47 protein-coding genes (1 of these 47 running past the window's edge) are annotated in these 57,671 nt (G+C 62.6%); 19 read left to right on the top strand and 28 right to left on the bottom strand.

Annotation, left to right across the window (positions count from 1 at the left end; all coding sequences use genetic code 11):
- From Q1V57_RS11985 to Q1V57_RS11970, 4 genes are all read right to left on the bottom strand, one after another.
- A protein-coding gene (locus Q1V57_RS11985) for an error-prone DNA polymerase (RefSeq protein ID WP_300531068.1) crosses the window boundary here: on the bottom strand, positions 1 to 280 show its 5' end (the start). 2,996 nt of this gene lie to the left of the window's left edge; only the first 280 of its 3,276 coding nucleotides appear in the window; it begins with the start codon at positions 278 to 280; its stop codon lies beyond the left edge, outside the window.
- A 9-nt stretch (positions 281 to 289) separates the two neighbouring features.
- On the bottom strand, positions 290 to 1,900 hold the full coding sequence (locus Q1V57_RS11980; protein ID WP_300531066.1) for a DUF6504 family protein: 1,611 nt from the start codon (positions 1,898 to 1,900) through the stop codon (positions 290 to 292).
- The gene (locus Q1V57_RS11975) at positions 1,809 to 2,645 is read right to left on the bottom strand and encodes a hypothetical protein (protein WP_300531065.1); all 837 of its coding nucleotides are present in this window, start codon (positions 2,643 to 2,645) and stop codon (positions 1,809 to 1,811) included. The genes Q1V57_RS11980 and Q1V57_RS11975 overlap by 92 nt, the downstream gene beginning before the upstream one ends.
- Positions 2,646 to 2,965: 320 nt before the next feature.
- On the bottom strand, positions 2,966 to 6,049 hold the full coding sequence (locus Q1V57_RS11970; protein WP_300531062.1) for a carboxypeptidase regulatory-like domain-containing protein: 3,084 nt from the start codon (positions 6,047 to 6,049) through the stop codon (positions 2,966 to 2,968).
- 289 nt (positions 6,050 to 6,338) lie between these two features.
- On the opposite strand from Q1V57_RS11970, the gene Q1V57_RS11965 reads away from it, so the two are divergent.
- A complete protein-coding gene (locus Q1V57_RS11965; RefSeq protein WP_300531059.1) occupies positions 6,339 to 7,382 on the top strand; it encodes a histidine kinase in 1,044 nt (347 codons plus the stop codon).
- Positions 7,382 to 8,149: a LytTR family DNA-binding domain-containing protein gene (locus tag Q1V57_RS11960; RefSeq protein ID WP_300531056.1), complete on the top strand. Its 768-nt coding sequence runs from the start codon at positions 7,382 to 7,384 to the stop codon at positions 8,147 to 8,149. The genes Q1V57_RS11965 and Q1V57_RS11960 overlap by 1 nt, the downstream gene beginning before the upstream one ends.
- Before the next feature lie 3 nt (positions 8,150 to 8,152).
- Here the strand turns inward: Q1V57_RS11960 and Q1V57_RS11955 are convergent, their stop codons facing one another.
- Genes Q1V57_RS11955 through cysG form a run of 6 tightly spaced genes read right to left on the bottom strand, consistent with a single transcriptional unit; the run spans position 8,153 to position 14,457 of the window.
- The gene (locus Q1V57_RS11955; RefSeq protein WP_366145148.1) at positions 8,153 to 8,977 is read right to left on the bottom strand and encodes a ferredoxin--NADP reductase; all 825 of its coding nucleotides are present in this window, start codon (positions 8,975 to 8,977) and stop codon (positions 8,153 to 8,155) included.
- Between the two features lie 39 nt (positions 8,978 to 9,016).
- Positions 9,017 to 10,039 (bottom strand): cysteine synthase A, encoded by a 1,023-nt coding sequence (locus Q1V57_RS11950; protein WP_300531050.1) that lies wholly within the window; start codon positions 10,037 to 10,039, stop codon positions 9,017 to 9,019.
- Positions 10,040 to 10,069: 30 nt separating this feature from the next.
- Positions 10,070 to 11,173 (bottom strand): phosphoadenylyl-sulfate reductase, encoded by a 1,104-nt coding sequence (locus Q1V57_RS11945; protein WP_300531047.1) that lies wholly within the window; start codon positions 11,171 to 11,173, stop codon positions 10,070 to 10,072.
- The gene (locus Q1V57_RS11940) at positions 11,154 to 12,797 is read right to left on the bottom strand and encodes a nitrite/sulfite reductase (protein WP_300531045.1); all 1,644 of its coding nucleotides are present in this window, start codon (positions 12,795 to 12,797) and stop codon (positions 11,154 to 11,156) included. The genes Q1V57_RS11945 and Q1V57_RS11940 overlap by 20 nt, the downstream gene beginning before the upstream one ends.
- Positions 12,797 to 13,072, bottom strand: a complete 276-nt coding sequence (locus tag Q1V57_RS11935) for a DUF2849 domain-containing protein (protein ID WP_300531042.1) — start codon at positions 13,070 to 13,072, stop codon at positions 12,797 to 12,799. The genes Q1V57_RS11940 and Q1V57_RS11935 overlap by 1 nt, the downstream gene beginning before the upstream one ends.
- Positions 13,069 to 14,457 carry a siroheme synthase CysG gene (gene cysG / locus Q1V57_RS11930; RefSeq protein ID WP_300531039.1) on the bottom strand — a complete coding sequence of 463 codons (1,389 nt, stop codon included), beginning with the start codon at positions 14,455 to 14,457 and terminating at the stop codon, positions 13,069 to 13,071. The genes Q1V57_RS11935 and cysG overlap by 4 nt, the downstream gene beginning before the upstream one ends.
- A gap of 117 nt (positions 14,458 to 14,574) precedes the next feature.
- Here cysG and gcvA point away from each other — a divergent pair, with 117 nt between their 5' ends.
- Positions 14,575 to 15,507 carry a transcriptional regulator GcvA gene (gene gcvA / locus Q1V57_RS11925; protein WP_300531037.1) on the top strand — a complete coding sequence of 311 codons (933 nt, stop codon included), beginning with the start codon at positions 14,575 to 14,577 and terminating at the stop codon, positions 15,505 to 15,507.
- An 87-nt stretch (positions 15,508 to 15,594) separates the two neighbouring features.
- Positions 15,595 to 19,014 (top strand): P-loop NTPase fold protein, encoded by a 3,420-nt coding sequence (locus Q1V57_RS11920; protein WP_300531034.1) that lies wholly within the window; start codon positions 15,595 to 15,597, stop codon positions 19,012 to 19,014.
- Here the strand turns inward: Q1V57_RS11920 and ppk2 are convergent.
- Positions 19,011 to 19,769: a polyphosphate kinase 2 gene (ppk2, locus tag Q1V57_RS11915; RefSeq protein WP_300531032.1), complete on the bottom strand. Its 759-nt coding sequence runs from the start codon at positions 19,767 to 19,769 to the stop codon at positions 19,011 to 19,013. The genes Q1V57_RS11920 and ppk2 overlap by 4 nt on opposite strands.
- Positions 19,770 to 20,014: 245 nt before the next feature.
- Here ppk2 and Q1V57_RS11910 point away from each other — a divergent pair, with 245 nt between their 5' ends.
- The 3 genes from Q1V57_RS11910 to Q1V57_RS11900 are packed head-to-tail and all read left to right on the top strand — an operon-like array spanning position 20,015 to position 24,691.
- Complete coding sequence (locus Q1V57_RS11910) at positions 20,015 to 21,811, top strand: FAD-dependent oxidoreductase (RefSeq protein ID WP_300531029.1); 1,797 nt, start codon at positions 20,015 to 20,017, stop codon at positions 21,809 to 21,811.
- On the top strand, positions 21,808 to 23,637 hold the full coding sequence (locus tag Q1V57_RS11905; RefSeq protein ID WP_300531026.1) for a 2-oxoacid:acceptor oxidoreductase subunit alpha: 1,830 nt from the start codon (positions 21,808 to 21,810) through the stop codon (positions 23,635 to 23,637). The genes Q1V57_RS11910 and Q1V57_RS11905 overlap by 4 nt, the downstream gene beginning before the upstream one ends.
- A gap of 1 nt (position 23,638) precedes the next feature.
- Positions 23,639 to 24,691, top strand: coding sequence for a 2-oxoacid:ferredoxin oxidoreductase subunit beta (locus tag Q1V57_RS11900; RefSeq protein WP_300531023.1), 1,053 nt, complete (start codon positions 23,639 to 23,641; stop codon positions 24,689 to 24,691).
- Here the strand turns inward: Q1V57_RS11900 and Q1V57_RS11895 are convergent.
- The 8 genes from Q1V57_RS11895 to Q1V57_RS11860 form a co-directional block, all read right to left on the bottom strand.
- On the bottom strand, positions 24,682 to 25,284 hold the full coding sequence (locus Q1V57_RS11895) for a helix-turn-helix transcriptional regulator (protein ID WP_300531020.1): 603 nt from the start codon (positions 25,282 to 25,284) through the stop codon (positions 24,682 to 24,684). The genes Q1V57_RS11900 and Q1V57_RS11895 overlap by 10 nt on opposite strands.
- A 143-nt stretch (positions 25,285 to 25,427) precedes the next feature.
- Complete coding sequence (locus Q1V57_RS11890; RefSeq protein WP_300531018.1) at positions 25,428 to 27,098, bottom strand: formate--tetrahydrofolate ligase; 1,671 nt, start codon at positions 27,096 to 27,098, stop codon at positions 25,428 to 25,430.
- Positions 27,099 to 27,120: 22 nt separating this feature from the next.
- Positions 27,121 to 27,327, bottom strand: a complete 207-nt coding sequence (locus Q1V57_RS11885; protein WP_300531016.1) for a formate dehydrogenase subunit delta — start codon at positions 27,325 to 27,327, stop codon at positions 27,121 to 27,123.
- Positions 27,324 to 28,094, bottom strand: coding sequence for a formate dehydrogenase accessory sulfurtransferase FdhD (fdhD, locus tag Q1V57_RS11880; RefSeq protein ID WP_300531013.1), 771 nt, complete (start codon positions 28,092 to 28,094; stop codon positions 27,324 to 27,326). Before fdhD ends, Q1V57_RS11885 begins: the two co-directional genes overlap by 4 nt.
- Positions 28,095 to 28,113: 19 nt before the next feature.
- Positions 28,114 to 30,945: a formate dehydrogenase subunit alpha gene (gene fdhF, locus Q1V57_RS11875; RefSeq protein WP_300531010.1), complete on the bottom strand. Its 2,832-nt coding sequence runs from the start codon at positions 30,943 to 30,945 to the stop codon at positions 28,114 to 28,116.
- Between the two features lie 3 nt (positions 30,946 to 30,948).
- On the bottom strand, positions 30,949 to 32,490 hold the full coding sequence (locus tag Q1V57_RS11870) for an NADH-ubiquinone oxidoreductase-F iron-sulfur binding region domain-containing protein (protein WP_300531008.1): 1,542 nt from the start codon (positions 32,488 to 32,490) through the stop codon (positions 30,949 to 30,951).
- On the bottom strand, positions 32,483 to 32,911 hold the full coding sequence (locus tag Q1V57_RS11865) for an NAD(P)H-dependent oxidoreductase subunit E (RefSeq protein ID WP_300531006.1): 429 nt from the start codon (positions 32,909 to 32,911) through the stop codon (positions 32,483 to 32,485). The genes Q1V57_RS11870 and Q1V57_RS11865 overlap by 8 nt, the downstream gene beginning before the upstream one ends.
- A gap of 90 nt (positions 32,912 to 33,001) precedes the next feature.
- On the bottom strand, positions 33,002 to 34,081 hold the full coding sequence (locus Q1V57_RS11860; protein ID WP_300531003.1) for a hypothetical protein: 1,080 nt from the start codon (positions 34,079 to 34,081) through the stop codon (positions 33,002 to 33,004).
- 227 nt (positions 34,082 to 34,308) lie between these two features.
- Here Q1V57_RS11860 and Q1V57_RS11855 point away from each other — a divergent pair, with 227 nt between their 5' ends.
- Genes Q1V57_RS11855 through Q1V57_RS11845 form a run of 3 tightly spaced genes read left to right on the top strand, consistent with a single transcriptional unit; the run spans position 34,309 to position 36,256 of the window.
- Complete coding sequence (locus Q1V57_RS11855; protein ID WP_300531001.1) at positions 34,309 to 34,944, top strand: helix-turn-helix domain-containing protein; 636 nt, start codon at positions 34,309 to 34,311, stop codon at positions 34,942 to 34,944.
- A 2-nt stretch (positions 34,945 to 34,946) separates the two neighbouring features.
- Complete coding sequence (locus tag Q1V57_RS11850) at positions 34,947 to 35,591, top strand: helix-turn-helix domain-containing protein (protein ID WP_300531000.1); 645 nt, start codon at positions 34,947 to 34,949, stop codon at positions 35,589 to 35,591.
- 23 nt (positions 35,592 to 35,614) lie between these two features.
- Positions 35,615 to 36,256 (top strand): helix-turn-helix transcriptional regulator, encoded by a 642-nt coding sequence (locus Q1V57_RS11845; RefSeq protein ID WP_366145145.1) that lies wholly within the window; start codon positions 35,615 to 35,617, stop codon positions 36,254 to 36,256.
- Positions 36,257 to 36,327: 71 nt separating this feature from the next.
- Here the strand turns inward: Q1V57_RS11845 and Q1V57_RS11840 are convergent, their stop codons facing one another.
- Positions 36,328 to 38,064, bottom strand: coding sequence for a M28 family metallopeptidase (locus tag Q1V57_RS11840; RefSeq protein ID WP_300530999.1), 1,737 nt, complete (start codon positions 38,062 to 38,064; stop codon positions 36,328 to 36,330).
- Positions 38,065 to 38,262: 198 nt separating this feature from the next.
- Here Q1V57_RS11840 and Q1V57_RS11835 point away from each other — a divergent pair, with 198 nt between their 5' ends.
- Positions 38,263 to 39,942, top strand: a complete 1,680-nt coding sequence (locus tag Q1V57_RS11835) for an MFS transporter (protein ID WP_300530997.1) — start codon at positions 38,263 to 38,265, stop codon at positions 39,940 to 39,942.
- Between the two features lie 5 nt (positions 39,943 to 39,947).
- A complete protein-coding gene (locus Q1V57_RS11830) occupies positions 39,948 to 40,817 on the top strand; it encodes an alpha/beta hydrolase (protein WP_300530994.1) in 870 nt (289 codons plus the stop codon).
- A 160-nt stretch (positions 40,818 to 40,977) separates the two neighbouring features.
- On the opposite strand, the gene Q1V57_RS11825 is transcribed toward Q1V57_RS11830, so the two are convergent.
- Together Q1V57_RS11825 and kdsB are read right to left on the bottom strand one after the other, a co-directional pair.
- A complete protein-coding gene (locus Q1V57_RS11825; protein ID WP_300530992.1) occupies positions 40,978 to 41,610 on the bottom strand; it encodes a histidine phosphatase family protein in 633 nt (210 codons plus the stop codon).
- Positions 41,610 to 42,389 carry a 3-deoxy-manno-octulosonate cytidylyltransferase gene (gene kdsB, locus Q1V57_RS11820; RefSeq protein ID WP_300530990.1) on the bottom strand — a complete coding sequence of 260 codons (780 nt, stop codon included), beginning with the start codon at positions 42,387 to 42,389 and terminating at the stop codon, positions 41,610 to 41,612. The genes Q1V57_RS11825 and kdsB overlap by 1 nt, the downstream gene beginning before the upstream one ends.
- Positions 42,390 to 42,548: 159 nt before the next feature.
- Between kdsB and Q1V57_RS11815 the strand changes: the two genes are divergently transcribed.
- Genes Q1V57_RS11815 through argC form a run of 3 tightly spaced genes read left to right on the top strand, consistent with a single transcriptional unit; the run spans position 42,549 to position 45,819 of the window.
- On the top strand, positions 42,549 to 43,565 hold the full coding sequence (locus Q1V57_RS11815; RefSeq protein WP_366145144.1) for an N-acetylornithine carbamoyltransferase: 1,017 nt from the start codon (positions 42,549 to 42,551) through the stop codon (positions 43,563 to 43,565).
- Positions 43,562 to 44,887 (top strand): acetylglutamate kinase, encoded by a 1,326-nt coding sequence (locus Q1V57_RS11810; RefSeq protein ID WP_300530985.1) that lies wholly within the window; start codon positions 43,562 to 43,564, stop codon positions 44,885 to 44,887. Before Q1V57_RS11815 ends, Q1V57_RS11810 begins: the two co-directional genes overlap by 4 nt.
- Positions 44,884 to 45,819, top strand: coding sequence for an N-acetyl-gamma-glutamyl-phosphate reductase (argC, locus tag Q1V57_RS11805; RefSeq protein ID WP_300530983.1), 936 nt, complete (start codon positions 44,884 to 44,886; stop codon positions 45,817 to 45,819). Before Q1V57_RS11810 ends, argC begins: the two co-directional genes overlap by 4 nt.
- Here argC and Q1V57_RS11800 read toward each other — a convergent pair.
- Positions 45,816 to 47,363 (bottom strand): glycosyltransferase family 39 protein, encoded by a 1,548-nt coding sequence (locus tag Q1V57_RS11800; RefSeq protein ID WP_300530981.1) that lies wholly within the window; start codon positions 47,361 to 47,363, stop codon positions 45,816 to 45,818. The two genes, argC and Q1V57_RS11800, sit on opposite strands and share 4 nt — an antisense overlap.
- A 328-nt stretch (positions 47,364 to 47,691) precedes the next feature.
- Here Q1V57_RS11800 and Q1V57_RS11795 point away from each other — a divergent pair, with 328 nt between their 5' ends.
- From Q1V57_RS11795 to aguB, 4 genes are all read left to right on the top strand, one after another.
- Positions 47,692 to 51,018, top strand: coding sequence for a TonB-dependent receptor (locus Q1V57_RS11795; RefSeq protein WP_300530979.1), 3,327 nt, complete (start codon positions 47,692 to 47,694; stop codon positions 51,016 to 51,018).
- Positions 51,019 to 51,119: 101 nt separating this feature from the next.
- A complete protein-coding gene (locus Q1V57_RS11790) occupies positions 51,120 to 52,157 on the top strand; it encodes an agmatine/peptidylarginine deiminase (protein ID WP_300530976.1) in 1,038 nt (345 codons plus the stop codon).
- A complete protein-coding gene (locus Q1V57_RS11785) occupies positions 52,139 to 53,305 on the top strand; it encodes a serine hydrolase domain-containing protein (RefSeq protein WP_300530975.1) in 1,167 nt (388 codons plus the stop codon). The genes Q1V57_RS11790 and Q1V57_RS11785 overlap by 19 nt, the downstream gene beginning before the upstream one ends.
- Complete coding sequence (gene aguB / locus Q1V57_RS11780) at positions 53,306 to 54,166, top strand: N-carbamoylputrescine amidase (protein WP_300530973.1); 861 nt, start codon at positions 53,306 to 53,308, stop codon at positions 54,164 to 54,166.
- Here aguB and Q1V57_RS11775 read toward each other — a convergent pair.
- The 5 genes from Q1V57_RS11775 to Q1V57_RS11755 all read right to left on the bottom strand — a co-directional run.
- Positions 54,139 to 54,333 carry a hypothetical protein gene (locus Q1V57_RS11775; protein WP_300530970.1) on the bottom strand — a complete coding sequence of 65 codons (195 nt, stop codon included), beginning with the start codon at positions 54,331 to 54,333 and terminating at the stop codon, positions 54,139 to 54,141. The two genes, aguB and Q1V57_RS11775, sit on opposite strands and share 28 nt — an antisense overlap.
- Before the next feature lie 121 nt (positions 54,334 to 54,454).
- Positions 54,455 to 55,096 carry a MarC family protein gene (locus tag Q1V57_RS11770; RefSeq protein WP_300530967.1) on the bottom strand — a complete coding sequence of 214 codons (642 nt, stop codon included), beginning with the start codon at positions 55,094 to 55,096 and terminating at the stop codon, positions 54,455 to 54,457.
- Positions 55,097 to 55,194: 98 nt separating this feature from the next.
- On the bottom strand, positions 55,195 to 56,079 hold the full coding sequence (gene speE / locus Q1V57_RS11765; protein WP_300530964.1) for a polyamine aminopropyltransferase: 885 nt from the start codon (positions 56,077 to 56,079) through the stop codon (positions 55,195 to 55,197).
- The gene (speD, locus tag Q1V57_RS11760) at positions 56,076 to 56,498 is read right to left on the bottom strand and encodes an adenosylmethionine decarboxylase (protein ID WP_300530962.1); all 423 of its coding nucleotides are present in this window, start codon (positions 56,496 to 56,498) and stop codon (positions 56,076 to 56,078) included. Before speD ends, speE begins: the two co-directional genes overlap by 4 nt.
- On the bottom strand, positions 56,495 to 57,671 hold a 1,177-nt coding region (locus Q1V57_RS11755), incomplete at its 5' end, for a type III PLP-dependent enzyme (protein WP_300530960.1). The genes speD and Q1V57_RS11755, both read right to left, overlap by 4 nt.

Genomic DNA, 57,671 nt, shown 5'->3' with positions numbered 1-57,671 from the left:
TGAGCATGCGGCAGAGACGGCCATAAGCCTCGCGATCGGTGGGATAGGCAGCGATGTCAAAACCGCAGACCGTTTTCAGCCGCACGCCGACCAGCAGTTTGATCCCGGCATCCTTGGCGGCGAGATGCGCCCGCACCATGCCGGCGAAGGAGTTGGTGTCGGCAATCCCAATGGCGCTCAGCCCCAGCAAGGCGGCCTGAGCCACCATTTCATCGGGATGCGAAGCCCCCGTCAGGAAGGAAAAATTCGTCGCGGCAACGAGTTCGGCGGCGTGGTGCATGGTCTGATCTCAAGAGGCCCCGTGCACGAACCAGTTCGGGGTGCGGGTTTCCAGGCCGAACAGGCCTTCGCGGTAAAGCCAGAAGCGGCGGCCTTCACGGGTTTCGACGCGGAAATAATCGCGCGTGCGGGCACTGAGCTGGTCGCGCCACCATTCCGGGGCCAGACGCTCCGGGCCTTCGGCGCGATGCACGAGATGGCGGACGCGGCGCCAGATGAAGCTGCGCGGCGGGCCGTCGGGAATTTCCGCGACGGCCTGGGCCGGTTCCGGGCGGGCCAGGATGAGGAGCGGGCGGTCCGGGGCGGGCGCAGTGATCAAGGCGGGCGTTTGCGCCGGCTCGCATACGCTCAGGGCGGAACCGCTCAGGGCGGAACCGCTCAGGGATGAACCGGTGAGGGATGGGCCGGGACGCCAGCCTGCCGCGCGCTCGGGTATATGACTTTCACGCCGCCCGGCGCGGCGCACCTGGTCATCGCCGAGGCGGACGACGAGCCGGTCGGTCAGCTGGTCGAGCTCCTCCGGGTCGGGTTCGCCGGTGTGCAAAAGCCCGGCCTGCCGGCCCTTGAGGGGCGCGGTCTCGCGGGCACGCAATTCGACGACATCAATGCCGAAACCGATATCGATCTCGGCCCGGTCGAGTTTTTCGTACAAGAGCCGTGCGATATGGGCCGGGTCGCGCGCCGGCGCGGCCGTGCCGACGCCGAGCAGGATCAGCTTGCCGTCGATACGGTAGAGATTGAGTTCGACCCGGCGCAGGCCCAGCCCCTGGGTCTCGAGCTGTTCACACAGGCTCCGGGCTGTCTCATCGACGCATTGCTTGAGACTGTCGAGCAGCAGCAGCGGCTCGGGAAAGCGCAGACGGGCGCGGCAATCGGTAAGCGGTTGTAACGGGTTGAGGCTTTCCTCGACGCGCCCCGTGGCCTGATCGAGCCGGGTCACAAGCCCGGCTCCGAAACGCCGGGTCAGGCTGGCGCGGGGCAAGGCGATGAGATCGCCGGCCCGCTTGAGCCCGAAACGGCGCAATTGGGCAGCGGTTTCGCCGATGCGCAGGCCTTCGACCGGCATATCGGCCAGGGCGGTGTCGATCCTGTCCGCGCTGACCCAGCCGGTTTCGCTCTGACGGGCCTGGTAGCGCGCCAGCCCCCAGGCCAGGCCGATGCTCGGTGCGGCGGCGGCATAGGTGGTCAGGCCGCGTGCACGACTGGCCTCAAGGGCAGCCGCGATCAGCTTGTCCTCGCCGCCGAACAGCCGGGCACAGCCGGTGATGTCGAGCAGAATACCATCATCGCCGGGTTGGCCGGGGTCTGGCGCGACAAAGGGCGACCAGCGCCCGCAGGCGCGGGCATAGGCCTGGAGCAGGCGTGTATCTGCATCCGGCTTGGCCGGGGCCGTCCGCATCAGGGGTTCCAGCGCCTTGGCGTCGGCCACGGACTGGCCGCGCCTGAGCCCGGCCCGGGCTGCGACCGCATTGAGGGCATAGAGCCGTTCGCCGCCGGTCGTGGTGTGGACCAGGGCAAAGGGTGTGTTGTCAGGCGCGCTGGCGCGCGGGCTTGCTCCGGGGCTCAGGCCGAGCCGTTCTGTCGGCCAGCGGGGCAGGCTCAAGGACATGAAACGCCGCATGCTTCCACTCGATATCGAATTGTTTCGGCGGGCCGCCCCTGACCCGTTCCAAATGCGCCCGGAAACGGGGAGACCCCAGCCCGGGCAAACCTGTCGCCCCGCGCCAGTCCTGCGCCGGCGAAGGCCGGGCCGACAGGCGCCATCGTGTCAGGGCCGCACTGGCCCCGATCATGTCATGGTGCCGCAGCACCAAAGCCAGTCCGCCGCGCGCCTGTGCTGCCATGTGCAGGCGCTTGGTCGCGGTCAGATCGTAACGTGAAGACGTGCCGGCCTCACCCATCACCCAGGCCCCGGCGCGCAGGGCGTCCTCCATGGCCCAGAGGGCATCGGTGAGGCTGTCCGTCTCGGCGAAAATGGTGCGTTCGGGCGCCAGGCCCCATTGCTGCAGGCCCAGCGGGTAGGGCTGGCCGAAATCCTGGCCGCTATTGCGCGCCCGGACCCAGAGCAGCGGCGGTGCTGTGCCGGCGCGGCGCAGGGCCTGGGCCATGAAACCGCTCTGCACGGCCAGCGCAGCAGGGGTGTCGAGATAATCTTGCGGGCAAAATTCGTGCAGCCCGGTACCGAGGTGCAGCTGGCGGTCCACCTCCAGCAAGGGGCCTGCGGCCAGGGCCGGGTCTTGCGCTGCAGGCGCATGCGCGTCCTCCGTCGCCATAGTCAGCGCGGAGGCCGGCATCAAATCCCTGATTTTGGCGCGCAGCTTCTCCAGCTGCGCCGGTCCGTCTGGACGCGAAGACGCAGATCGCATGATCTATCCCATAGTCGATGTTCTTCTTATGTTCTCACTTGCGGCAGGAGAGTCAAGGCCGGAATCGTAAGGCCTCCAAACGCACGCAGCCCTGGATACTAAGTATCCAGGGCGCCGTGTGTTTTTCGCAGTTGGGTACTGCGGCTCAAAGACCCGGAGGGATCTAATTTGAGACCTTTCCAGTCTAGCGCCCGGGGCCGGTGGCAGCAGGTGTGTTGCGATGAAGAACACGCCTGTCTCGACCAACGGCAGCGGCCTGCCATGAAAAAAGCGGCGGACCAGATGGTCCGCCGCTCCCCCCTGCAATCTGCGGCCAGGACTTAGAAGCGCAGATCGAAGCCCAGACGAACGAAGCGAGGCGTCTGGTATTGCGTCGGCAGCTGGTAATCCGGATCCGGATTGCCATCGCTGCGGTCACCCGTCTCCTCGGCATCGACAACGGACTGGAAGTTGAACAGGTTGAAGATATCCGCCCGCAGGACCATGTCCTGGGCCAGCGGCGTATCGACCGAGTAACGCAGCGAGACATCGAAATTCTTCTCCCAGTCGGAAGAGAATTGAGAACCGCGAGGCGTCGACTCGCCCTGGCAGAACCAGGAGGCCGGGCCGTAGAAGGCGTTCAGCGATTCATACACGGAGGCATCGAAGCGCTGACCTTCGGTCGGGTGGTTGCCGAGACAGCCGAAGCGGCGCGGCGAGGTCAGCTCGGCATTGAAGCCCACCAGCAGATCTTCGGTCGCCTGATAGGAGCCGAAGAGTTTGAACTGGTGTGCCCGGTGGGAGGGCAGAAGACCCCGCGCGCCGTCCATGATCCCCGGATTGTCGAAATCCTGGGTCACACCGGCATCATCCTGACCGAGATCGGCATTGACGAAACCGCCGTAATTACCGATCGCCTCGGACAGGACATAGGAGCCGCGCAGCCCCCAGAGGCCGTCAAACTGGCGCGTGAAGTTGAGTTCCAGCGCCATGAATTTGCGCTCCGGATCGGGATAGCCGAGCCCGTCTGCCGACAGGGTCAGGCGGGTTGTTCCATCCGATAGCGGATCAATCAGGATCGCTTCCACCGAGCTGCCCGGATTGGACAGAAGATACTGGTGGAAACCGCTATAGACGTCGGCGCAACCGGTGCCGGCCGCATTGGTCATTTCCAGGCCATTGGCCGCACAATAGGCCTGTACGCCGAAGTCGATGGAAATATCCTCGGCCGCCTGCAGCAGTTCGCGATAGCGGAAGATGGCCTGCGCCGACCAGAGATCATCGAAGGTGTGCTCATAACCCAGGATGTACTCGTCGGCATAACCGGTTTCGACATTGAGCGAGGCGAAGGTCTCGGCCGGATTAGCTTCGCCATCACCGGTCACGGCACAGCCGCGCGTGCCGGCTGACCCGAATACGCCGGCCGGACAGATGGCAAAGGTGCCGGTCGGGTTGGTGGCCTCGGTGATCTGGGTTGTTAGCAACGGATTGCCGCCGGCATCGACACCGCTGAACAGCCAGTATTCCCGATAGGCCAGTTCCGACGCGCCGCCGCGGAAGGCGGTGTTGGCGGCGATGGGGAAGTAGTTACGGCCATAGGAGCCAAAGAAGCGCTGGCGTCCTTCACCGGTCGGGTCGTAGTTGAAGCCCAGACGAGCGGCCAGATTGTCCGGCTGGTCGACGAGCGGATCACCGGCCGCATTGAGCTGCAGGAAGCTGTCGCTGCGCAGGCCCAATTGCAGGTTCAAGCGATCGGACACATCCCAGGAATCCTGGATGTAGAGGGCGTCATTCTCCCCTTCGAAGGCGCCCCCCGTGGTGAACACATTGAACTCCGCATAGGTGGTACCGGCCGGAACGCCGAGCGAGTTCGATGCGCTGCCCTGGCGATAGACGATGGCATAGCCGCCATTACGCTGGGTATTGCGGGCGAGGAAGGTCTCCTCGCGCTCGAAGCCGATGCGCAAATGGTGTTCGCCGAGGAAGTCGAAATACAAATCTGCATCCGCCCGGAAGAAGGTGCGGCTGGTTTCATACTCCGAGGTGTCGTTGACCACGCTTTGGGTGCCCAACAGGCCCCCGGATGCGACACCGCCGATCGTGGTGCCGGAGACGTTGACGATATAGGGCGTCGAGGTGTCACCGGAGATATCGAGATAGCTCTCATCGACTTCGCCATAGGCCGCCGACAGGGTCAGCCAGTCATTGATATTGCCGGTATAGCGCGCGACATAGGCTTCACCGCCCCGGGTCTGGAGCAGGTTCGAATTCGGGGCGCTGGAGACATCGCCGGTCGTGGCATCAAAGTCGAAAATATTGACATTGGTTTCACGTGTCGTGTCCCACCAGGTGAATTCCAGACGGTGGTCGTCGGTGATGTAGCCATCAACCTTGACCCCATAGAAGGGGTCGTCACTTTCATATTCGGTCCAAAGCCCTGCTGCGGCGTTGTTCGTGGTCCGGGTTGAATCGCGGAATTCCGTCAGCCCGTAGACGAAGAGACGGTCGCGAATGATGGGGCCGCCGCCTTCCAGGATCAGCGAGCTGCTTTCCCGCTCAAACAGGTCGCCCTGGGTCCGGGTGCCTTCGGTGACAATATCGGTCTCGTCCGCCCGCAGTGCGTCCGGCGCGTAATTGGCGTGAACCTCGAACGTCCACTCATTGGTACCGGACTCGGTGACTGCGTTGATGATACCGCCCGGTGAGCGGCCATATTCGGCCGGGATGCCACCATTCTTGACCTCGACCGACTGGTAGAACTCGAAGGGCACGAGAGCGGCTCCGAGGAAATTGTCCAGATTGGTGATGTTGAGGCCGTTCACGTAGAAGGCGTTTTCCGCCACTGAAGCGCCACCGATATTGGCCAGGTTGCCGAAATCGGCATCGCCCCGGGTCACCGTTGGTGCCAGGCGCGACACGGCGGTGATGTTGCGGTTGATCGGCAGGGTCTCGAGAACCTCGTCAATGTCGAGATCAAGCCCGGTTGTGGTCTGGGCGAAATCGAGCACCTGGGTCGCAGTTCCGGTCACGGTGATGACTTCCGAGGCACCGACCAGGTCGAAGCGATACGCCGACTCCGAGCCGGCCCGGACAGAAACGACGGACTCCGTCGAGCGGAAGCCGGGCGCTGAGACGACAACTTCATATTCACCTTGCGGGAGCAGGCCGAAGCGGATGTCGCCATCCGCCGCGGAGGTGGTTGAGCGACTGAAGCCCTGCGCGACTGAACGGATCGCGACGTCGGCGCCTGCAACCGCATCGCCGTTGGCATCGACGACCGTGCCGGTGATGGCGCCGGTGGTGTAATCCTGGGCGTGTGCGGCTGCGCCGGTTAGCGCTGCGGGTGCAGCTGCGACAAAGCCTGCTGCAATCACGCCAGCCAGAATCGAGGAGCGCAAGAGATGCGCTTTGTTACTGTACGTCATGTAGTTCCCCTACTTGGTGCATTGCGCCGGTCAGGGCCGGCATCCCCTCTTTCGAGATCCGGCTGTCTCTGCGGACAGGCCAGGCGAGCACGCCTAGGGCAGGGAAAATCCGGCGGGAGCCGGGCGCGCGACAAACGGCGCAATTTGCGCGACTTACGGAAGATTAAATCGACCAGCGGCGGGAATTCTCGTTCAATGACGGGGAAAGTGCTCGGGCAGGCAGATAAAATAATGCCGGTCAAAAAGTCTGAGTTGGTCGATGAAAGTAGAAATATCTCGCTTGAGATGGATGAGTATCGCGATCTATGTTTCGATCGCGATCTTCCATGTTGGAACAATATGGTTCTTTGCTCGCTTAAACGGTGGTTCGGTTTCTCCGTCTCAGTGGCAATATTATCTGGGTAATGCTCTGATCGGGTTTGTGCTCACCCAAGCGCTCTACCCGGCCATCACAAGCGGCAAGCCGTTCTTTCAGTCCCGCACGGTGCTCTATGTGATCGCCATAATCCTTGCCGGGTCGAGCATCGATACCGCCTTGGTCTCGCTCACGGGCAATATGCGGCCCAACCCGACTTTCTATAATTATCTCAGGGCCTTCCTGACCAATATCATCATGGCGTCGGCGTGGATGTACGGCCTGTGGTCGGCCATCGTCTATTCAGTTGATATCCATCAACGCCGTGTCGAAGCCGACAAGCGCGCTTACGCGCTTGAGAGCGCGATGGCCCGAGCCCAGCTGAAGGCGTTGGAAAATCAGATCAACCCGCATTTCCTGTTCAATGTGCTGAATTCGGTGGCGTCCCTGATCCTGCTCGACCGAAAGCAGGATGCGCATCGGGCAGTCGTCCTGCTCGGTGACATGCTGCGGCAAAACCTGAAAGCCCGCGACGGTGCCTTGGTGACGCTGGCCGAAGAGGTTGAGCTGGCCGAGATGTATCTGACCATTGAAGGCTTGCGCTATCCCGACCGGCTCGTGGTGGACTGGCAAATCGACCCCAAGCTGCTTGATACCCCGATCCCGGGTCATGCCTTGCAAGGCTTTGTGGAGAATGTTGTCAAACACACAGTCGCCCGGACCGATGACCGGGTCGAGGCCTCGATTTATGCCCGCCGGACCGAGAGTGGGGATCTTGAGGTCGGGGTCCGGAATTCCGTTCCCGCCTCAGTGCCTGACAGCGGCGTGCGCGACGTGATCAGCGGCACAGGTCTGGCCAATTTGCGCAAGCGGGTCGAAATCCTCTTCGCCGGTACGGCTGCCCTGTCCGCCGGCTATGATCCGGATGGCAGCTATGACGCCCACCTTCGATTACCCCGTCCTGTGGAGGGCTGCTGATGCGTGTCATGATCGTTGATGACGAACCCCTTGCGGTTGCCGGTATTGAAAAACTGCTGGAAGGTTTTGAGGATGTCACTTTGGTCTGCCGGGCCTCGAGTACTGCAGTGGCGCTGAACCTGGCCCGGTCGCGGCGCCCGGATGTCCTGCTTCTCGATGTCGAAATGCCCGGTGAGAACGGTATCGAACTGGCGCAAGAACTGCGCCGCAGTTTCCAAACGCAGATCATATTCATCACCGCTTACCCGGAATATGCCGTCGATTCCTACGAGGTGGACGCTGCTGACTATCTGCTCAAGCCGGTCAATGCCGAGCGCCTGGCCCGGGCCCTGGGCAAGGCGCGTGAGCGCCTGGTGTTATCACCGGTGATCGCGGCCGTGTCGCAGGCGGCCAGTGTGCTGTCGCGTCAGAGTGAAGCGCCGCCGCCGGAAGTGGAGCAAGTGTACTGGGCCCGGGTCGACGGCCGCCGCATCCGCATCCCGCTCGACGCCGTCGAGCGGATCGAGGCGTGCCGCGACTATGTCCATATCTATACCCCGGACCGCGCTGTGATGGTGCGTGAAACCATGGCTTCCCTGGAGGAAGCCATGGCGGGGAGCGCGGTGGTGCGGGTGCATAAGTCGCACTTCGTCAATCTGGGCAAGATCGAGCAGATCGAGTCCATTGCGGGACGACGCGCGGTGACAATGAAAAGCGGCGACCGGGTCCCGGTCGGACGGAGCTATTTTACCGCCCTGAGGGACCGGTTCGAGCAGGACGCCGCCTAACCGTCAGTCGGTTGCGACGAAGGCCTTCTCGACGACGAAGTCGGCCGGGGCTGCATTGGAGCCCTCGACGAAGCCGCGGTCGATACAGATCTGGCGGGTGTCCTTGAGCAGGCCTTCAGAGCCGCAGATCATCACCCGGTCCACCTCGGGATCGAGCGCCGGCACGCCGAGATGGTCAAACAGCTCGCCGGAATTGATCATGTCGGTGACCCGGCCTTTGACCGGACCGTCCTCGCGCGTGACCGAGGTGAAGTGAACGAGCTTGTCCCGGGCCATTTCGCCGATCAGCTCATCCTGCTTGGTGGCTTCAACCAGCTCATGGCCATAGGCCAGTTCGGCAGCCTCGCGGCAGGTATGGGTGAGAATGACCTGCTCGAATTTCTCATAGGTCTCCGGATCACGCACCAGGCTGGCAAAGGGTGCGATACCGGTGCCGGTGGAGACGAGGTAGAGCCGCTTGCCCGGCTTCAGCGCGTCGAGCACCAGCGTGCCGGTCGGCTTCTTGCCCAGAAGCACTTCATCGCCCGGCTGGATGTGTTGCAGACGCGAGGTCAGCGGGCCGTCCGGCACCTTGATGGAATAGAAGTCGAGTGCCTCATCCCAGAACGGGCTGGCGACGGAATAGGCGCGCAAGAGCGGTTTGCCGTCTTCCTTGGGCAAACCGATCATGACGAACTCACCGGAGCGGAACCGAAAGCTCGAAGGCCGGGTGATGCGGAAATAGAACAGACGGTCGGTATAGTGCTTGACCTCAAGCACGGTCTCGATCGTGTAGGGGCCGGGCTTGGCCGAGATCTTGTTCTTTTCGCGAGCAGGCGGTGTTGTCATGACATTCATTTCATCGGTCTCGTACAGAAGGGCTCATGCCTAGGCATGGGTCCGCGGCGCTTCGTTAAGCGTCCAGGGCGGCACGGGCAAGCCCCGGCTCATGAGGAATTCAGGATTGAACAGTTTGGCGGCATAGCGTGCGCCGGGGTCACACAGCATGGTGACGATGGTTTTGCCCGGGCCGATATCGCGGGCCAGGCGGATGGCTCCGGCGACATTGATACCCGCCGAACCGCCCAGCGACAGGCCTTCATGCTCGATCAGATCATACAGGACCGGCAGCATTTCCTTGTCTTCGATACGGTAGGCATGGTCGACCGTAAGGCCTTCCAGATTGCCGGTGATGCGGCCGACGCCGATGCCCTCGGTGATGGATGATCCCTCACCCTTGAGCTCGCCGGTGGTGAAATAGCTGTGCAGCGCGGCCCCCGCCGGATCGGCCAGGGCGATCTTGATGTCCGGGTTGTGGCGATGCAGGCCCGCGGCGACACCGGTCAGCGTGCCGCCACTGCCGACGGCGGAGATGAAGGCATCGACCCGGCCGCCGGTCTGTTCCCAGATTTCCGGCGCGGTCGTTTTCTCGTGCGCCCGGCGATTGGCGAGATTGTCGAACTGATTGGCCCAGATCGCACCGGACGGGTGGCTCTCATTGAGCTCCTCGGCCAGGCGTTTGGAATAGTGCACGAAATGGTTGGGGCTGGAGAAGGGTGCCGCGTCGACCTCGATCAGGCGCGCTCCGAAAGAGCGCACGGCCGACTTCTTCTCTTCCGACTGGGTGCGCGGCATGACGATGGTGACGGGATAGCCCAGCGCAGCGCCGACCAGGGCCAGGCCGATTCCGGTATTGCCGGCCGTGCCTTCAACAATGGCCCCGCCCGGCTTCAGCGTGCCGTCCGCTGCGGCTTCGCGCACGATATTGAGGGCGGCGCGGTCCTTGATCGAACCGCCCGGGTTGAGGAATTCAGCCTTGCCGAGAATCTCGCAACCGGTCGCATCGGACGGGCCGTCGAGCCGGATCAGCGGCGTATTGCCGATCAGGTCCAAGACGTGAGCGTAGGACACCTGGTTTTCCTTTTGCCTGGCGCGGATGCGCTATTCGGCGGCTACCGGAAGCGGGCGATGAATGCCGCACTCGGACTTGTCCTGCCCGGCCCAGCGTCCCGAGCGCACATCATCGCTGTGAGCCGGTGCGGTGCAGGTCCAGCAGCCGATTGAGGCATAGCCCATATCGGTCAACGGGTGTCGCGGCAAATCGTAGCGCCGGAAATAGGCCTGGACTTCCTCGGCGGACCAGCGCGCCAGCGGGTTGACGCGCATCGTGCCGTTGACGCGTTCCACCGCGGGCAGCTTCATCCGCTCACCGCCATGGAAGCGTTTGCGACCGGTAATCAGCGCGTCGTAATCCCCGATCACCCCGTCCAGCGGCCGTACCTTGCGCATCGCGCAGCAGGCATCGCTGTCGCGGCTCCACAGCTTGCCGTCAACATCTTCCCGCGCGACATCGCTCGCCTGGGGTTTGAGGATGCGGATATTGGTCAGGCCGAGCTTTTGTGTCAGTTCGCGCTGATATTGCTCGGTCTGCGCAAACAGCCGTCCGGTATCGAGAAACAGCACTGGCGTGGCCGGGGCGATGCGGGAGAGCAGGTGCAGGCTCACCGCGGCTTCCGCACCGAAGGAGGACAGGAGCGCAATACGCCCGCGCCAGGTGCGAGTGACCGCGTCACGCAAAATGTCGAGGGCATCGGCCTCGCCATAGCGCGCGTTGAGCACGGCGAGATCCGCACCGCTTTCGATACGTTTTGCCGGCACGGCAAGAGGGCCGCGCACGGCGGGCTGGTAGACCACCGAGAAGCGGGCTTCGGCCCGGGCCCAGTCGGCGGCGAGATCGGTGCGGTCCGGCGAGACGGCATCAAAGCCGACACGCTTGAGAAATTGCGCCTGGTCCGGGATCAGCGCACCGACCGCGCGCAAATGCCCCTTATAGCCCGCCCGTTCGCGCAGATGCGCCGCCAGGGTGAAGCCGCGGCCATCATTGAATTTGCCGAAGCGGATATCGACTTGGACTGCACCGGCGATCGCATCGCGGGCTTCACGCCAATCGCTTTCGCCGGGCAGTTCAACAATCTGGCCGCCGCCGCTTTCCAGCTGGGCGCTGGTCTCGGTGCGGGTCGCGTGATCAAGCTGCGAGGTCAGCATAGATAGCCTCCTTGAAGGCGTCGCTCCCAAGGCGGCGCAGGGTGTCGATGAAGCGTTCATCCTCATCGCGGAAATCGAGATAGGCGCGCAGGATGCGGGCAATGGCGGGCGGGACGTCGTCGGCGGCCAGGCCCTTGCCGACAATCTCGCCGATCGCGGCATCTTCGCCGAAGGCGCCGCCCAGGGTGATCTGGTAGAATTCCTCACCCCGCTTATCGACGCCAAGCACGCCGATATGCGCGACATGGTGATGGCCGCAGGCATTGATGCAGCCGGAAATCTTGATCGTTACCTCGCCGGCGGCCTGGGCCAGGCCTTCCGCGTCCAGTGTTTGGCTGATCGCCTGCGCCACCGGGATGGATCGCGCATTGGCCAGATTGCAGTAGTCCAGCCCCGGGCAGGCGACGATATCGCTCGCCAGACCGGCATTGGCGGTGGCCAGACTGGCCTCGCGCAGGGCCGACCAGACCGGGAAAAGGTCCTCATTGCGCACATGCGGCAGGACCAGGTTCTGGTCCGGCGTAACGCGTACTTCGTCAAATCCGTAGCGCTCGGTGAGCTCGGCGATAAGGTCCATTTGCTCAGCCGTCGCGTCGCCGGGCGTGCCGCCAATCGGCTTGAGCGAAATCACGGCGCTGGACAGGCCCGCAACCCGGTGCGGGCGGATATTGGTGTCGACCCAGGCCCGGAAAGCCGCCGGCCCGGCCTCCGGCAGCGGAGCGGGGCCAGTCAATTCCGGGCGGGAAAAGAAACTGCGGATACGGGCGATCTCGCCGGCGGGCAGTTTCAGATCCCCGTCGCGGATATAGCTCCACTCTTCCTCGACCTCGGCGGCAAAGCCTTCAATGCCGAGAGCATCGACGAGAATCTTGATCCGCGCCTTGTAGAGATTGTCGCGCCGTCCATGGGCGTTGTAGACGCGCAGGGCGGCGGTCAGATAGCTCAGCAAGTCCTGCGGCTCGAGAAAGTCCTTGAGCTTGCGGGCCAGGCGTGGCGTGCGGCCCTGGCCGCCGCCGACCCAGACTTCGAAACCGAGCTGGCCGCGCGCATTCTCGACGATCTGCAGGCCGATATCATGCACCCGGATCCCGGCGCGATCTTCACCGGCACCATTGACTGCGATCTTGAACTTGCGCGGCAGGAAGGTGAATTCGGGATGCAGGGAGGACCATTGGCGGATGATTTCAGCCCACGGCCGGCTGTCTTCGAGCTCGTCGCGTGCGGCCCCGGCAAACGGGTCGGCGGTCACATTGCGGATGCAATTGCCCGAGGTCTGGATGGCGTGCATCTCGACATCGGCCAGCGCTTCCAGCATGGCCGGGATGTCGGTCAGGGCGGGCCAGTTGTACTGGATGTTCTGCCGCGTGGTGAAATGGCCATAGCCGCGATCATAGGTGCGGGCGAGATGAGCCAGGACGCGCATTTGTTCTGCCCGCAGCGAGCCATAGGGGATGGCGACGCGGAGCATATAGGCGTGCAGCTGCAGATAGACGCCATTCATCAACCGCAGCGGCTTGAACTCGGCTTCGCTCAGGCGGCCGTCCATGCGGCGCTCGATCTGGTCGCGAAATTCCTCGATACGCTCGCGTACAAGGGTCGTGTCGTGCTCGTCATAGCGATACATCAGGCCGCTCCCAGCACATGGGTTGTGCCCGTGGTCGGACCGGCCAGGCGGATGGTCTCGCGGCGCCATTTCTGCCCCGCCGGACCCTCTTTATCGAGATCGATGATGTAGGGGCCGACAGCAATGCCGAATTCGGCTTCCGCGACCGGCAGCAACTCGACCGCCTCCTCGGCGGTCAGGCGCTGAGCCTCGGCCAGCTCGGTGGACCATTGGCCCTCGACTGTGCGGTAAATGACGCGGCCGTCGGTGAGGCGGTTTGCAGTCAGGGTTTTCATGCGAAATTCTCCACGGCCTCAACCGGTTGAGAGGCAGCCAGGGCGGCGGTTTCGCCGACGATGATGATGGCGGGGCCTTTGACATTGGCCCGCTCGACCAGCCCGGCGAGGTCGCCGAGAATGCCGGTCAGGGTGCGCTCATTTTCGCTCGACCCGTTCTCGATAATGGCAACGGGCGTAGCGCCGGTACGACCGGCCGCGAGCAGCTTGGTCTGGATTTCCGGCGCGGCACCGACGCCCATGTAGAAGACGGCCGTCGCGTTCGGGGCGGAAAGAGCCTGGTAATTCACGTCGGGACCGTCCTTTTTCACCACACCGGAAGCAAAGGTGACGCTCTGGGCGTGGTCGCGATGAGTGAGCGGAATGCCGGAAGAGGCGGCGCAGGCGAGGGCGGCGGAAATGCCCGGCGTCACTTCCGCTTCGATACCCGCCGCGCGAACTGTTTCCAGCTCTTCGCCGCCGCGGCCGAAAATGAAGGGGTCGCCGCCCTTGAGGCGCACCACGCGCTGACCCTTGCGGGCTTCGCGAACAAGAATGTCGGCGATTTCGTCCTGCGGTACGGGGTGATGGCCCTTGGTCTTGCCGACATCGATGCGGATCGCGTCGCGGCGGGCAAGATCGAGCACGCCGTCGCCGACCAGCCGGTCGTGGACGATGACATCCGCCTCCCGCAACAGCCGTGCGGCCTTGATGGTCAGCAGGTCAGGGTCACCCGGGCCGGCTCCGACCAGGTGGACAATGCCGCTGGGGGGCGGGGCGTCGGTATTGAGTTCGCGCAGCATTTCACGCCGGGCCCCGGCCTTGTCGCCGGACAGGGCGAGATCGCGAGCCTTGCCGCGCAGCGCGCGTTCCCAGAAGGCGCGGCGATCATCGAACTTGTCGAGCACGGATTTGACGGTTCCGCGCAGCTCCCGGGCAAGATCAGCGAGGATACCGACACGCGCCGGCACCAGGCGCTCGATCTGGGACCGGATATCGACCGAAAGCACCGGCGTGGCACCGCCTGAGGCAATGGAGATCACCATGGCATCGCGATCCACCAGGGCCGGTGTCTGGAAATCGGAGCCTTTCGGGCTGTCGACGATATTGACGAGAGCGCCCTTGGCGCGGGCTTCGCGGGCCTGCCGGGCGATGACATGGTCCTCGCCGCCAGCAATGAAAACCAGGCTCGCGCCACGGAAGTCCCGCCGCGTCGGCTCGCGGCGTATGACTTCGGCAAATCGGGCGATGTCCGAAGCAACAGGCTCAGTGTCGGCGCCGGTGAACCACTTCAACCGGGCCGGACTGCCAACGAAGAGACGCGCCTTGGCCTCGGCCATAAAGCCGGCACCCGAAACGATAACCGTCCGCCCATCCAGGGGAATTGATGCTGGAAAAACACGCATTCTGGCAATCCTGTTCCTGCGCCTCCGTGGCGCGATGGGATCAATATTTCTATTGAGACTGCCGCATTCAAACGAAGTTTTTTGCGTTTATGTGTTAGAAAAACTAAACTAAGGGCTATGAGTGATCGACGCCTTCCGCCCCTGAATGCCCTGCGCGCCTTTGAAGCGGCTGCCAGGCTTGAGAGTTTCTCCCGCGCCGCGGATGAGCTGGCGGTGACGCCCGGTGCGGTGAGCCAGCAAATCCGTCAGCTGGAAGAGCAGGTCCGGGTTCAACTTTTCGTGCGCGAGGGGCGGGCCATGCGTCTGACCGAGGCCGGGAAGGCGGCGGCCGGGGTGACAACAGAGGCGTTTGCAAGTCTGGCCCATGCGGTCGAGCTGATGCGGCGGCCGGTTCAGCGCCGCCGTTTGACGGTCTCTGTCGCGCCCTCCTTCGCCGGCAAATGGCTGGCGCCGCGCCTGGCCTTTTTCCAGGAGGCGCATCCGGGCATTGAAGTGTGGATTTCAGCCGATCGTGAACGGGCGGATCTGGCCGGCGGCGCTGCCGATCTGGCGATCCGCTACGGCCCGGGCGGGGACCGGACACTGAATGAAGACCTGTTATTGAGCGAGGACGCGTTGCCGGTCTGTGCTCCGGCCCTGCTGGATCATCATCTGCCGTTACGCCGCCCGGCGGATCTGGCGCATCATACCTTGCTGCATGACAGCTCACCGGAAACCGAAGTCGACGGTGCCGATTGGGCGTCATGGTTCAAGGCCCGCGGTGTGAGCGCGGTGCCACTTGATAGCGGTGTGCGTTTCAATCAGTCCGCCCTGGTGATCGATGCCGCGGTGGCCGGGCGCGGCGTCGCCCTGGCCAAACGCGCGCTGGCCCAGAACGACCTGGCCGCGGGCCGGCTGGTGGCGCTATTCGCCGACGGCTCCGTACCGGTCCGGTCCGCCTATCACATCGTCACAGCCCGCAACCGGCCGCTGGACGCCGACACGCAAGCCTTCATCGCCTGGCTGAAAAGCGAAGCAAGCCGGCATGTCGATAGCGTGGATGAGCTTTAGATCAAGCCCGGGTGAGTTTTGCGGCTCATTGCAATTTCTGAGGGAGTGGGGCACCACAGCTGGTATCGCGCAGATGTGGGGGCATAAATGAGCGATATCAAAGAGCCGCCGGCCCGTGCGGGCTTGCCTCGGGCGATTGGGAAGCTCTTTCGGCTTCCGACCATGGCCGGTGCCATCTGGTTGGCAGTCATCGCGGCGGCTGTCGCGCTGTTTCAGGTCTGGGTCGTCATGCCCAATGGCCGTGTGACGCCGCAAACCCTCGAAGCCAGCGATGCGGGGGTGTCGAGCCTTTTTGCACCCGATGTCCATATAGTCGGGCCCGGTGACCGCAATTACCGGCACTACGCGGTCGAGGTTGGGGCAATCGACCGGATCGACCCGCCGGATGGCCTCTCGGATCGCATTGATCTCCGGCTCTACGAGATCACGGACATTGCGACCGGCGTCGAATACCAGTTGGAGCAAAGCCAGGAACAAGGCACACCGGCGCAGCGTTCAATCGCCGATATCTATGTCTTGGCCTGGAGCCCGGCAGCGATCCACCAGTTGGAGAATATTGCGTATCAAACCGTAGAGCGGCGTCGGCTGGCCACCGGCTTCGGGGGCGGGCTTGCATTGAGCGAGGACGGGTCGGCGCTGTTGAGCCTGGATCGGCAATTTGGTCGATCCGAGGTCTCGTTGCGAGACCCGGTGGCCGGTGATTTGCGCGCGCTAGGGCAGGTGCAACGCAATGAAGAACGGGTGCTGGAGCTTGAGGGCCCTGTTCGGGCCATGCAGGTGGACCGGCGGGGTCAAAGCGGGGTTGCTGTCGGTGCTGGTTTTGTTGCTCTCTATGACGGCTTCCAGTGGGCCGAGTATCCTGTCCCGGCATTTTTGGGAGCCGTCGACGCGCCAACGGAGCTGGTCGATGTTTGGGTCGACTGGCCGAACCTGAGTGCGATGGCGATAGGGCAAGACGGAACCCTAATAACGTTCAATGCGGTGATGGCGGAGGAATTTTCTGCTCCGTCCCCCTTGCCCGAAGCCATTGAGTTTGACGTCCCGTCGCCGCTGCAAGGCGACACAATTGGAATGTCGGCCATCCACGCGACACCCGGCTTTTCCCGTGGCTGGGTGGTCGGCAGTCAGGGGCGTGTCTGGCCGATCGAAAACGGTGTCGTCGGTGCGCCGCAGACCATCAATGAAGCACTCGATTTCATCGATGTCTGGACCAATCTCGACGGGAGTGTGAGTTGGGCATTGGCGCGCTCTCGGGCGGCCGATGTGCCGGCTGGCCTCTACCGTCACACGCCCGGGCGGGGCTGGGAGGCGACACAATCGGTGTGGTCGCGCAGCCAGCAGGCCGAATTGGGCGCAGATCTTGGCGTGCTGGTACCCGTCTCAATGGCGGTGGAAGACGAGCTTGATGTCCATATTGCCTATATTGTGCGAGGGGCGGAGGGGCAGCCGAGCGGGCGCAGCTATATCGCCCGGGCCTGGCTGATAGGCGGCACACCCGCTGTGTCGATACAGCTTCTGGGATGGTTCAGCTGGCTGTTGCTATTGGCGGCGGTGATCGTGGTTCCGCGTCGGGCCAGCCCGGCCGACGCCGACATGACACCGGTTGAAGTCATTGAAAGCAAGCTGCAATCAGACAAACCGATTGAGCATCTTGATGACGCACCGCGTGCGCTTGGTGAGTTGGCCGAGCGGCTTGCCGGGTTTATCCTCAACCGCGACACATCGGCCCCGATGACAATCGGCATCACTGGCGCCTGGGGCTCGGGGAAGTCCTCTTTGATGAAGATCATTGAGCACCGCCTGCGCGGGGAAGGCGCGTGCCCGGTCTGGTTCAATGCCTGGCACCACCAGAATGAAGAGCATTTGTTCGCGGCGTTGATGGAAGCTGTGCGGCGCGCCGTGCCGCCTGTCTGGACATCTGCTGGAATTGTCGTTCGGTACAAGCTTCTGCGGCGGCGTGTATGTGCCGATCCGCTGAAGGCCGCGCTCGGTGTCGTGCTCTGGTCGGCTCTCGTTGCTGTCGCGCTGGTGATGTTGTGGCACTCCGGTGTCATCGAGTGGGCCTCGGGAGAGAAACTCCCTGACGCGTCTTTGCAGGATCGCCTGCTCGGCGGTGCGGGCCTGGCGGGATTGCTGGCGCTCTTGCTGCGGACGGTCAGCGATCTGAGAACCATCCAGATCAGTCCGGCGCGGCTATTGGGGCAGGCTGGCGGGGTGATGCAGTTTGCCCGCTTCGAAGAACGATTGAACTTCCGGCACAAATTCGGTGCAGCCTTCGGCGATGTGTGCGCCGTGATGGAACATCCAAGGCTGGTCCTGATCATCGACGACCTTGATCGCTGCCGGAAGCATCAGATCGTTGAAGTCCTTGAGGCGGTCAATTTCCTGACCTCCAGCGGGGATTGTTTCGTTCTGCTCGGTCTTGAAGAAGAAGCCGTGCTCAATGCCCTGGCCCAGTCGATTGAGGCCCCGAATTCGGACGGCACTGACGAGAAGAGCAAGATCAAGCGCGCCGAACATTATCTGGAGAAGTTGGTCAATCTGACCGTACCGGTTCCGCTCTTTGACATGGAGGCGGTCGAGGAGATGCTCAGCCGCTCCAGGGGTGATGCCCCCGTCGCGCCGCGCCGGACCGGACCGCAGCGTCACGGGGCTTGGGAGGCGCTGCTGCTTGGGGCATTGCTTCTCGTCGCTGCAGGAACGGCGGTTTCGGCGATCTGGCCCCAACCCGCTGAGCGAGGCGGGGTGGAAACGGAAGCGGCCGGGGAGCCAGTGCTGCCGGATACGGCCCGCGAGGCCGGGTCTGATGCCGGCGACAACGGTGAACCCGGCGAACCGGTGACCGATGGCGCAACCACTGAGCTGGGGTCCGTAACCACCGCTGAGGGTATTCAGCTTCCAACCGTTGTGAGCCTTGTTGATCCGGTCTACCCCGAATTGACGTTCATGCAGCAAGCGGGCCGCTATGGATTGGTCATCCTGTTCGCGCTTGGCTTGATGTATCTGGTGTTCGCCGGTCCGGTGCGCTGGTATCGCGAACGCCAGGACCATGATGATCTGCCAACGCGCGATAGCGACGCCTTTCAACGGGCCATCAACACCTGGCTTCCCGCTGTCTCACAAGCGGTCGGAACGCCCCGTGCCGCAAAGCGTTTCGTCAACCGGATGCGCTATCTGACCGTCGGCCTGACTGCTGCTGACGCCATCATGGCCCGGATAGCTTTTGGCGCAATGGATGAAATCGGCTGCTTCCCCGCAGCGCGTGGGGCGATGGAGGTCAATCCTTTACTCCGAGAAATCGTCTCCGGCTTCGTCGAAAAAATGAGTGGCCGAACTGGCTTTTCTCCGCCGGATAATGTGGAAACGCTACACCCGGTCGTGAAAGAGCTGACGCGGTCGCAGCTTCAGGGTTATCTGCGCAGTGCTTCAAGCGCATCCTTCAGCCGCGTGGCGGTCCCGCCGAAGAAGCGGGAGGACAGTGCACCGCCACCTGAGGCGGATGCCTAGCGCGCCAGGTGTGCCGTCTTCAGTAATGCGGGCGCAAATTCGGTCAGGACGCCCGGTTCCGGATGCTTGGTCTCCGGCATGTCCTCTGGCCTTGGGAGGCGCCGGACCAGGTCGCGCATGACGTGGATGCGCGCGGTCATCTTGTTGTCGGCCTTGACGACGTGCCAGGGCGCGTGCGGCAAGGAGGTGCGTTGCAGCATGATGTCGCGCGCCTCTGTGTATTCGTCATAGCGCTCGAGCGCAGCTTCATCGATGGCGGAAATCTTCCAGGATTTGAGCGGGTTGGTGCGGCGTGACTGGAGCCGCTTGGCCTGCTCCTCGCGGGAAATATCGAGATAGTATTTGATCAGGTGGGCCCCGGCGCTGACGACCATGCCCTCAAAACTCGGCACCATGTCGAAAAAGCTCTCGCGCTGGTCCGGGGTGCAGAAGTCCATGACGTATTCAACGCCGGCCCGGTTGTACCAGGAACGGTCGAACAGGACGATTTCGCCGGCGGCCGGCATATGGGTGACATAGCGCTGAAAATACCAAGAGCGCTTCTCCCGGTCGGAGGGCTTGTCCAAGGCGATGACCCGGGTCTGGCGTGGCGCTGCGTGCTCGACAATGCGCCGGATGGTGCCGCCCTTGCCGGCGCTGTCGCGGCCTTCAAAGACGATAATGGCACTCTGGCCGGTATCGATCATGTGGCGCTGGATATGCACCAGGGCGATCTGCAATTGGCGCAGTTCGCTGCGATAGCTGGCCTCGTCCATATTGGCTCCTTGCTTGGCTTGTTCATTTAGAGCGCTGCCCGGCCCGGTTGTCAAAAAACCATTCAACTAGTGTGGTTTATGTCTGTCGCTGTTTTGTCTCAGCAAATCCATTGCCTCAGCCGAACAAAGCGGCCTAATCCCGCCAAATCCGCTTGACCCCTGCCCAAGGTGCGGGGTCAGATGCGGGGACGGTTGCAATGAGAGAACGCGCGCCAGCGACGTTTCACCGTTCGGGGGAGAGCAGTTTGAAGCCGACAAATACCCAGGATCCCGACTATTATCACAAGGTCGTCGATTGCCAGTGGGCCTGCCCGGCACACACGCCGGTGCCGGAATATATCCGCCTGATTGCGCAGGGGCGCTTTACCGACGCCTATCTGGTCAACCGCCGCTCGAATGTCTTCCCGGGCATTCTGGGCCGGGTCTGTGACCGGCCGTGCGAGCCGGCCTGCCGCCGCGGCCGCGTCGAGGAAGAGCCGGTCGCCATCTGCCGCCTGAAACGCGTTGCCGCAGATCATCGCGATGAGGTCGCGCACCTGATCCCGCAAAAGCCGGATACGACAAACGGCAAGAAGATCGCCCTGATCGGAGCCGGTCCGGCCTCGCTGACCGTCGCCAATGATCTCGCCCCGCTGGGCTATGAGTGCACGGTGTTTGAAGCCCTGCACCGGGCCGGCGGGCTGATGATTTCCAACATCCCCTCCTTCCGTCTGCCGGAAGAAGTGCTCGATGAGGAGATCGGCTATATCGAGAATATGGGCGTCGAGATTAAGTACAACTCGCGTATCGACAGCCTCAAGGACCTGCTCGCCGAGGGCTATGATGCGGTCTTCGTCGGGTCTGGCGCGCCCAAGGGCAAGGACCTCAATATCGAGGGCCGCGAGGAAGCGTCCGCCAACATCCATATCGGTATTGAATGGCTGGAAAACGTCGCCTTCGAACACACCAAGGCAATCGGCAAGAAAGTGCTGATCATCGGTGTCGGCAATACGGCGATGGATTGCTGCCGCTCTTCCCTGCGCCTCGGTGCGGATGATGTGAAGGTGATGGCCCGCAAGCCGCGTGAATTCTTCAAGGCCTCGCCCTGGGAGCTGGAAGACGCCGAGGATGAGAATGTCGAAATCCTCGTCAATCACTCGCCCAAGCGGTTTGTCATGGAGAATGGCAAGCTGGTCGGCATGGAATTCGAGCTCATGGAATACGAGCTCGACGAGCGCGGCCGTATCACCGATCAGCGCGTGAGTGGTTCCAAGATCATCCCCTGTGACGACGTCATCCTGGCTATTGGCCAGGAAAATGCCTTCCCCTGGATTGAGCGCGATATCGGTATCGAGTTCGACAAGTGGGGCGTGCCGGTGGTCGACGAGACCACGCATGAATCCACGCTCAAGGGCGTCTTCTTCGGCGGCGACAGCGCCTTTGGCCCAAAGAATATCATCTGGGCCGTCGAGCATGGCCACCAGGCCGCGATCTCGATCCACAAGCATTGCGAAAACCAGCCCGTGACCGAACGCATGCCGCGCGGGCTGAACCTGCAATCGGCCAAGATGGGCGTGAATGAGTGGATGTATTCCAACACATTCGAAGGCGCCCATCGCCGCGAAATGCCGCTGGAAGATCTGCGTAGCCGCCTCAAGGACCGCAAGCTCGAGGTCGAGCTCGGCTTCACCGAGGAACAGATCGTCACCGAGGTGCAGCGTTGTCTCAATTGCGATGTCCAGACCGTGTTCGATCCGCCGCTCTGCAAGGAGTGTGACGCCTGTATCGATATCTGTCCGGTCGATTGCCTGTCCATTGTGCCCAATGCGGAAGAGGCAGATCTGCGCCAGACGCTGAAAGTGCCGGCCAATAATCTCGAGCAGGACCTCTACGTGTCCGAACCGCTCAAGGACACAGGCCGCGTCATGGTCAAGGATGAGGACTTGTGCCTGCATTGCGGCCTGTGCGCCGAGCGTTGCCCGACCTCCGCCTGGGACATGCAGGATGCGGACATATTCATTCCGCACGCACTGGAAGAAGTTAAGGGAGTAGCGGCCGAATGAATGTTGTCGCCGATATCCAAGCCGATGTGCGTGTGAACGACTTCGTCATCAAGATCGCCAATGTGAACGGGACCGGTTCGGCCTCGGCCAATGGTCTCCTGATGAAGGCGATCTTCCGCATGGGCGTGCCCGTCGTGGGCAAGAACCTGTTCCCGTCCAACATCCAGGGTCTGCCGACCTGGTATGAAATCCGCCTGACCAAGGACAGCCATATGGCGCGGTCCGGCTCGACGGAATTCATGGTCGCCATGAATGCCGAGACCTACGCCCAGGACCTCAAGGAAGTCGCTCCGGGCGGCTATCTGCTCTACGACAATACCTGGCCGCGCCCGGATCTGCATGCGCGTACCGATATCACGGCCATCGGCGTGCCGCTGGCGCGGCTCTGCAATGCCCAGTTCGACAATGCGCGTACCCGCGTGCTGATGAAGAACATGGCCTATGTCGGTGCCGTAGCCGGCCTAACCGGGCTCGATGTCGGCGTTATCCGGGGCCTGGTTGAGGAGATGTTCGGCACCAAGGCGCACCTGATCGAGGCCAATATGAAGGCCATCCAGATCGGTCTCGACGCCATTGCCGAGGTCCACAAGGAGCCCGTCAGCCTCAAGATCGAAACCATGGACAAGACCGCCGGCCATGTGATGATCGACGGTAATACGGCCGCTGCTCTGGGCTGTCTCTACGCTGGGGCAACCTTCGGGGCCTGGTATCCGATCACCCCGTCCACCTCCTTGATGGACGGGTTCAAAATGGTCTGCGAGAAGTATCGCGTCGACAAGGACACCGGCCGCAAGAACTATTGCATCATCCAGGCTGAGGACGAGCTGGCCTCCGTGGGCATGGCCATCGGTGCCAGCTGGAACGGCGCGCGCTCCTTCACCCCGACCTCCGGGCCGGGCATTTCCCTGATGAGCGAGTTCATCGGCTTTGCCTATTACGGTGAGGTGCCGCTGGTCCTGTTCGACGTCCAGCGCGCTGGCCCCTCCACAGGCCTGCCGACCCGCACGCAGCAGTGCGACCTGCAGCTGGCCGCCTATGCCAGCCATGGTGATACCAAGCATATCTGCGTTTACCCGGCCGATCCGAAGGAATGCTTCGAGATGGCGGTGCAGGCCTTTGACCTCGCCGACCGGTTCCAGACCCCGGTCTTCTTCATGACCGATCTCGATATCGGCATGAATGACTGGATGGTGCCCGAGTTCGAATGGGATGACAGCTTCCAGCCCGATCGCGGCAAGGTGCTGGGCAAGGACGAGCTCGAGAAAATCGAGAAATACTATCGCTATGAAGACCGCGATGGTGACGCCATTCCCTACCGGACCATTCCGGGCGAGCATCCCAAGGGCGCCTATTTCACCCGCGGATCCGGCCATAACTGGAAGGGCGGCTATACCGAGGATGGCGGCGAGTACAAGGAAGTGCTCGATCGTCTGACGCGCAAGTGGGAAAGCGCCGCCGAAGTGGTGCCGGGACCGATCATCGTCGAGGCGGCGGAGCCGACCAAGCGGGCGATTATCTCCATCGGCGGCTGTGATGGTGCCGTGCGCGAAGCCATGACGCGACTGCAGCAGGATGGCGTGCACGTTAATTATCTGCGGGTACGCGGCTTCCCCTTCTCGGCCGAGATCGAGAGCTTTATCGACGCCCATGACGAGGTCTATGTGGTCGAACAGAACCGCGATGCCCAGCTTCGCGGGATGTTGATCGGCGAGACCAATGTCGAGAAGTCCAAGCTCGTCCCGCTGCTGGATTATGCCGGCATGCCGGCCGATCCGACTTTCATCTATGAGGGCGTCAAAGCCCATTGCCTGAACGCGGAGGCCTGACATGACCTCAATGGCGAAACCCAAGATTTCCAAGCACTTGCCGACCAATGAGCTCGGCCTGACGATCCGCAATTATGAAGGCTCGATGTCGACCCTGTGCGCCGGTTGCGGCCATGACAGTGTCACCGCTGCCCTGGTGCAGGCTTTCTGGGAACTTTCCCTGGCGCCGGAAAGCGCGGCCAAGGTCTCTGGTATCGGCTGCTCGTCCAAGACCACGGCCTATTTCATGGGCCAGTCGCACGGCATCAATACCGTTCACGGTCGCATGCCGTCGGTGGCGACCGGGGCCAATGCGGTCAATGGCGATCTCCACTATATCGGCATTTCTGGTGATGGTGACTCGCTGTCGATCGGTTTCGGTCAGTTCGCGCATGCCATCCGCCGCAACCTCAACATGCTCTACATCATTGAAAATAATGGTGTTTATGGTCTCACCAAGGGGCAGTTCTCGGCTTCGGCAGATATCGGCTCGACGACCAAGCGCGGTGTTCCCAATGAGCAGACGCCGATCGATCCCTGTGTCCAGGCGCTGACCCTCGGGGCCGGTTTCGTGGCGCGCGGCTTCTCCGGCGACAAGTCGCAACTGGTGCCGTTGATCAAGGCGGGCTTGATGCATCGCGGCTTTGCCCTCATTGATGTCGTCTCACCCTGCGTGACCTTCAATGACCATAAGGGATCGACCAAGAGCTACGCCCATACCTACAAGTATTATCACCCGCTGGTGCATACCGATTTCGTCGCCGATGCCGACGAGATCACCGGCGAGTATGAGGCGGATGGCGGCATGAGTGTGACGCTGCACGATGGCGGCATTCTCAATCTGCGCAAGACGGAAAGCGATTATGATCCGCGGGACAAGGCGCAGGCGATCGATACCCTGATGCAGCCGCGCGAGAACGGCGAGATCCGCACTGGTCTGCTCTATGTCGATGAGAACATGGCCGATATGCATGAGGCCAACGCCCTGCCGGATCAGCCGCTGAACAAGGTGGACTATAAGGAGCTCTGCCCGGGCAGTGACGCCCTGGGCGGCTTCCTCAAAGGCTATTGCTGATCGAGGCGATAGCTGATAATGTCGAGGAAATAAGGACCTTTTTCCTCGACATGGGCGTCAAAATCCGCGCCCTCAATGGCAATCAAGGTAACATAGCCATACCAGGTTTCAGCGCCATCGCGCATCGGCGTGTATAGCGCGCGCCAATAGCCCGGGTCTTCGCGGCCATCACCCCAGACGCCGATTGCACACTCGATCCGGCCCTCGGCGAAACCATGCTCGAGCAATTCCTCGCTATGCCGCTGCAGGGCCGTGAACGCGCTGCCGTCCAGGCTCGCCGGTAATGACGGGAAATAGCGGTTTCGCGCTTTCTGGCTGGCCGCCTCGACACTGAGTGTCTCATTATCCATCTGAAGCAGGAAGCAGACATAGGGGCTGTGTTCGATCGAGGCGAGGAAGTCGTCGAACACGCTGCGGGTCTTCGGATTGGAGCGCAGCTTGAGAATCGCTTCCCCGACATCTGGTGCCGGAACGGCCAAGCCGGACTCGATCCGAGAAATCGAAGTCTGGCTGAGGCCAACCAGTTCGGCAAAGGCGCCCTGTTTCAGGCGCAGGCGTTGTCGTATCGACCTGACGGTCTTAGCCCAGTCCATCTGCATACTTCGCAAGAACTCGAAAAACGAAGAGTAGAGGGACGTTGTAGGCGGGCCTCCAAACCTCTGGCACTCATAGAATATGAATAACCATTGGTTTCATTTGACAGGGGTCAAGTCACTCAAACTTATAAATTATCAGCTCAGAACAGCCCCGTGACCTGGCCTTTTTCATCCAGTCCGATGGCCTCGGCGGCCGGTTGGCGCGGCAGGCCTGGCATGGTCATGATCGCGCCGCAAATGACCACGATAAATCCGGCGCCGGCAGCAAGGCGTACTTCCCGGATTGGCAATTCATGGCTGTCCGGCGCGCCGAGCAGTTTCGGGTCGGCGGAAAAACTGTACTGGGTCTTGGCCATGCAGACCGGCAGGTGGCCATAACCCTCCGCCTCCCAGGCTTCCAGTTGGCGCAAAATCTTGCTGTCCGCCTGCACGCTGTCGGCGCGGTAGATCTTGCGCGCGATGGTCTCGATCTTGGCCATGAGCGGCATTTCATCGGGATAAAGCGGGGCAAACCGCGCTTTGCCCTCGTCGATCATGGCCGTTACGCGCCGCGCCAGGGCCTGCGTGCCCTGGCTGCCCTCAGCCCAGTGCGTGCAGACCACTGCCTCGCTGCCCTGCGCCTCGACAAAGGCTTGCAGGGCAGAGATTTCGGCATCCGTATCGGTAGCGAAATGATTGATCGCGACGACGGCGGGGACGCCGAAACGTCGTAGATTCTCGATATGCCGGCCAAGATTGGCGCAGCCGCGCTGGAGCGCGTCGACATCCTCCCGGGCGAGCGCGTCTTTCGCGACCCCGCCATTCATCTTCAGCGCCCGCACGGTGGCGACGATGACCACGGCATCGGGGCTCAGCCCGGCCTTGCGGCATTTGATGTCGAAGAATTTTTCCGCGCCGAGATCGGCCCCGAAGCCCGCTTCAGTGACGACGTAATCGGACAGTTTCAGCGCCGTTTGCGTTGCCATGACCGAGTTGCAGCCATGGGCGATATTGGCAAAGGGGCCGCCATGAATGAAGGCGGGTGTGTGTTCCAGCGTCTGCACCAGATTGGGCTGGAGCGCGGTTTTCAGAAGCACGGTCATGGCACCGTCGGCCTTGAGGTCGCGGCAGGTCACCGGCGATCTGTCGCGGCGTTGGGCGATGATGATGTCGCCGAGGCGTTGCTGCAGGTCCTCGATATTCCGGGCCAGGCAGAGAATGGCCATGATTTCCGAGGCGACGGTAATGTCGAAGCCGGACTGGCCCGGGAAGCCGTTATTCACCCCGCCCAGCGAGGTAACGACATCGCGCAGGGCGCGGTCATTCATATCCATGACCCGGCGCCAGCGGATGCGGCGTTGATCAATCTCCAGCGCATTACCCCAGAAGATATGATTGTCGATCATCGCCGCGAGCAGATTGTGTGCCGAGGCGATGGCGTGAAAATCGCCGGTGAAGTGAAGGTTGATATCCTCCATCGGGATCACTTGCGCATACCCGCCGCCGGCGGCGCCGCCCTTCATCCCGAAACAGGGGCCCAGCGAGGGTTCGCGGATGCAGATAGACGCGTTCTTGCCGATCCGGGTCAGCGCGTCGCCCAGACCGACTGTTGTGGTGGTTTTGCCTTCCCCGGCCGGGGTCGGATTGACCGCTGTGACCAGGATCAGTCGGCCCGTCTTGCGCGCTTCCAGGCTGGCGGTGAAACGCGCATCGATCTTGGCCTTGTCGGGGCCGAATTGGATCAGTGCGTCCTCGCCGATGCCTAGCTTGGCGGCAATCTGGGCGATCGGAAGCGGTGTCGCCTCGCGGGCGATTTCAATATCGGATTTCATGCCTGTCCCCCCGGAAATGGCGTCAGCGCAGCCGCTGGATGGCGGCCTGGACCGCCGGCTTGAGCTGGTCTGGTTGTGTTGTGAAGATCTCGATCAGTCCGGCGCGCATGCGCGGGTCCCAGAAGTTCCGCAAATGGGCTTCCACGCCGTCGACCGCCTCGGCTTCGCTATAGGGCTGAAAGAACTCAGCAATCTGGTTGGCCATGCGGACGAGCTCGGGCTGGTTCATGAGTTGGCCTCCGCCTCAAACCGGATCACCGATCCGCCGGGACCGCGGGCGAGGATGGCGAGGTCTAACGCCTCGGCCAGGTCGATGGCGCGGCCGGTTGGCGCTGACAGGCAGGCAATGGCGCTGGCACCGATGCGGGCCGCCTTGAAGATCAGTTCGAAACTGCAGCGGCTGGACATGAGGACGAAGCCCGGCTCTGCGATCTCGCCACCGCGGAGCAGGTGACCGGCCAGCTTGTCGAGCGCGTTATGGCGGCCAACATCCTCGCGTACGCTGAGAATATCGCCTTCCATGGTGCACCAGGCAGCAGCGTGGACGGAGTGGGTCTGCCGGTTCAGGGGCTGGTGCGCTGCGAGCGTGGAAAAGGCGTGCTTTACGGCCTTGTCGGGTGGGGTTCCGGTTGCGGTTCGGCGGTGTTTTGGTGTGTGCAGGGCGGCGAGGCTTTCAATGCCGCATAATCCGCAACCGGTGCGACCGGACAGGGTGCGGCGGCCGCGCCGGGCTTCGATGATGGCATCCGCGGCAACGCGGATATCGGCGCTGATGCCTTCCGGATAGGCTTTGATTTCAACGGCTTCTATCTCAGTCCCGGACGCAATGACGCCCTCCGTCAAGGCCAGGCCGATGGCCAGGTCCTCCAACTCCGACGGGGTGGCGAGCATGACGCTCCAGGCCTTGCCGTTAAAACCGATTTCGACCGGAACTTCCTCGGCGATAGACCAAATCTCGCCGGAACGGGCGTGAATCCGGCGGGCTTGTGGTGCCATTGCGGTGCTTTTCGCGCGCTTATTCGGCGGTGATTGCATCGTGTTTCCGCTGGGTTCGGGCGCGATCGCGTTGCCAATCGGACGGCATGTTGGCGGGCGCGACCTGCACCGCCGTTACCTTGTATTCCGGGCAGTTCGTGGCCCAGTCCGACAGCTCTGTGGTGACCACATTGGCGCCGGATTCAGGGTGGTGGAAAGTGGTGTAAACGACCCCGGGCGGAACCCGCTCGCTGAGCGTTGCGCGAAGCGTGACGGCCCCCTTGCGGCTGGACAGCGAGACCATGTCGCCCGCCTTCAAGCCGCGGGTCTCTGCATCCGACGGGTGGATCTGGAGCACATCCTCCTCATGCCAGCGGCTGTTCTCGGTGCGTCGGGTCTGGGCGCCGACATTGTACTGGCTCAATATCCGGCCCGTGGTCAGCAGCAGCGGGAAGCGGCGCGAGGCCTTTTCCTCGGTCGGGATGAACTGGGTCAGCATGAAGCGGCCCTCGCCACGGACAAAACCGTCGACATGCATGATCGCTGTACCGGCCGGAGCGCTGTCATTGCAGGGCCATTGTACCGAGCCCTCGCGATCAAGCCGGTCAAAGCTGACGCCGGCGAAGGTCGGGGTGAGGGCGGCGATCTCGTCCATGATGGCAGCGGCATCGCGATAGGCCATGTCATAGCCCATGGCGCGGGCCAGGCGGCAGACGGTCTCCCATTCCGACAGGCCCTGCTTTTCCGGCATGGCCGGGCGGACGCGATTGATGCGGCGTTCCGCATTGATGAACGTGCCGTCCTTTTCCAGGAAGGCGGTGCCCGGCAGGAAGACATGGGCGAAGGCGGCGGTCTCGTTGAGGAAGAGGTCCTGGACGATGACGCAGTCCATCGCCCGTAATGCAGCCTGGACGTTTTGCGTATCGGGATCGGATTGGGCGATGTCCTCGCCCTGCACGAACAACCCCTTGAAACTCCCGTCCAGCGCGGCGGAAAGCATGTTGGGAATGCGCAGACCCGGTTCATCGCAAAGGTCCTGCGACCAGGCCTCCGCGAAAATCGAACGCACCGCCGCGTCAGAGACATGGCGATAGCCGGGGAATTCGTGCGGGAAGGAGCCCATATCGCACGAGCCCTGGACGTTGTTCTGACCCCTCAGCGGGTTCACGCCAACACCATTGCGGCCGATATTGCCCGTTGCCATGGCCAGATTGGCCATGCCCATCACCATGGACGAGCCCTGGCTGTGTTCGGTCACGCCGAGACCGTAATAGATCGCGCCATTGCCGCCGGTCGCATAGAGCCGGGCGGCCTGGCGCAGGGTTTCGGCGGGGACGCCGGACACCGCCGCAACCGCTTCGGGGCTGTTCTCCTGGCCGGCAATGAAGTCGGCCCAGCGGGCAAAGCTCTCAGCTTCACAACGCTCGGCCACGAAACGCGTATCAACCAGTTTCTCTGTGACGATCACATGGGCCAGCGCGTTGACCACGGCGACATTGGTGCCGGGGCGCAGCTGGATGTGGTGGTCGGCCTGGATGTGCGGGGAGCGTACCAGGTCAGTGGCGCGCGGATCGATGACGATGAGTTTCGCTCCGGCGCGCAGGCGCTGTTTCATGCGCGAGGCAAAAACCGGGTGCGCATCGGTCGGATTGGCGCCGATGACGAGGATGACATCGGCGGCGTCGACCGAACGGAAATCCTGGGTGCCGGCCGAGGTGCCGAACGTGTTCTTCAACCCGTAGCCGGTGGGGGAGTGACAGACCCGGGCGCAGGTATCGACATTATTGTTGCCGAAGGCGGCCCGGACCATTTTCTGGACTACATAGACTTCTTCATTGGTGCAGCGCGAGGAGGTGATGCCGCCGATCGCGCCGGTTCCGTGCGCGGTCTGGATTGCTTTGAAACGCTGCGCCGCGAAGGCGATGGCCTCATCCCACTCGACCTCGCGCCAGGCATCGGTGATGGCCTCGCGCACCATCGGTTTCAATACCCGGTCAGGATGGCTGGCATAGCCCCAGGCGAAGCGTCCCTTGACGCAGGAATGGCCTTCATTGGCGCCGCCCTCGGTATCCGGCGTCATGCGCACGACTTCATCGCCCTGCAGCTCGGCGATAAAGGAACATCCGACGCCGCAATAGGCGCAGGTCGTCTTCACCGAGCGGCGCGGTTGGCCATGCTCGACCACGGACTTTTCCATCAAGGTTGCGGTCGGGCAGGCCTGGACGCAGGCTCCACAGGAGACGCATTCGCTATCGAAAAAGCCTTCATCCAGGCTGGCGGAGATCTTCGAGTCAAAGCCGCGCCCGTCGACGGTCAGTGCCAGCGTGCCCTGGATCTCGTCACAGGCCCTCACACAGCGCGAGCAGACGATGCATTTTGATCCATCGAACTGGAAATAGGGATTGGACGCATCGACCGGTTCGGCCAGGTGGTTCTCGCCTTCAAAACCGTAGCGCACCTCGCGCAGGCCAACCTCGCCGGCGGTATCCTGCAGCTCGCAATCGCCATTGGCCGAACAGGTCAGGCAATCGAGCGGGTGGTCGGAGATGTAAAGTTCCATCACCCCGCGGCGCAGGGCTTCCAGCCGCGGCGTCTGGGTCGACACCGCCATGCCGGCTTCCACCGGCGTGGTGCAGGAGGCCGGTGTGCCTTTGCGGCCCTCAATCTCGACCAGGCACATGCGGCAGGAGCCGAAGGCCTCGAGCCGGTCAGTGGCGCAGAGTTTGGGAATACGGGTATCGATCAAGGCCGCAGCCCGCATGATCGAGGTGCCTGCCGGCACGCTGATCGGCTGGCCGTCAATCGTCAGCGCGACCGTGTCCGGGCTGTGTTTCGGCGGCGTGCCGAGATCATTATCGCGTCGGCTGGCCATGCTTCACTCTACCACATCTGCCTCACGCGCCTGGGCACGCGGCTCAAAATCTTCCGGGAAGTCGCGGATCGCGCTCATCACCGGCATCGGGGTAAGACCGCCCATGGCGCACAACGAGGCATCGGCCATCAGCGTACAAAGGTCCTCGACCAGGTCGAGATTGGCGCTTACATCCACGCCTTTGCGGATCTTGGCCAGGGTTTCACGGCCGCGCACTGCGCCGATCCGGCAGGGCGTGCACTTGCCGCAGCTTTCCTCGGCGCAGAATTCCATGGCGAATTCCGCCTGGGCGGCCATGTCGACGCTCTCGTCGAAGACGACAATCCCGCCATGACCCAGCATGGCGCCATTGGCCGCGAGACTTTCATAATCCATCGGCACATCGAGCTTGTCAGCGCGAACATAGGCGCCCAACGGTCCGCCAAGTTGAACCGCCCGCAGCGGACGGCCACTGAGCGTTCCGCCGCCGAAATCCTCGACCAGGCGTTCCAGGCTGATGCCGAAATCCAGCTCCAGCAATCCGCCGCGCCTGATATTGCCGGCCAGCTGGAAGGCCTGCGTCCCGGTCGAACGCTCATGCCCGCGTGCCGCATAGGCATCGCCGCCATGCTCCAGGATCCACGGCATGGAGGCGAGAGTGAGGACATTGTTGATGATGGTGGGTTTGCCGAACAGGCCGGAAATGGCCGGAATGGGCGGTTTGGCGCGGACCTGGCCGCGCTTGCCCTCCAGGCTTTCCAGCATGGCGCTTTCCTCCCCGCAGACATAGGAGCCCGCCCCGCGGCGCAGATGGATATGGAAGCGCTGGCCCGATTGCAGAATATCCTCGCCCAGCCAGCCGCGGTCTTCCCAGGCTTTGAGCGCTGCTGCCAGGGTGCGGATAGCGTCAGGATATTCCGAGCGCAGATAGATATAGCCGGTCTCCGCTCCGATGGCCCGGCCGGCGATGATCATGCCGGCGATCAGCTGGCCCGGATCGCCCTCCATCAACATGCGGTCGGCAAAGGTGCCGCTATCGCCCTCATCGGCATTGGCGCAAATGTATTTCTCGGCTCCGGGCTGGGCGGCCGCGGTCTTCAGCTTGATCCCGGCCGGGAAACCGGCTCCGCCACGGCCGCGCAGGCCGGATGTTGTGATCGTCTCGACGATCTCTTCAGGGGAACGAGCGAGCGCCGCTTTCAGTCCCTTCAGTCCGCCGGCCGCTTCGAACATGTCGAGGTCGAGCGGGTCAATCACCCCGCAGCGGGCGAAGATCAGCCGCGACTGGGCTTTCATCCAGTCCAACGCCTCCACCGGGCCGAGGGATGTGGCGTGATTTTCGGGAAAGTCCTGAGCGGCGAGTTCGCTTGCCGCGGCCACCGTCAGCGGGCCAAAGCCGACACGTTTGCCATCGCGCTCGATTTCCGCCAGCGGCTCAAGCCACAACATGCCCCGCGATCCGGTTCGTACGACCTCATATCCAGCGTCTTTGAAGGCGTTGGCGACAGCGTCAGCCCCGACAGACCGGGCGGCCGCATCAATCGGCAGGAAGATACGGTCAGCCATTGAGTGCCTCCGCCCGGGCGTCTTCCAGCGTATCCGCGTCAGCGCGACCGATGAGCCGGCCCTGCACCATGGCCGCCGGTCCGAGCGCGCAATTGCCAAGGCAATAAACGATTTCGGTCTCGATGCCCCGGGCGGTCAGGGCAGCGGCGAGCGCTTCGCTGCCGACCGCTTGGCAAGCCTCGGCGCGGCATAGCTTGATCCGCGCCGGACTGGCCGGAGCGGTGGTGAAGTCGCTGTAGAAGCTGCGCACACCCTGAACATCCGCACGCGTAATGTTCAAACGCGCGGCGATGTCTCGGGCGGCCTCGTCGCCGACATGACCGAAACGGGCCTGCACATCGTGCAGGATCTCGATCAGGGCCGATGGCTCGTCCTTATAATGTGCACAGATCTCCGCGATCCCATCGGTGTGATGCGACACGGTCTGCTCCCCGGTATCTCATTCTTATACCGGAGAGTTTACCGACATGGCGGCGAAAGGAAATGGCTTTGTTGACGTATACGTCAGCCCTTAGAAGCCGAGCACATTCGTCAGATAGCCCGGGAAGTCGGAGAGCACGTAGCCGATCTCACCCTTGGCTGCCGCCGGCAGGAAGATGGCGAGGATGACCGAGATCACCAGACCGATCAGGGCGCGAACAATGTCAGAGGCGATATCACCGAGCGCGGCGAGCTTGCTGCGCAGGCCAGCGACATAGGAGATTGCGATCTCACGGCCAGCAAGCATGCCGAGGAAGACCCAGGTGGTGCTCATCGGAATGTCGTTGAGCTCTTTGAAGTAGAGCAGGATCAGGCCGTAGATGAAGTCGACCAGCGTGGCCGCACGCACGTCTGTCGTATTGGTCTTGCTCAGGACGATCTTCTGGATTTCACCGCCGCGGGTTTTGAAGATGATCGCGTGCAGCACCAGCATGACGACGGTGGCGAAAATCAGGAGGGTCGGCGTGAAGGCGACCTGCGTGCCCGCCTCGGTGATGGTCGTGGTGCGCGGCAGGAAGACAAAGATATTGGCCAGATCCTGCATCAGCCATTGCGACCACAGGAAGGCGGTCGAGGCCCACTGCAGTACGAACCAATGCGGCTTGATCGGCTGGTCTTTCGTGTTCGTGATCCAGCGCTCGAACATGCGCGATACGATCAGATAGACAAAGAAGGCGGCGCTGATGGCGACCAGATAGCCCAGGGCCGATTTCTGCAGCATGCTCGGCAGAACGCCTTCCGTAGCGGCGCCGCCGGTCAGCGCGAAGATCGTCAGAACCAGGAAGGTGGTGGAGACCGGAACGCCGAAGCGGGTCAGCACCAGAAGGAAGAGCGGCGGAATGGCGTGATACCATTGCACCCCGTTTTCCGGGTAGGGGATGGTGTTCAGACGGTCGAAGGCGATATCGCCATTATAGGCGAAATAGCCGTAGATCATCACCGCGACGATAATCGAACAGGCGTAGATCCAGAGCACCCACCAGGGTCGTTGCGAGTTCGATGAGAGGAAGGTCCCCAACGTCTGAATGGCGTCATTGGCGACGATCGCATAGGCGGCAAACAGGAAGCCGACAATCGACCAGGTCCAAACCCAAATACTCAGATTTTCCATCGAACGATCCCCAAGGAACTCAATCGCGGCGGAAACTGCAACGCCTGTGATTAAGTAGCAATCTCGAAAGGCTGCGGGGGTGTGTTTTTCACAAAACTGTCAAAGCGGGTGATTGCCGGGAATCAATCGACGCGTCATTGCATTAGGGGTTCACATATCTGCATAAAGTGGTTATAAAATATAACCTGACGCTAGCGCAAACCGAACGCGTCTGGTTCTAAGACCTGATGATGGATACGCGATTCAACAATAGCGAAATATATTGGCCGGCCGTGGTTCGGCATTATCGCGTGTCTGCGGGGTTAAATCAAACCGAGCTCGCCAACCGTCTGGCTGTGACCCAGACCATGGTCTCGCGCTGGGAAGCCGGCGGCGCTGCTCCGAGCCGGCGGGTGCAGGATCTCCTCTTCGATCTTTTCTGGGCCGATAGTGCGACCATCTCGCGCGATGTCTGGATGCAGCGCATTGCTCACAATCCCTGCATGGTGTTCGTCGTTGACGCTCAGGGTGTGGTGCAGACCGCCAGCCGCGGTTTTGCCCGTCTCGCCGGGTGCTCGCCAGATGAAATCGCCGGCCGTTCGATCGACGCTCTGTTCGAAGGGGACGCCATGTCCCTGTTCGAACGTCTGAGCGAAGCCGGGTTTTTTGAAGGGCGCATCGCCGGGGCGGAAAGCGCCGAGCTCTATATCGGGCGCGATCAGGCGGCCGGCAGCCGGTTCTTCGCCCACGGTCTGCACCGGCCGGTCTTTATGCCCGGACCCCAGGTCTTGTGGCTGGCTTCCGGTTCGGAGGTCACGCAGCAGAATTATGAAGATGTACGCGAACGCCTGGGCGGGCCGAGCGTGTTGCGGAAGGCGATCTAGGCATGGCGAAAGCCCGCACTCCTGCACAAAACGGCGATGTGAACTGGCCGGAAGTGCTCAAGAAATACCGCTTCTCCAAAAACATGAAACAGGCCTCACTGGCCGAGGATCTCAATGTGACCCAGGCGATGATTTCGCGCTGGGAGTCCGGTGCAATCGCGCCGGGGCGGGACATGCAGGGTAGAATTCTCGCCATGGTCGAGCAGGAAACCCTGGCCACCCCGATGGTCGGCTGGCGACAATTCGTGACCGATCAGCCGGCGATCGCCGCGGTGATTGATCCGGATGGCCGGATTGAAACCGTCAGTGTCGGCCTGATCCGGGAAACCGGCATCGGCCGTGCCGATATGGAAGGTCAGCGCATTGATGGCGTCTTTTCTGGTGACCTGTTGAAACTGTTTTCTTGGCTTTCAACGATAGGATTCTTTGACGAACGCGTCGAAACCGTTGAAAGTGCTGATAGGTACTGTATCCACAGGCCCGATGGCGCGGAGGATTCTTTCTGCGTTCACAACATGCACTGGTGGCGGCGCGGCGAGGACAGGAGACCGCGCTGGATTCTCACCGGGGCACGCGTGGACGAAGCGGAATTCGAAGCCCTGCGGGAGGAATTCGGCGCACAGGCGCGTATTATGCCTGTCGACTAGACGCTTTTTTGGGGGCGAGCTTGGTGCACGATATCAACCTGTCAGTGTCGTCTGGTAAGGTGAATTGGCCGTCGATCATCCGGAATTTCCGGATGTCGAAACGTTTGAAACAAGCTGCGCTCGCGGCCGATCTCGGCGTGACTCAGGCCATGATTTCGCGCTGGGAGAACGGCGAATCCGATCCGCCAGAGCGGGTCAAGCGGCGCATGGCCGAGCTGGTGCAGGACGCCTTCGTGGTCGCTCCGGCGCCGACCTGGGTCGATCTGGTCACCCTCAATCCCGGCATTGAATTCGTCACCGACAGCCTTGGCATGTTCAAGGCCATCTCCAATGGCGCGCTGGATCTGTTCGGCGTCGGCCGTGAGGAGATTGAGGGGCGTCAGGCGCAACAATTCCTCGGCGGAGATTTCGCCGCGACCATGGATCAGGTGCGCGAGAAGGGGATGTTCCAGTCCAATCTCGCCTTCGCCCAGAGCCTGGGCTCGCTGGAGATCAATGTCGCCTCGGGCATGAAAACCGTCTTGTGTGACTTCATCCACTGGCCGCGCCTGTCCGAGGCCCGCACCGTGTATTGCGTTCACTCCGGTGCTGTCATCGATGAAGCCGCCTATACGCGCCGCCTGGAAGAGCGCGGCGATCGCTTCACGGTGCGCAAGACGTTCTGACCTTCTGGCCATGGCGGCAAAGAAAAAGGGCGGCCCCGCAAGGCCGCCCTTTCTTTTGCCGGGTGCGAGGCTTACTCGCTACGCTGGGCATCGCGCAAGGCGCGGAACTCATTGCCCTCATACCAGTTCGGCCAGTCGGTCGAATTGGCCAGCTCGGTGCCGACATTGAAGAAGAGCTGCGCGTCCTCGACCATGCCGTCCATATTCCAGTCCTCGGAATATTCATCCGCTGGAGCGTGATAGCGGCGGGCACGGTATTCCGCGGCGAAGGCCGCGCCGGCTTCGGTGCCGCCCTCGCGCAAGTCGAAACCGCCATCCGCGTACAGCATCGGCACGCCCTGCTTGGCCAGGGAGATGTGGTCTGAGCGGTAGAAATAGCCCGCCTCCGGGTTCGGATCCGGAACGATATAGCGATCCTGGGCCTCCGCCTGGGTGGTCAGGATGTCCTCCAGCTCCGAGGCGCCATAGCCGACCACGACGACGTCATTGGACCGGCCCATCGGCAGGATGGCGTCGATATTGAGCCCGCCGACTGTTTGTGACAGCGGCTGGATCGGGTTGGCACCGTAATAGGCCGAGCCGAGCAGACCCGATTCCTCGGCGGTCACGGCCAGGATCATCACCGAGCGTTCCGGCGGGTTGGCGACGAAAGCCTCACCGATCTCCAGGATGGCCGCGGTCCCGGTCGCATTGTCGACAGCGCCGTTATAGATCGCGTCCTCGGTATCAAAGCGCTGGCGCACGCCGATATGGTCCCAGTGAGCGGTATAGATGACGAACTCATCGGGCCGTTCCGTGCCTTCGACGACACCGACCACATTGCGCGAGCCCAGCGTGCGGGCGGTATTGCGCAGGCTGGCACTGGCGGTCAGGCCGCTCATCGGCACCGCTTGGAAGCCGGGCTGTGCCGCGGCGGCGGTGAGCGCATCGAAATCCAGACCGGTGAGCTCGAACATGCGCCGGGCCGAGCCTTCGGTGACCCAGCTCTCAACATTGGCGAACGTGCCTTCACCGGGCGCGCGGGCGAGGTCGAGCTGGGCGCCGGTCCAGGAGCCGGAGACGACATTCCAGCCATAGGAGGCCGGAGCGGTCTGGTGGATGACGATGACGCCGGCAGCGCCCTGGCGCGCGGCTTCTTCATACTTGTAGGTCCAGCGGCCGTAATAGGTCATGGCATTGCCGTTGAAGATGCCGGCCTCGGGATTGGCATAGCCCGGATCATTGACCAGCATGACCACCGTCTTGCCCGTAACATCGACGCCGGCATAGTCGTTCCAGTCATATTCCGGCGCCACGACGCCATAGCCGACAAAGACCAGCTCGCTGTCCTCGACGGTGACTTCATCGGCATTGCGCTTGGTCCAGTAGACCACGTCCTGGCTCATCGCCAGGCCCAGCGGCTCGCCCTCGAAGGAAATGTCGAAGCTGGAATTATCGGTGTCCAGGGTGACTTCGAGCAGCGGGACGGGTTGGAAATAGCTGCCCTCATAGCCCGGCTGCAGGCCGATGCGGGCCATCTCGTCGGCGATCCATTGGCTTGCCGCGACACCGCCGGGCGTGGCCGGGGCGCGGCCCTGGAAATGATCATCGGCGAGGGTGGCAATGCGATAGCGCAGGTCCGCATCGGTGATCTCTGACGAGGTGCTGACCCCGTCCATCGACGGCACTTCGATAACGCGTTCGGCCGGCGCGGCGGCGGCTTCGGTCACTTCAGCGCTTTCGGTTTCGGCCTCATCGACCGGTGCGGATTGCTGGCAGGCGGTGAGCGCAAGGCTGCTAACCGTCGCTGCGAGAATGAGATTTTTCATCGTTTCCCCCCTTGGACTTTGCCGCCTCAGCGGCCAAGGTGGGCCATCCTGCACCGGTGCGCGCCCAACGCAAGCCGGGGATCACTGAACAGTTTAAAGCATTTGCGATTTGACCAAACCTGAATGGTCATTCATGTTTGCGCAGGAGCACGTACCGCGGCCGGAACAAAAAGCGGTGCTGCCAAGGGGAGAAAATTCATGGCCGAGAATGCCAGCACGGACGATGCGCAGCCCAAGCACAGCAAGAGCTATCGCACCCTGGTCCTGGCGATGCTGTTCATCGTCTACGCCTTCAATTTCCTGGATCGCCAGATCATTTCCATTCTCGCCATCCCGATCAAGGATGAGCTCGGTCTGAGCGACGAACAGCTTGGCCTGCTCGGTGGTATCGCTTTCGCCTTGCTCTACTCCACGCTCGGGGTGCCGATCGCCTGGCTGGCTGACCGGATGGACCGGACCTGGATCATGACGATCTCCCTGACCGTGTGGTCGGCTTTCACGGCGCTGAGCGGTTTCGCGCAGAACTTCATGCACCTCTTCCTCGCCCGCGTCGGTGTCGGCGTCGGCGAAGCGGGCGGTGTTGCCCCGGCCTATACGATTATTGCCGATTACAACCCGCCATCTGAGCGGGCGCGGGCGCTGGCGATCTATTCGCTAGGTATCCCGGTTGGCTCTGCCTTCGGTGTCATCGCCGGCTCGTTGATTGCCAGCGGGTCGTTCTCGGAAAATCTGGACTGGCGCTCGGCCTTTATCATCGTCGGCCTGGCCGGTGTCGTTGTCGCGCCCTTGTTCAAATTCCTCGTCAAGGAACCGGTGCGCGGTCAGTATGACGCCCAGCCCGTCGCTCCGGCGGCCGAGAAACCCGCTGTCGGCCCGCTTTCGGACAAGAAGGCGAAAATGCTGGCCCTGCGCGGCGCGGTGATCCTTGCCGCTCCCAGCCTGCTCTCGGTCTTCAATATTCTCCTGTTCGGCGCCAACGCGGCCCAGCCAATCTGGATGCTGCTGCTGGCAGCGGCGTTTGGTGCGGCGTGCGGCTGGTATGCGGGAGGGTTGTGGGCGCGCAACACCAGTGTCGTTCAGATCATGCTGATCACCTCCGGGCTGGTCCTGGTTCCCGGCCTGGTGGCCTGGGTTGGCGGCGCGCTGGTTACGGGCAATGAGCTGGGATGGGGCGCTTATGGCTGGCTCATCGGCCGCGCCATTGCCGGCCTGCTGCTGGGCGCTTTCTTCTTCACCTTCCGGGACTTCCTTGAAGTGACCCTGGAGAAGCACAGCTTCTGGCTGATGGTGGCGGGGGCTTCGGCCTCCTCGATGATGGGCTATGGCATCTTCTTCTGGCTGCCCTCCTTCTTCTCGCGCACATTCGATCTGGGCCTGGTGCAGACCGGCTGGGTCTTCGGTGGCGTGCTCTTCGTCGCTGGCAGCCTCGGCATCGTGCTCGGCGGCGTGATGGGCGACTGGATGGGCAAGCGCAGCCGCTCGGCCTTCGCCATTGTGCCCGCTATTGCCTTCATTTTTACCGCGCCCTTCTACTGGCTCGGTATCATGTCGCCGACGGTATGGATCGCGACGGCCTTCATGTTCGTGCCGACGGCGCTGGGCCTTGCCTGGCTCGGGCCGGTCCTGTCCGCCTTCCAGCACCTGGTGCCGCCGGACATGCGCACCCGCGCCTCCTCGGTCTTCCTGTTGATCAATAATCTCGTCGGCATCGGCGGCGGGGTGTATGTGCTCGGACGCGTCTCGACCGTGCTCGAGCCGCAATTCGGTGAGGACAGCCTGCGCATGTCGATCCTGGCTGGCTCGATGCTCTATATCGTTGCCGCCATCTTCTTCTGGCTGGCATCGCGCTATCTCGCGCGCGATTGGGTTGAGGACTAAAGCGAATGATCGGCGGTTTCACAGACCATTACTTCACCACGGCTGACGGCCCGCGCTTGCATTTCCGGGACTACCCGGCGGTGGGGGTAGAGACCGGGGTGCCGGTGCTCTGCCTGCACGGGCTGACCCGCAATGTGAAGGATTTCGAGGAATTGGCGCCGATGATTGCGGCGCTGGGACGGCGGGTGATTGTCGCCTCCCAGCGTGGCCGCGGACAATCCGAGCCGGATCCGGACATGGAGCGCTACCAGCCGCTGACCTATGCCGGCGACATGATCGCCCTGCTGGAAAGTCTTGAGATCGCAAAGGCGGTCTTTGTCGGCACCTCGATGGGCGGGCTGATGACGATGATCACCGCGGCGACGCGGCCGGATCTGGTCGCCGCAGCCGTGATCAATGATATCGGTCCGGAGCTGAGCGAAGAGGGGCTCAACCGCATTCGCGAAAACACCTCCAGCCGCGAGCCGGTCGACAGCTGGGAAGAGGCTGCGGCGCGCAGTCGCGAAAGCAATCTGGAAGCTTTCCCGCGCCGGGCTGATGACCAGGTATTCTGGGACGCTTTCGCCCGCCGCTGCTGGAGCAAGAATGCGGAGGGTCAGCTGGCACTGGAGTATGACGGCAAGATCATCGACGCGATGAATGCCGGAGGCCCGCTTCCGGATCTCTGGCCCTTCTGGGAACCGTTCAAGTCTATTCCCGTCCTGCTGATCCGTGGCGGTATCACCGATCTTCTGACCGAGGCCACAGTTTCGGAAATGAAGCGCCGTGCGCCGGACATGGCCTATGCCGAGGTGCCGGCGGTCGGCCACGCGCCTTTCATGACCGAGCCGGAAGCCTGGGTCGCGATCGAGCGTTTCATGGGTGAGGTGGGCTAACGCTGCCTTCTTCTTCCCCGCGAGCGGGGAAGTGGTCCGGCTATCAGCCGGCTCGGTGGAGGTGAGCGCCAGAGAATTTGGCGCCGACTTGCGGGCTACGCCCTCCAGCCCCTCCGTCTCAGCGCAAGCGCTGATCCACCTCCCCATGAATGGGGAGGATTTAGCTGAAGGTCTGCTTGAGCAGGTCCGCCTCAGGAGCCGCATTCCAGAACAGGCGGGTGCCGTGCTCGCCTGTGATGTCGGCGCCGCAACAATAGCCCGTCTTGACCTTGGCATTATCGTCGGCGCCTTCCAGCGCGGCATGCATGTAGCGCAAAATGCCGTTCGAAGTGATCACCACGGCCAGGCCATCCGTCTGCGCCGCGTCAGCCATGGCCGCCAGCGCATTGGCCTTGAGGGCGGCTTCGTCCGGTGACCAGTCACAGCCCTTGGGGCGGCGGTGGTGCGTGTCCCACTCTTCCAGCGCCTCAAGGCCGAATTCCGCTTCGATCTCCTCGCTGGTCTTGCCGCCCCAGCTGCCATAGTCGATCTCGCGCAAACGCAGATCGATTTCGATCTCGCCCGCAAAACCGGTCAGGCCGGCGACGAGTTCGGCCGCGCGGCGGGTGCGCTTGAGCGGGCCGCAGATGATCCGGGCGGGGGTGAGGGCAGCATCCCGCAAGGCTTCGCCGAGCGCCTCGGCCTGGGCTTCGCCCTTTTCGACCAGGGGCAGGTCTTCCCGGGCGCCGACCCAGACGACCTTGTCGCCGGGACCGAATGTATTGCCATGGCGGGCGAGGAGGATTTTCGTCATCAGACCAGCTCCCCTTCGCGGGCGATGATGTCGGCGACGCGTTCGGCATCTTCCGGTGCATCCACCGACCAGGCCGAGCGGCCGCGATAATCGGTCAGCACAACGCGGATCGGGATGCCGTTCTCCAGAGCCCGGAGCTGTTCCAGGCTCTCGGTCAGCTCCAGCGGCGTCGGCTCAAGCGAGACGAGTTGTTCCAGCGTATCGCGGCGATACCCGTAGAGTCCGATATGCTGATAGACCGGCGCGCCGGTCTCCGGCTTGCGGCGGAAGGGAATGACATTCTTCGAGAAGTAGAGGGCATTCATGTCCTTGCCGAACACCACCGTGGTGCCGCTGGCCGAGCCCTTGGCCTTGTCGACGCGCATACGGGCTTCCGTTTCCGGCGGCAACGGCACGGCAGGCGTGGCCATCGGCAGGGCCGGGTCACCGCGCAGGGCTTCGGCGACGCCGCCAATCACCCAGGGCGGGATCAGCGGCGCATCGCCCTGCACATTGATAACGATCTCGGCATCACTGTTGAGGCGCTTGAGCGCATCCAGCGCCCGTTCAGTGCCATTGCGGCAATTCGCGTCCGTCATCACCGCTTCGCCGCCAAAACTTGTCACGGCCTCAACAATGCGTTCGTCATCGGTTGCCACCACGACCCGGTCGACGCCCTCGGCCGCCGCTGACAGGCGCCAGACGCGCTCAATCATCATCTGGCCGGCAATCTGGGCCAGCGGCTTGCCGGGGAAGCGGGTCGACCCGTAACGGGCGGGAATGACGGCCAGGACGGACATGGCAAACTCCTAAATCGCTGGCCGCTTGTTCCCACATTGCGGAGCCGATTTCCACTCCTCAGCCTCGCGACATGTGTGATCCTTCACAAAGTGCCTACTGGACAGGCCGGGCTTAAGCGGCTTATGGCCCTCATCCGGTTCAATCCGTTCGCAAAAGGCATGACCATGCGCCATTTCCTGACCACCGCCGACTGGTCCCGCAGCGAGTTGCAGGGCTTGCTCGATCGCGCCCAGGCTTTCAAGGACGGCGCCACCAGCCAGGCGCTGCAAGGCAAGTCGATCGCATTGTTGTTTTTCAATCCTTCGCTGCGAACGCGATCCTCTTTCGATATCGGGGCCTATCAGCTTGGTGGGCATGCAATTTTCCTTGATGCCAAGGGCGCGACCTGGCCACTGGAATTCGCCGATGGTGCGATCATGGACGGGACCGAGGAAGAGCATGTCCGCGAGGCTGCGCGGGTGCTCTCCAGCTTTGTCGATATCATCGCAATTCGCTGTTTCCCGGATTTCAAGGATTGGCAGGCCGAGCGCGAGGACCCGATGATCACCGCGTTTGCCAAGCACGCCACCGTGCCGGTGATCAATATGGAGACCATCGTCCACCCCTGTCAGGAATTGGCGATGATGCTGGCGCTGCAGGCTCATCTCGGCGATGTGGCCGGCAAGGACTTCCTGCTCACCTGGGTGCCCCACCCCAAGCCGCTCAATACCGCGGTGGCCAATTCTGCGCTCCTGATGGCATCCAAGTTCGGCATGAATATCCGCATGCTGATCCCCGATGAGGTCTATCGCCTGGACGAGCGCTACATGTCCGCGGCCCAGGGCTTTGTTGATGAGGCCGGAGCCTCTTTGACCGTCACCAGTGATGTCGAGGCGGCCTATGCCGGCGCCGATGCCGTCTATGCCAAGAGCTGGGGCGCGTTGCCCTTCTTCGGCCAGTGGGAGGGCGAGGCGCCCTACCGGGCCAAGGGCAAGGACTTCATGATCACGCCGGAGAAAATGGCGCTGACCAATAATGCGGTCGTCAGTCACTGCTTGCCGATGCGCCGCAATGTGAAAATAGCCGATGCCGTGGTCGATAGCCCGGCCTTCCTGGGTATCGAGGAGGCAGGTAATCGCCTGCACGTTCAAAAGGCGGTGATGGAAGCGCTGGCTCAGCAGGGTGAGACGTCATGAGTGAGGATTTCGGCGAAATGCGTCAGACCATCGTGCAATTGCTCTCGCACATGCGCGACGGCAAGGAGATCCGCGAATACCTGCAACGCTTTTCCGGTCTGAAGCAGGAACGCTTTGCCGTCATCAAGGTTGGTGGCGCCATCATCCGGGACGAGCTCGACAGCCTGGCGGCTGCGCTCGCCTTCCTGCAATCGGTCGGGCTGTCGCCCATCGTGGTGCATGGCGGCGGGCCACAGCTGGACATGGCGCTGAGCGAGGCCGGTATCGAGACCGAGCGTGTGGACGGTTTGCGGGTGACCCGGGAAACCTCCATTCCGGTGATCCGGCAGACGCTGACTACGGCGAACCTGGCCATTGTGGACGCCATCCGGGAAGCCGGCGGACAGGCGGCCTCCATCCCGACCGGCGTGTTCGAGGCCGAGCTGGTCGATGAAGCGGCGCTGGGGCGCGTCGGTGAGCCGTCAAACGTGCGTCTCGACCTGGTCGCGGCAGCGGCACGGGCCGGGCAGGCGCCGGTGCTGACCTGCCTGGGCGAGACCCGCGACGGACGGCTGGTCAATATCAATGCCGACAGCGCCGTGCGGGCTCTGGTCCACGCGCTGCAGCCCTACAAGATTGTTTTCCTCACCGGCACGGGCGGCCTGCTCGACGATGAGGGCGCGATTATTTCCTCGATCAATCTGGCCACTGATTTCCAGGACCTTCTGGATGCCGACTGGGTCTCCGGCGGCATGCAGTTGAAGATCGAGGAAATCAAACGCCTGCTCGATGACTTGCCGCTGACCTCCTCGGTTTCAATCACCAAGCCGGCCGAGCTGACCCGTGAGCTATTCACCCATGCCGGTGCCGGGACCCTCGTGCGCAAGGGTGAGCGGATCCTTGAGGTCGGTGATATGGCGCAGCTGGACTTGGCCCGCCTGGATGGTCTGGTCGGCGCTGCTTTCGGGCGGCCGACAGTGGCGGGGTATTGGGACGGGCTGGCGCTGGACCGGGCGATTGTCACCGAGAATTACCGGGCTGCAGCCCTGACCACCGGGCTCGGCGACCTGGTTTATCTCGACAAGTTCGCTGTCCTGGACGAAGCGCGCGGCGAGGGATTGGGCCGGGCCGTCTGGCAGCGCCTGATCGATTATGCGCCGCAGCTTTTGTGGCGCTCGCGCACGGACAATCCGGTCAATGGCTTCTATTTCGACCAGTGCCATGGCGCGGTGCGACGCGATGAGTGGACCGTGTTCTGGCGCGGTGAGCTCGATCCGGCGGCGATTGCGCCGCTGATTGACGAGGTCTTCGCGCGTCCCGCTACGCTGGAGGCACCGCAATGAAACGCATCGGACTTATCGGCGCGCGCGGCCATACCGGGCGTGAACTGATCCGGCTGATGGCCGGGCGCGATGATCTCGAGCTGGCCTTTGCCGGATCGCGCGAGTTTGCCGGCAAGCCGGTCACCGACTTGGCACCGGAAGCACCGGCGGGGCTTGTGTTTGAAGCACTCAGCGCAGAGGAAGCGGCGGCCCGCGGTGTGGATGCGATCATCCTGGCCATGCCCAACGGCGCTGCCGCGCCTTTCGTTGCGGCTGTCGAGGCGCAGGCGCCGGAGACTGTGCTGGTCGACCTGTCGGCGGATTACCGGTTTGACGACAGCTGGGCCTATGCCCTGCCCGAACTCTATGGCCGTGATGCCATCCGGGGCTCGCGCCGTATCTCCAATCCGGGCTGCTACGCCACCGCCGGTCAGCTGGCCATTGCCCCGGTCCGCGACCGGCTCGAGGGCGCTGCGCATGTCTTCGGCGTGTCGGGCTATTCCGGCGCCGGTACCAAGCCGTCGCGCAAGAATGATCTGGCAGCGCTGAAGGATAATCTCATGCCCTATGCCCTGACCGGGCATATCCATGAGCGCGAGATGGCGCGGCATCTGGGCGTGGCGGTTCAATTCACCCCGCATGTGGCCGCGTTCTTTCAGGGCATTGTCGCAACCGTGCATCTGAGTTTTGCCGAGGTCATGACGCGGGAGACGCTGATCGCCCGCTATCGCGACGCTTATGCCGGTGAGGCGTTGGTCGAGGTCTCCGACGATATCCCCGAATTGCGCGATGGGGCCCGCATCAATGGTGCTGTTGTCGGCGGCTTCGCGGTCAGCGAGGACGGGCGTCGCGGTGTCGTGGTGACGGCGCTGGATAATCTGCTCAAGGGCGCAGCTGTGCAGGCGCTGCAGAATCTGACCCTGGCCCTGGGGCTGGAGGAGTTTGCCGGCTAGTCGCCGCCGCGGCGCGCCAGATCGACCGCCGTCCAGCGGTTTTCATAGGCTTCATCGCGGGTGATGCGCTGATGTCCGGAGGCGCGCCAGAGCGTGAAATCGCGCGTTTTATCGCCATCCAGGGCAATGCTGATCTCGCCCGCCGGGGCGAAGTCCTCGAAATCCTCGCGCATGCGCGGGATCTCGCGCGGCCGTTCGGAGACGATCAGGATCTCGCCATCAAAGCGCTCCGCCAGCGGCCAGTTCTGTTCGGCGTGATTGACCGGGCCGGAATAGCGCAACCACATCGCCAGCGGCCGGTCGAGCTCGCCGGCATAGCGCTGCATCTGATGGAAGACATTGCGATTGTCGAACACCACGGCGCTGTAGGGCCGCTCCATGCCGGCCAGGGTGATGGCGTCGGCGGTTTCCTGCCAGGCGCGGATGCGCTTGGTTGAATTGCTCATCCCGGCGGCTTCGGTCAGTGCCGGTGAGGCCGCGATGGTCATCAGGGTGACCATGAGAATGGTGTGAAAACCGATCGAGCCGAACAGCACATAGCGGCGCCAGCGCGGACCTTGCAGCAGATACCAGGTGATCAATAGCGTCCCGGCGACATAGGCCGAGGCGGCCCAGTTGGCGTGGGCGCGGGAGATGAAGGATTGCGCGGAGACAGCGACCAGTGCCGGGACGATGAAGAAGGCCAGGAACAGGGCGTGCTCTCCGAACGCCTGGCGCTCCTTGATGGCGCGATAGAGGGCGAGGACGAGGAAAACAAAGAAGGCCGGTCCGAAAACGCCGAGCTGGCCGCCGAGGAATTCGCTCAATTCATCGAACTTGAACAACTCCCCGCCCCAGTTCGCATTCGCAGCCGTGTGCGAGACGGTGGCAAAATCATTGGCCGCGTTCCAGATCAGGTTGGGCGCGAGAATGGCCAAGCCGATCAGACCCGCGACGCCGCCCTGCAGGCTCAAAAGCGCACGGCGCGCCGGCGTGTCGAACAGGATCGCCAGCCCCGTACCGAGGACGAAATAGATCATGGCGTATTTCGACATGAAGCCGAGGCCGATCGCGACACCCAAGCCGATCGCCGCCTGCCATGAGGGTTCGCGGCGCAAGAGGGCGAGGCAATACAGCCCGGCGCTCCAGGCGGTGAAGAGTGGCGTGTCCGTCGAGATCACCGCGCCCGAGAGCCAGATTGCCGGGACTGTCAGATAGGTCAGCGTAATCCAGAAACCGGTCCGGCTGTCCCACAGGGTGCGCCCGGCCAGGAACAGAAAGCCCGCGGTGGCGCCGTGCAGTAGCGGGGAGGCCAGCCGGACAGCGAAATCACTATCCCCGAACAACCCGGTGGTCAGGGCGATAACCCACGCGATCACGGGCGGTTTGGAGAAATATCCCCAGTCGAAGGTCTGCGACCAGATCCAGTATTGTGTCTCGTCGGCATAGAGCTCGATCGGGCTCAGCGCGAGCGCAATAATACGTCCGAGCGTGAAGATCGCGATTACGATCAGGGCGGCGCGCAAGGCCGATTCTGGCCGCTCAAGGGCAAACTGGGGAGACATCTTGCAGGGACATCCGAACTGATCAAAAAAGGTGTAGCATTTTGGCCGCAGCGTATTGGCTTTTGTTAGGATGTCTACAGTCACAAAACTGAAGCATTTCTCCGCCGCCTGACCACGATACCACAATATATTGATTTTGTGCGCCGCAATATTCAATATTTGGTAGTTTTCGGGAAAATCCGAAATGTGACACTTATTTGAACCCCCTGTTGGTGTCACGAAAGCTTCATTTAAGCGTCTTGGAAAGTTGCGCAGAGGGGCGTAGTTCGCGCTTGCTTCGTTGGGGGTGAGCACCCCCGTTGGTCGTTCAAGTGGGGGACATCCACAAATGTCTTTTATGAAAAAATTTGCCTATAGCGCCGCTACGGTTGCGCTCCTGGCTGCAGCCCCGGCGGCTGTATACGCCCAGCAGACCACTGCGTCTGTCCGCGGCACCATCACCGACGCCTCCGGCGCTCCGGTGAGCGGCGCTTCCGTCACCATCACGCACCTGCCGACGGCGTCTGTTTCTCAGACCGCCGCCAGCACCAACGGTGCCTTCAACCAGTCCAACCTGCGCGTTGGTGGTCCTTACCGCGTGGTTGTCCAGGCTGACGGCTACGAGCCGGCTATCCTGGAAGGTGTCTCCCTGAACGCCGGTTCTTCCTCACCGCTGCGTGTGGTCCTGGCTGCTGCCGGTACCGAAGTCATCACCGTCCGCGGTGAGCGCCTCGACTCCATCTCCCTGGATAACGGCATCGGTTCTGCATTCACCGCTGCTGAGATCGACGCCCAGCCGTCCTTCTCGCGCGACTTCACCGACGTCCTGGCGCGCGACCCGCTGGTTACCTCCTTCGGTAATGGTGAGCTGTCGATCGCTGGTGTTGGCCGCAACTTCAACACCCTGTCTCTCGACGGTATCGAGATCGGTGAGCAGTTCGGTATTGCATCTGACGGTGCTTTCCCGTCCCAGCGTCCGCCGATCGATCTGGACTCCATCGAGTCCGTGTCCGTCACCGTGGCTGACTTCTCCGTTCTCAACAACGGCTTCCAGGGCGGCAACATCAACGTCGTCACCCGTTCCGGTACGAACGAGTTTGACGGTGTCATCGGTTACTACATGACCGACGCTGACCTGGTCGGCGACCGTGCTTTCGGCAATGACTACAGCGCCGGCAACTTCGAAGAAGAAGAAATCTCCGTCAACGTCGGTGGCCCGATCATCGAAGACAAGCTGTTCTTCTTCGTCTCCTACTCGGACTTCGAGCGCGTTTCCCCGTCCACGCCGAACCTCGGCGACACGGACATCGCCCTGTTCGACGCCATCCGTGGCCTGACCCAGTCGGTCTACAACTACGATCCGGGCGACAAGCGTCTGGCTGACGACTCCGAGACCACCGAGCGTCTCTCCGTCAAGTTCGACTGGAACATCAATGACGACCACCGTGCGACCCTGACCTACCTCGAACTGACCGAGGACCAGGTGGGCTCCTTCGGTTCCTTCGACTTCCCGACGGCTGCTCGCCGCGTTCCGCTCAACACCGAGCAGATCTCTGTCGAGCTCATCTCTGACTGGACCGACAACTTCTCGACCCTCCTGCGCGTTGGTCAGAAAGAAACCCAGCAGCGTCGTACGCCGATCGGTGAAGCCGGTGGCCCGGCTGGTTCCAGCTTCGCATCCATCACCATCGAAGACATCGACCCGACCGATCCGTGGTTCGCGGCCAATGGTCTTGACGGTAATGCGCTGGTTGGTTCTTCCCCGGTTGACGTTCGCCTCGGCCCGGACCGTTTCGACCAGGCTAACGCCATCGATGACGAGCTGTTCACCCTGTACTTCCAGGGCGATTACACCTTCGAAGACCACACCCTGACCTTCGGCATGCGCTATGAGGACTACTCTGTTCTCAACGTCTTCGTGCCGGGTTCTGCTGGTGTAGCGACCTTTGACGGCATCACCGACTTCGCCAACGGCACCGTTGACGAGTACTTCGCTGACCTGCCGGCTTCGGGCAATGTTGCCGACGGTATCACCGAGTACTCCTACGAGCTGTGGGCCTTCTTCGCCCAGGACACCTGGACGCTGACCCCGAACTTCGAGTTCAACTACGGTCTGCGCTATGAGCGTCTGTCTCAGGACGATGTTCCGCCGGCACGTCTCGACGTGACCCTGGAAAGCGGCGTCACCCGTACGTTCGAAGAGCTGTATGGCGTCTCCGGTCAGGACAATCTGGACGGTGTCGACATCCTGCTGCCGCGCGCCGGCTTCAACTGGTCCGTCAATGACCGCCTGACCCTCCGCGGTGGCTTCGGCCTCTTCTCCGGTGGTTCCCCGGCCGTCTTCCTGGCGAACTCCTACGTTCCGCTCACCTTCCGCGGTAACGCAGACGGTATCACCAACTTTGACGGTACTGTGATCCCGCAGGTCGCTCTCGACGAGATCGCCCTCAACGCAGCCAATGCGAACGGCCGCTTCGTCCCGGCATTCGGTGTCTTCGACCCGAATTTCGAGATCCCGGCTCAGTGGCGCACCTCGCTGGTCGCCGAGTACAATCTCGACCTCGACCGTTGGGGTCTGGGCGACGACTACAAAGTCACCGCTCAGTACGTCCACTCGCAGGCTCACAACCAGCTTCGCTTCGTGAACCTGGCTTGGGAAACCGACGAGATTGCCCGCACGGGTATCGCGCCGGACGGCCGTCCGATCTATCCGAACCTGAACGAGCTTGAGTACGGCGCGCCGATCATGCTCTCCAATTCGGATGAAGGCTCTTCTGACATCTTCGCGCTGTCGCTGGCCAAGGATTACGAGAACGGCTTCAGCTTCGATGTGAGCTATGCTTACGCTGACGTTGAAGACGCGCAGCCGTACACGTCTTCGCGTGCGATCTCCAACTTCCGCGGTGGTCAGGGTCCGGATCGTCAGAACATCTCTGCGCACCGCTCGATCAACGAAGTTGAGCACTCGTTCAACATCTTCCTCCAGTACGAGCGTGACTTCTACAAAGAGTACACCTCGAGCTTCTCGCTGTTCGGTACGATCCAGTCTGGTGCGCCGTTCGGCTACGGCATGCGTTCCTTCGACCACCTGTTTGGTGTCGCGTCTGACGGCGAATTCCCGTACGGCAACAACGACAACCTGTACGTCCCGATCATCAACTCGGCAGGTACGGGCTTCAACGACCCGATCGCAACCTTCGCGAATCCGGGCGTCGAAGCGGACCTCCTGGAATTCGTTCAGACCCGTGGTCTTGATCGTTACCAGGGTGGTTGGACGCCGACCTATGTCGACAGCGCTCCGTGGACCCAGCGTTGGGACTTCGCCTTCGAGCAGGAACTGCCGGGTATCGGCTACCTGAACGAGTGGGTTGGTGACAATAACTTCAAGTTCACCATGGACGTCTTCAACGTCATGAACCTGCTGAACGACGACTGGGGCACCCGTGTCCAAGGTCCGAGCTTCGGCGGTGAAACCGTTGCCCGCGTCAACCTCGTTGACACGGCGACCGGCAACACGCTGGAAGGTGCTGAAGGCGAGCCGGTTTGCGGCGTCGACACGACCTGTGTCTACGAATACACCCGCATGGAAACCGATGCTGACGGCAGCGAGCTGTTCTTCGAGAACGATGCTGCGTCTGTCTGGCAGATCCGCTTCGGTCTGCGTTACGAGTTCTAAGAACTCGCAACACAGCGAAAATCAGGGGAAGGGCGGCTTAAGGGCCGCCCTTCTTCTTTTGCGCTCCCCTTTTGTCAGGCGTCATGCTAGAGCCGCGCGCCATGACGACGATCCATCTGCCGCATGAAGCGGTGACACCCCATCGGCTGTACACGTGCTGGCCGGCGAAGGCTGAATACTGGCCCGCACCGCTGAGCGAGGTCTGGCCCGAATTTGCGGCCTTCCTGCAGGCTTTGCTGCGTCCCGGGGCGACCGGTGAGAGGCTGGCCGTGACGGTTTATGCGGCGACCGGCGAGGCCGAGGCGGCGGCGCGCCAGGCGCTTGGTTCGAGGGCAGAAATCCTGCGCATGCCCTATGGTGATGTCTGGACCCGCGACACCGGGCCGGTCTTCCTGCGCCAGGGGGGCAGCCTGCAGGCAGTGCGCTTCACCCATAATGGCTGGGGCGGGAAATATCTCTATCCCGGCGACACCCAGATCGGTCAGACCATTGCTGATCATGCCGGCGCAGAGACCATTGTGGGCGATCTCGTTGCCGAAGGCGGGGCCTTCGAATTCGATGGCGAGGGCACGCTGCTCACCACGCGGCAATGCCTGCTCAACCCCAACCGCAATCCCGGTTTGTCAGAAGCCGAAGTCGAGGCCCGGATCAAGGCGGCGTTCGGCGTCGAAAAAGTGCTCTGGATCGACGAGGGGATGGTCGCGGATCACACCGATGGTCATATCGACAATATCGTCCGTTTCGTGCGGCCCGGCGTCGTTGTCTGCCAGGCGCCTTTCGGTGCCGATGATCCGCAGACCCGGGTGTTTGCTGATATCCGCCGTCAGCTGGAGCGCATGCGCGACGCCAGGGGGCGCAAGCTCCAGGTCCACGCCATCCCGGGACCCGGGCGCGTGTTGGATGAAGAGGGCGAGATCCTGCCCGCGAGCTATCTCAACTGGGTGTATGGCGCTGGCAGCGTGATCGTTCCGGTCTACGGCACAGCCAGTGAAAACCGGGCATTAAGGGTTTTGCGCCGACTTTTCCCGGATCGCAGGGTGGCGGGATCGCCCTCACGCGCTATTCTGACTGGCGGGGGGGCGTTTCATTGCGTCACATGTCATGTCCCGGGAGAGCGCCAGTGCTCCGAACCAGTCTGATCGCAGTTGCGAGTTGTGTTACCTGTTTGGGCAGCCCTGCCGTCGCCGAGAGCGAGGGCAATGAGGCTGACGATTACCTGCCGGGCCTGCGCTCGCATTTCGACCGGGTCGCCTCACACGAGGACATTGTCGGTTTCGCCGCCGCCGTGATCGAGGCCGGCGAGCCGGTTTTCGTCTACACCCATGGCGAAACCGCTGCGGGCAGCGGCCGCGAAGTGTCCGAAACGACCTTGTTCCGCGCCGCCTCCGTCTCCAAGACGTTTACCGGAACCCTGTTCGCGCTGCTCGAGGCGGAGGGGCAGCTCGATCTGAGCGCGCCCATCCCGTCCGAGGTGATGGATTTGCGCGGTGAGCGCAGCCCGACGATTGAAGAAGTCCTCAGCCATCGCACCGGCCTGCCGCCCAATGCCTATGACAATATGCTCGAAGCCGGGCGCGAGGTCGGTTTCATCCGCGACCGCTTGTCCCGGGTCGATCTGATCTGTCCGGTCGGCGAGTGCTATACCTATCAGAATATTGCCTTTTCCTCGGTCGAAGTGTTGGCCGAAGATGTTACGGGGCAGAGCTATGACGAGCTCCTCACCAGCGAATTGTTTGACCGTATCGGCATGGAAACCGCTTCGCTGGGAACCCGCGGGCTGACGCTGGGCGAAGATTGGGCCGCGCCGCATCGTGGCTGGCGCCGCAGCACCAACCGGCCCGGTGACCCCGACAGTTATTATGACCGCACGCCGTCGGCCGCGGGGGTGAACCTGTCGCTGAATGACATGATCGCCTGGGCCCAGGCCCAGCTCGGAACCCGGGAGGGGTTGCCGGAAGAGGTTCGCGCCCGCGCCCATGAACGCCTGACGCCGACCCGGCGGGAAACGCGGCGGCTTGGCGAGCTGCGTGAACGGGTCTCGGCGACCTGGTACGGGCTCGGCTGGCGCGTCTATGACTGGGGTGAGCGCACTTTGGTGATGCATTCGGGGTATCTGTCCGGCTATGGGGCGCAGATCGTGCTTGAGCCGGAAACGGGCTTTGCCTTTGTGGCCCTGTGGAATTCGGATAACCGGCCGGCCTGGTCGCTCTGGCCCGCGGTGATGGATTTGCGCACCGGCCAGGGCGATGGCGATCGCTGGCTGCGGCGTTTTCTTGAGGATGACTAGGTGAGCAAGTCCTTTTCGGTCGCTGCCCTTCAGGCCGACCTGTCCGGCGATCTCGCGGCCAATCTGGCTATCGTTGAAGCGCAGGTGCGCGAGGCCGCGGGCCGCGGTGCGCAGATCATCCTGCCGCCGGAGCTCTTCCAGGGGCCGTATTTCTGCAAGACCCAGGACGAAGTGCATTTCGCTTCGGCCTATCCAGCCCTGCAGCATCCCTGTGTGAGCGCCATGGCCGAACTGGCGCGTGAGCTCGGCGTGGTCATCCCGGTCTCGATCTTCGAACAGGACGGGCCGGCCTATTACAACTCGGTCGTCATGCTGGACGCAGATGGTTCCGCGCTGGGTGTTTACCGCAAGAGCCATATCCCGGACGGGCCGGGCTATCAGGAGAAGTTCTATTTCCGCCCCGGCGATACCGGTTTCAAGGTCTGGCAGACCCGGTTCGGGCGTGTGGGTGTCGGGATATGCTGGGATCAGTGGTTCCCCGAAGCGGCCCGGGCGATGACGCTTCTCGGCGCCGAAGTGTTGCTCTATCCGACCGCGATCGGTGCTGAGCCGCAGGACCCGTCGCTCGATACCGCCGCGCGTTGGCAGCGCGCCATGCAGGGTCATGCGGTGAGCAATGTCATTCCGGTGGTGGCCGCGAACCGTTTTGGTGATGAAGATGGACAGGTCTTCTACGGCTCATCTTTCATCGCTGATCATACCGGCGAGAAAGTGTGCGAGCTGGGTCGGTTGGACGCGGGGGTCCTGGTGGCCGAGTTCGACCGGCAAGCGATTGAGCGCGACCGCGCCGCTTGGGGCTTTTTCCGTGATCGCCGGCCGGATCTGTACGCGCCTTACTTCACGCCCGCTTCAACGCGCTGACGCCGTTTCGGCACGATGAGCGCAATGGCGATGGAGATCGCCAGCGAAGGCCAGGCAAAGGCAATCGCCTGATCGGTCTGGCCCTGGGTCAGACTATAGGCAGATGCGGTAAAGCCGGCTGCAGTGGTGAGCGCGGCGGCCGTCAGCATGACGAGTCGAATAACCATCCCGGTCTCCTTCTCCCTCACACGGCATCGTCCAAACCCCTTTGGACGACAACTATGGCAGAATAGAGCTAATGACCGGTTAGCCGGGTGGTGAAAATTCGACAGAAAGGGGATGGGGGCCCTAGCCGGTGAGCAGGGCGCCCTTGATTCCGTCGAAGATGAACTGTGCGGCCAGAGCGGCCAGGATGACGCCGAGGATCCGGGTGATCATCGCCGCCATGCTCTCGCCGATGAAGCGCATGACCGGGCCGATAGCGAGGAAGACAACCAGGCAGATCAGCAGGTTGGCGCCGGCACCACCGATGATTACAGCACGGTGCAGGAGGCTTTCCGCTTCCGACATGAACAGCATCATGGTGGCAATCGCGCCCGGGCCGGCCATCATCGGAATGGCCATCGGGAAGACGGAGATGTCCTCATGCGTCCCGGCGATGCTCTCATCCTCACCGGCCAGCTTTTCGGCCCGCTCCTCGCGGCGCTCGGTGCGCTTTTCGAAGATCATGTCGAGCGCCATCATGAACAGCAGCACCCCGCCGGCAGCCCGGAAAGCATCCAGGCTGATGTGCAGCGCGCCCAGGAGCCAGCCGCCGATCAGGGCAAAGCCCAGCAGCACACCCGTGGCGATGACGACGGATTTGACCGCCATGGCCCGGCGGTGCGACTTCGGTGCTCCCTCGGTCAGGGCGCCGAAAATCGGCGCCACGCCGGGCGGGTCGATGGCGACGAAGAACGTCACGAAAGCGGTGATGAAGAGTTCAAGCATGGGCGTAATCCTTAGGGATTTCCCGCATAACGCCGCTATCGCTCGCCGTCACCTTTTATTTTGCGCATGCAAATGCAATTTCGCTTTGCAAAAACGCCTTAGCGCTGGATCAGGCGGTCGAGATAGCGCGGTAGGGCAAACGAGCCGCGGTGGACCGCCGGCGTATAGTATTGCGTGTCGATATTCAGCGCCTCGAAACGGTCCTCGATCACACCGGCAGCCGGAGCGATATTGGCCTCACGATCCGTGGCAAAGCCCAGCGTCATTTCCCCGCCGGAGAAGGTCGGGACAGTGATGCCGTAAAAGCCGTGATGCTTGAAGATCGCCTTGAAACTCTTCGAGGTGTCCTCGACCACGTCGGAATGGATCGCGGCCAGGCCCGACTGGGTCACCAGAATGCCGCCCTCGGCGAGGCGGTCATGGCAGGACTGGTAGAATTCGCGCGTGAACAGGACGGCGCTGGGGCCGACCGGGTCGGAGCTGTCGATGATGATCAGGTCGAAGTTTTCCTCGCCCGTTTTCATGTAATCGACGCCGTCGACGATCTTGATCTCGACGCGAGCATCGTCAAACGAGCCCTTGGATACCTCTGGCAGCCATTTGCGGGAGAAGTCGATGACCTCGCCGTCGATCTCGGCCAGCACAACACGCTCGACGCCCGGGTGGCGCAGGATCTCGCGCATCGCGCCGCCATCCCCGCCGCCAACGACCAGCACGGATTTGACCGCGCCATGAGCCAGGAGCGGCACATGGGTGACCATCTCGTGATAGACGAACTCGTCGGACAGCGAGACCTGGACCAGGCCGTCAATCGCCAGAACGCGGCCATGGGTGTCGTTGTCGAACAAGAGGATGTGCTGCAGGTCGCTATCGTCGGCATAGACGAGATTATCGACGCGCAGGGAGTTGCCGACCGAGGGCGTCAGGCTTTCCTTGAACCAGAGCTGGCCCTCATCATCCTTGAAGCAATAGCGCGGGATCATGCGCCTTCGCCCCGCAGGATCGTCTTGACCTGGGCTTCTTCGGCTTCGAAGGCTTCCTTGAGGATGGCCACGGCCTTGTGCGGCTGGGCATCGCCACACATGAAGACGTCAAACGCAGCATAATTGCGTTCCGGCCAGGTGTGGGTGGAGATGTGGCTTTCCGCCAGCACGGCCACGCCGGAGACACCGCCATTCGGGGTGAAGACGTGGGTGTGAAGGTGCAGCAGGGTCGCGCCGCACGCCTTGACGCAATCGGCCATGGCGGTGCGGATGCGGGCGTCGTCATCCAGGTGCTTGGCGCCGATCAGATCGATGATCAGGTGCTTGCCGGCCACTTCCTTGCCATCGACCATGATGAAGTGGTCGGCAGCCTCGGCCTCGGTTTCGCGCGGGATATCAATGTTGGAGATCATGTTCATCGAGCAAATTCCTCATCGATGAAGGCGCCGGACGCAGCCGGAGCGGACGTGGAAGTATCGAACATCGAGGCAAAGGGTTGGTCCTCGACGGTGACGTAGTCGTATTGGCCAAAGCCGTTGAAGCCGGTGGCGAGCGAGGTGCCATAGGCGCCGAGCATGCCGATTTCGACATAATCGCCCTCGGCGATATCGGCTGGCAGGGCATAGGGGCCCGGCATGGCGTCAATGGAATCGCAGGTCGGTCCGAACAGCGAGAACTCGGCCAGGCCGGTCAGGTCGGCCGGATTCTGGCGCAGGGCCCGGATCGGGAAGCGCCAGCTCGCATGCACGGCATCAAAGAGGGCGCCATAGCTGCCTTCATTGATGTAGAGCGTGTTGTCCTTGCGCAGATCGATACGGGCGACGACCGACTCGGCCTCGGCAACGAGGGCACGGCCCGGTTCACACCAGAGCTGGGCATTGTCATGCACCAGCATCGGCTCGAAGGCGCTTTCGATGGCGTTGACGAAATCCTGCATCGGCGGCGGGGTCATGCCCGGATAGATGCAGGGGAAGCCGCCACCGACATCGACGATATCGACGGTCACGCCGGCTGCAGCGATCAGACGCGAGGCGGCCTGCATGGCACCGCTATAGGCCACGGGCTCCATGCACTGGCTGCCGATATGGAAGCTGACGCCGAGCTCTCTCGCATGCGCGCGCGCGAGCTTTATCAGCTGCGGTGCGCCGTCAGCGCCGATACCGAACTTGCCGGCCAGGGAGAAGAGAGCGTGTTCGCTCGAGACTGCCAGCCGGACCATCAAGGTGAGGTCGCGGGCATTGCCGGTCTCCTGAAGGATCTTGGCCAGCTCGGCTTCGCAATCGATGGCGAAAATGCGGACGCCATGATCGAAATAGGCTTTGCGGATCGACAGCCGGCTCTTCACCGGATGCAGATAGGCCATGCGTGCCTGCGGCAGGCGCTGGGCGATCAGCTCGATCTCGCTGAGGGAGGCGACTTCGTAGAAGTCGGTGCCAGCGGCGTATAGGCCGTCGATGACCCAATCGCTAGGATTGGCCTTCACGGCGTACAGGACGTCGCCTGGAAAATTCTCCTGGAACCAGCGGCTCGCTCGAGACAGGAGATCCGGACGTTTACAAACGACCGGGTTCTCTAGGTGCCGGGAGCGGACC

The sequence above is a fragment of the Maricaulis sp. genome (assembly GCF_030149425.1).
GTDB lineage: Bacteria > Pseudomonadota > Alphaproteobacteria > Caulobacterales > Maricaulaceae > Maricaulis.
The sequence above is the reverse complement of the archived record's forward strand: the minus strand, read 5'-3'. Positions and strand labels throughout refer to the sequence as shown.

Bases quoted from the DNA above. Each gene is read 5' to 3' on its own strand.
- Q1V57_RS11955 (WP_366145148.1), bottom strand. From the start codon at position 8,977: ATGACAACACCGCCTGCTCGCGAAAAGAACAAGATCTCGGCCAAGCCC.
- Q1V57_RS11940 (WP_300531045.1), bottom strand. From the start codon at position 12,797: ATGTATCGCTATGACGAGCACGACACGACCCTTGTACGCGAGCGTATC.
- cysG (WP_300531039.1), bottom strand. From the start codon at position 14,457: ATGCGTGTTTTTCCAGCATCAATTCCCCTGGATGGGCGGACGGTTATC.
- Q1V57_RS11905 (WP_300531026.1), top strand. From the start codon at position 21,808: ATGAATGTTGTCGCCGATATCCAAGCCGATGTGCGTGTGAACGACTTC.
- Q1V57_RS11855 (WP_300531001.1), top strand. From the start codon at position 34,309: ATGATGGATACGCGATTCAACAATAGCGAAATATATTGGCCGGCCGTG.
- Q1V57_RS11860 (WP_300531003.1), bottom strand. From the start codon at position 34,081: ATGGAAAATCTGAGTATTTGGGTTTGGACCTGGTCGATTGTCGGCTTC.
- Q1V57_RS11970 (WP_300531062.1), bottom strand. From the start codon at position 6,049: ATGACGTACAGTAACAAAGCGCATCTCTTGCGCTCCTCGATTCTGGCT.
- Q1V57_RS11810 (WP_300530985.1), top strand. From the start codon at position 43,562: ATGAGTGAGGATTTCGGCGAAATGCGTCAGACCATCGTGCAATTGCTC.
- Q1V57_RS11835 (WP_300530997.1), top strand. From the start codon at position 38,263: ATGGCCGAGAATGCCAGCACGGACGATGCGCAGCCCAAGCACAGCAAG.
- Q1V57_RS11980 (WP_300531066.1), bottom strand. From the start codon at position 1,900: ATGCGGCGTTTCATGTCCTTGAGCCTGCCCCGCTGGCCGACAGAACGG.
- speE (WP_300530964.1), bottom strand. From the start codon at position 56,079: ATGATCCCGCGCTATTGCTTCAAGGATGATGAGGGCCAGCTCTGGTTC.
- Q1V57_RS11770 (WP_300530967.1), bottom strand. From the start codon at position 55,096: ATGCTTGAACTCTTCATCACCGCTTTCGTGACGTTCTTCGTCGCCATC.
- Q1V57_RS11920 (WP_300531034.1), top strand. From the start codon at position 15,595: ATGAGCGATATCAAAGAGCCGCCGGCCCGTGCGGGCTTGCCTCGGGCG.
- ppk2 (WP_300531032.1), bottom strand. From the start codon at position 19,769: ATGGACGAGGCCAGCTATCGCAGCGAACTGCGCCAATTGCAGATCGCC.
- speD (WP_300530962.1), bottom strand. From the start codon at position 56,498: ATGAACATGATCTCCAACATTGATATCCCGCGCGAAACCGAGGCCGAG.
- kdsB (WP_300530990.1), bottom strand. From the start codon at position 42,389: ATGTCCGTCCTGGCCGTCATTCCCGCCCGTTACGGGTCGACCCGCTTC.
- Q1V57_RS11840 (WP_300530999.1), bottom strand. From the start codon at position 38,064: ATGAAAAATCTCATTCTCGCAGCGACGGTTAGCAGCCTTGCGCTCACC.
- Q1V57_RS11895 (WP_300531020.1), bottom strand. From the start codon at position 25,284: ATGGACTGGGCTAAGACCGTCAGGTCGATACGACAACGCCTGCGCCTG.
- Q1V57_RS11825 (WP_300530992.1), bottom strand. From the start codon at position 41,610: ATGACGAAAATCCTCCTCGCCCGCCATGGCAATACATTCGGTCCCGGC.
- Q1V57_RS11900 (WP_300531023.1), top strand. From the start codon at position 23,639: ATGACCTCAATGGCGAAACCCAAGATTTCCAAGCACTTGCCGACCAAT.
- Q1V57_RS11945 (WP_300531047.1), bottom strand. From the start codon at position 11,173: ATGCTGACCTCGCAGCTTGATCACGCGACCCGCACCGAGACCAGCGCC.
- Q1V57_RS11975 (WP_300531065.1), bottom strand. From the start codon at position 2,645: ATGCGATCTGCGTCTTCGCGTCCAGACGGACCGGCGCAGCTGGAGAAG.
- Q1V57_RS11790 (WP_300530976.1), top strand. From the start codon at position 51,120: ATGACGACGATCCATCTGCCGCATGAAGCGGTGACACCCCATCGGCTG.
- Q1V57_RS11935 (WP_300531042.1), bottom strand. From the start codon at position 13,072: ATGAAAACCCTGACTGCAAACCGCCTCACCGACGGCCGCGTCATTTAC.
- Q1V57_RS11815 (WP_366145144.1), top strand. From the start codon at position 42,549: ATGACCATGCGCCATTTCCTGACCACCGCCGACTGGTCCCGCAGCGAG.
- Q1V57_RS11800 (WP_300530981.1), bottom strand. From the start codon at position 47,363: ATGTCTCCCCAGTTTGCCCTTGAGCGGCCAGAATCGGCCTTGCGCGCC.
- fdhD (WP_300531013.1), bottom strand. From the start codon at position 28,094: ATGGCACCACAAGCCCGCCGGATTCACGCCCGTTCCGGCGAGATTTGG.
- Q1V57_RS11795 (WP_300530979.1), top strand. From the start codon at position 47,692: ATGTCTTTTATGAAAAAATTTGCCTATAGCGCCGCTACGGTTGCGCTC.
- Q1V57_RS11960 (WP_300531056.1), top strand. From the start codon at position 7,382: ATGCGTGTCATGATCGTTGATGACGAACCCCTTGCGGTTGCCGGTATT.
- Q1V57_RS11775 (WP_300530970.1), bottom strand. From the start codon at position 54,333: ATGGTTATTCGACTCGTCATGCTGACGGCCGCCGCGCTCACCACTGCA.
- Q1V57_RS11965 (WP_300531059.1), top strand. From the start codon at position 6,339: ATGAGTATCGCGATCTATGTTTCGATCGCGATCTTCCATGTTGGAACA.
- argC (WP_300530983.1), top strand. From the start codon at position 44,884: ATGAAACGCATCGGACTTATCGGCGCGCGCGGCCATACCGGGCGTGAA.
- fdhF (WP_300531010.1), bottom strand. From the start codon at position 30,945: ATGGCCAGCCGACGCGATAATGATCTCGGCACGCCGCCGAAACACAGC.
- Q1V57_RS11830 (WP_300530994.1), top strand. From the start codon at position 39,948: ATGATCGGCGGTTTCACAGACCATTACTTCACCACGGCTGACGGCCCG.
- Q1V57_RS11850 (WP_300531000.1), top strand. From the start codon at position 34,947: ATGGCGAAAGCCCGCACTCCTGCACAAAACGGCGATGTGAACTGGCCG.
- Q1V57_RS11870 (WP_300531008.1), bottom strand. From the start codon at position 32,490: ATGGCTGACCGTATCTTCCTGCCGATTGATGCGGCCGCCCGGTCTGTC.
- gcvA (WP_300531037.1), top strand. From the start codon at position 14,575: ATGAGTGATCGACGCCTTCCGCCCCTGAATGCCCTGCGCGCCTTTGAA.
- Q1V57_RS11885 (WP_300531016.1), bottom strand. From the start codon at position 27,327: ATGAACCAGCCCGAGCTCGTCCGCATGGCCAACCAGATTGCTGAGTTC.
- Q1V57_RS11890 (WP_300531018.1), bottom strand. From the start codon at position 27,098: ATGAAATCCGATATTGAAATCGCCCGCGAGGCGACACCGCTTCCGATC.